43 protein-coding genes and 2 pseudogenes (1 of these 45 running past the window's edge) are annotated in these 57,671 nt (G+C 73.7%); 19 read left to right on the forward strand and 26 right to left on the reverse strand.

Annotated features, from left to right (window positions below):
- Positions 1-42: 42 nt before the first annotated feature.
- Positions 43-1,536, forward strand: a pseudogene (locus Q8791_RS23720) (sodium:solute symporter); the annotation flags it as partial.
- 46 nt (positions 1,537-1,582) lie between these two features.
- Here Q8791_RS23720 and Q8791_RS23725 read toward each other — a convergent pair.
- Positions 1,583-2,395 carry an alpha/beta fold hydrolase gene (locus tag Q8791_RS23725; protein WP_330094000.1) on the reverse strand — a complete coding sequence of 271 codons (813 nt, stop codon included), beginning with the start codon at positions 2,393-2,395 and terminating at the stop codon, positions 1,583-1,585.
- 253 nt (positions 2,396-2,648) lie between these two features.
- Between Q8791_RS23725 and Q8791_RS23730 the strand changes: the two genes are divergently transcribed.
- Positions 2,649-3,548 carry a Vgb family protein gene (locus Q8791_RS23730; protein WP_330094001.1) on the forward strand — a complete coding sequence of 300 codons (900 nt, stop codon included), beginning with the start codon at positions 2,649-2,651 and terminating at the stop codon, positions 3,546-3,548.
- A gap of 58 nt (positions 3,549-3,606) precedes the next feature.
- Here Q8791_RS23730 and Q8791_RS23735 read toward each other — a convergent pair whose 3' ends face one another.
- Positions 3,607-5,022, reverse strand: coding sequence for an aminotransferase-like domain-containing protein (locus Q8791_RS23735; RefSeq protein ID WP_330094002.1), 1,416 nt, complete (start codon positions 5,020-5,022; stop codon positions 3,607-3,609).
- A 31-nt stretch (positions 5,023-5,053) separates the two neighbouring features.
- Here Q8791_RS23735 and Q8791_RS23740 point away from each other — a divergent pair, with 31 nt between their 5' ends.
- Positions 5,054-5,992, forward strand: a complete 939-nt coding sequence (locus Q8791_RS23740; protein WP_330094003.1) for a DMT family transporter — start codon at positions 5,054-5,056, stop codon at positions 5,990-5,992.
- Between the two features lie 49 nt (positions 5,993-6,041).
- Here the strand turns inward: Q8791_RS23740 and Q8791_RS23745 are convergent, their stop codons facing one another.
- Together Q8791_RS23745 and Q8791_RS23750 are read right to left on the reverse strand one after the other, a co-directional pair.
- On the reverse strand, positions 6,042-6,176 hold the full coding sequence (locus Q8791_RS23745; RefSeq protein ID WP_330094004.1) for an MFS transporter small subunit: 135 nt from the start codon (positions 6,174-6,176) through the stop codon (positions 6,042-6,044).
- Positions 6,177-6,259: 83 nt separating this feature from the next.
- Positions 6,260-7,615, reverse strand: a complete 1,356-nt coding sequence (locus Q8791_RS23750) for an L-lactate MFS transporter (protein WP_330094005.1) — start codon at positions 7,613-7,615, stop codon at positions 6,260-6,262.
- An 874-nt stretch (positions 7,616-8,489) separates the two neighbouring features.
- On the opposite strand from Q8791_RS23750, the gene Q8791_RS23755 reads away from it, so the two are divergent.
- Together Q8791_RS23755 and Q8791_RS23760 are read left to right on the forward strand one after the other, a co-directional pair.
- Positions 8,490-9,524 carry an LLM class flavin-dependent oxidoreductase gene (locus Q8791_RS23755; protein WP_330094006.1) on the forward strand — a complete coding sequence of 345 codons (1,035 nt, stop codon included), beginning with the start codon at positions 8,490-8,492 and terminating at the stop codon, positions 9,522-9,524.
- A gap of 352 nt (positions 9,525-9,876) precedes the next feature.
- Positions 9,877-10,443, forward strand: a complete 567-nt coding sequence (locus tag Q8791_RS23760; protein ID WP_330094007.1) for a type I-E CRISPR-associated protein Cas6/Cse3/CasE — start codon at positions 9,877-9,879, stop codon at positions 10,441-10,443.
- Positions 10,444-10,726: 283 nt separating this feature from the next.
- Here the strand turns inward: Q8791_RS23760 and Q8791_RS23765 are convergent, their stop codons facing one another.
- The 3 genes from Q8791_RS23765 to Q8791_RS23775 all read right to left on the reverse strand — a co-directional run bounded on the left by Q8791_RS23765 (position 10,727) and on the right by Q8791_RS23775 (position 12,586).
- Complete coding sequence (locus Q8791_RS23765; RefSeq protein WP_330094008.1) at positions 10,727-11,152, reverse strand: hypothetical protein; 426 nt, start codon at positions 11,150-11,152, stop codon at positions 10,727-10,729.
- A gap of 36 nt (positions 11,153-11,188) precedes the next feature.
- Positions 11,189-11,914, reverse strand: a complete 726-nt coding sequence (locus tag Q8791_RS23770; protein ID WP_330094009.1) for a hypothetical protein — start codon at positions 11,912-11,914, stop codon at positions 11,189-11,191.
- 303 nt (positions 11,915-12,217) lie between these two features.
- Positions 12,218-12,586 (reverse strand): RidA family protein, encoded by a 369-nt coding sequence (locus Q8791_RS23775; protein ID WP_330094010.1) that lies wholly within the window; start codon positions 12,584-12,586, stop codon positions 12,218-12,220.
- Between the two features lie 312 nt (positions 12,587-12,898).
- Here Q8791_RS23775 and Q8791_RS23780 point away from each other — a divergent pair, with 312 nt between their 5' ends.
- Together Q8791_RS23780 and Q8791_RS23785 are read left to right on the forward strand one after the other, a co-directional pair.
- Positions 12,899-14,542 (forward strand): glycoside hydrolase family 10 protein, encoded by a 1,644-nt coding sequence (locus Q8791_RS23780; protein WP_330094011.1) that lies wholly within the window; start codon positions 12,899-12,901, stop codon positions 14,540-14,542.
- A 259-nt stretch (positions 14,543-14,801) separates the two neighbouring features.
- The gene (locus tag Q8791_RS23785) at positions 14,802-17,276 is read left to right on the forward strand and encodes a GH92 family glycosyl hydrolase (RefSeq protein ID WP_330094012.1); all 2,475 of its coding nucleotides are present in this window, start codon (positions 14,802-14,804) and stop codon (positions 17,274-17,276) included.
- Positions 17,277-17,408: 132 nt separating this feature from the next.
- On the opposite strand, the gene Q8791_RS23790 is transcribed toward Q8791_RS23785, so the two are convergent.
- Entirely contained in the window at positions 17,409-19,700 is a 2,292-nt protein-coding gene (locus tag Q8791_RS23790) for an exo-beta-d-1,3/1,6-glucosidase (RefSeq protein ID WP_330094013.1), read from the reverse strand.
- Positions 19,701-20,182: 482 nt separating this feature from the next.
- Between Q8791_RS23790 and Q8791_RS31875 the strand changes: the two genes are divergently transcribed.
- Both Q8791_RS31875 and Q8791_RS23795 read left to right on the forward strand, forming a co-directional pair.
- Positions 20,183-20,266 carry a cittilin family RiPP precursor gene (locus Q8791_RS31875; RefSeq protein ID WP_378777890.1) on the forward strand — a complete coding sequence of 28 codons (84 nt, stop codon included), beginning with the start codon at positions 20,183-20,185 and terminating at the stop codon, positions 20,264-20,266.
- Between the two features lie 232 nt (positions 20,267-20,498).
- Complete coding sequence (locus tag Q8791_RS23795) at positions 20,499-21,743, forward strand: cytochrome P450 (protein WP_330094014.1); 1,245 nt, start codon at positions 20,499-20,501, stop codon at positions 21,741-21,743.
- Positions 21,744-21,813: 70 nt separating this feature from the next.
- On the opposite strand, the gene Q8791_RS23800 is transcribed toward Q8791_RS23795, so the two are convergent.
- The 4 genes from Q8791_RS23800 to Q8791_RS23815 form a co-directional block, all read right to left on the reverse strand.
- The gene (locus Q8791_RS23800) at positions 21,814-22,569 is read right to left on the reverse strand and encodes a methyltransferase domain-containing protein (protein ID WP_330094015.1); all 756 of its coding nucleotides are present in this window, start codon (positions 22,567-22,569) and stop codon (positions 21,814-21,816) included.
- Positions 22,570-22,766: 197 nt separating this feature from the next.
- The gene (locus Q8791_RS23805) at positions 22,767-22,976 is read right to left on the reverse strand and encodes a hypothetical protein (protein WP_330094016.1); all 210 of its coding nucleotides are present in this window, start codon (positions 22,974-22,976) and stop codon (positions 22,767-22,769) included.
- Positions 22,977-23,096: 120 nt separating this feature from the next.
- Positions 23,097-23,615 (reverse strand): pyridoxamine 5'-phosphate oxidase family protein, encoded by a 519-nt coding sequence (locus tag Q8791_RS23810; RefSeq protein WP_330094017.1) that lies wholly within the window; start codon positions 23,613-23,615, stop codon positions 23,097-23,099.
- Positions 23,616-23,674: 59 nt separating this feature from the next.
- Complete coding sequence (locus Q8791_RS23815) at positions 23,675-25,018, reverse strand: multidrug effflux MFS transporter (RefSeq protein WP_330094018.1); 1,344 nt, start codon at positions 25,016-25,018, stop codon at positions 23,675-23,677.
- A gap of 595 nt (positions 25,019-25,613) precedes the next feature.
- Between Q8791_RS23815 and Q8791_RS23820 the strand changes: the two genes are divergently transcribed.
- A complete protein-coding gene (locus Q8791_RS23820) occupies positions 25,614-26,933 on the forward strand; it encodes a helix-turn-helix domain-containing protein (protein ID WP_330094019.1) in 1,320 nt (439 codons plus the stop codon).
- A gap of 304 nt (positions 26,934-27,237) precedes the next feature.
- Here the strand turns inward: Q8791_RS23820 and Q8791_RS23825 are convergent, their stop codons facing one another.
- On the reverse strand, positions 27,238-27,855 hold the full coding sequence (locus Q8791_RS23825; RefSeq protein WP_330094020.1) for a hypothetical protein: 618 nt from the start codon (positions 27,853-27,855) through the stop codon (positions 27,238-27,240).
- Positions 27,856-28,412: 557 nt separating this feature from the next.
- On the opposite strand from Q8791_RS23825, the gene Q8791_RS23830 reads away from it, so the two are divergent.
- Positions 28,413-29,645, forward strand: a complete 1,233-nt coding sequence (locus Q8791_RS23830) for an aminotransferase-like domain-containing protein (RefSeq protein WP_330094082.1) — start codon at positions 28,413-28,415, stop codon at positions 29,643-29,645.
- Positions 29,646-29,672: 27 nt separating this feature from the next.
- Positions 29,673-30,653 (forward strand): D-alanine--D-alanine ligase family protein, encoded by a 981-nt coding sequence (locus tag Q8791_RS23835; protein ID WP_330094021.1) that lies wholly within the window; start codon positions 29,673-29,675, stop codon positions 30,651-30,653.
- 188 nt (positions 30,654-30,841) lie between these two features.
- Here Q8791_RS23835 and Q8791_RS23840 read toward each other — a convergent pair whose 3' ends face one another.
- From Q8791_RS23840 to Q8791_RS23870, 7 genes are all read right to left on the reverse strand, one after another.
- Positions 30,842-31,864, reverse strand: a complete 1,023-nt coding sequence (locus tag Q8791_RS23840; protein WP_330094022.1) for an FAD binding domain-containing protein — start codon at positions 31,862-31,864, stop codon at positions 30,842-30,844.
- A complete protein-coding gene (locus Q8791_RS23845) occupies positions 31,861-34,539 on the reverse strand; it encodes a molybdopterin-dependent oxidoreductase (protein WP_330094023.1) in 2,679 nt (892 codons plus the stop codon). The genes Q8791_RS23840 and Q8791_RS23845 overlap by 4 nt, the downstream gene beginning before the upstream one ends.
- 244 nt (positions 34,540-34,783) lie before the next feature.
- On the reverse strand, positions 34,784-36,226 hold the full coding sequence (locus Q8791_RS23850; RefSeq protein WP_330094024.1) for an NCS2 family permease: 1,443 nt from the start codon (positions 36,224-36,226) through the stop codon (positions 34,784-34,786).
- 222 nt (positions 36,227-36,448) lie between these two features.
- The gene (gene pucD / locus Q8791_RS23855) at positions 36,449-38,881 is read right to left on the reverse strand and encodes a xanthine dehydrogenase subunit D (RefSeq protein ID WP_330094025.1); all 2,433 of its coding nucleotides are present in this window, start codon (positions 38,879-38,881) and stop codon (positions 36,449-36,451) included.
- A complete protein-coding gene (locus Q8791_RS23860) occupies positions 38,881-40,263 on the reverse strand; it encodes an 8-oxoguanine deaminase (RefSeq protein WP_330094026.1) in 1,383 nt (460 codons plus the stop codon). Before Q8791_RS23860 ends, pucD begins: the two co-directional genes overlap by 1 nt.
- Entirely contained in the window at positions 40,260-40,790 is a 531-nt protein-coding gene (locus tag Q8791_RS23865) for a (2Fe-2S)-binding protein (protein WP_330094027.1), read from the reverse strand. The genes Q8791_RS23860 and Q8791_RS23865 overlap by 4 nt, the downstream gene beginning before the upstream one ends.
- Positions 40,781-41,650, reverse strand: coding sequence for an FAD binding domain-containing protein (locus Q8791_RS23870; protein ID WP_330094028.1), 870 nt, complete (start codon positions 41,648-41,650; stop codon positions 40,781-40,783). The genes Q8791_RS23865 and Q8791_RS23870 overlap by 10 nt, the downstream gene beginning before the upstream one ends.
- A 244-nt stretch (positions 41,651-41,894) precedes the next feature.
- Here Q8791_RS23870 and Q8791_RS23875 point away from each other — a divergent pair, with 244 nt between their 5' ends.
- The 4 genes from Q8791_RS23875 (at position 41,895) to Q8791_RS23890 (ending at position 46,359) form a co-directional block, all read left to right on the forward strand.
- Positions 41,895-43,469 (forward strand): PucR family transcriptional regulator, encoded by a 1,575-nt coding sequence (locus tag Q8791_RS23875; RefSeq protein WP_330094029.1) that lies wholly within the window; start codon positions 41,895-41,897, stop codon positions 43,467-43,469.
- Positions 43,470-43,517: 48 nt separating this feature from the next.
- Complete coding sequence (locus tag Q8791_RS23880; RefSeq protein WP_330094030.1) at positions 43,518-44,219, forward strand: pentapeptide repeat-containing protein; 702 nt, start codon at positions 43,518-43,520, stop codon at positions 44,217-44,219.
- 216 nt (positions 44,220-44,435) lie between these two features.
- Positions 44,436-45,005, forward strand: a complete 570-nt coding sequence (locus Q8791_RS23885; RefSeq protein WP_330094083.1) for a TetR/AcrR family transcriptional regulator — start codon at positions 44,436-44,438, stop codon at positions 45,003-45,005.
- 169 nt (positions 45,006-45,174) lie between these two features.
- Positions 45,175-46,359 carry a GDSL-type esterase/lipase family protein gene (locus Q8791_RS23890; protein ID WP_330094031.1) on the forward strand — a complete coding sequence of 395 codons (1,185 nt, stop codon included), beginning with the start codon at positions 45,175-45,177 and terminating at the stop codon, positions 46,357-46,359.
- 448 nt (positions 46,360-46,807) lie between these two features.
- Here Q8791_RS23890 and Q8791_RS23895 read toward each other — a convergent pair whose 3' ends face one another.
- The 4 genes and pseudogenes from Q8791_RS23895 to Q8791_RS23910 all read right to left on the reverse strand — a co-directional run bounded on the left by Q8791_RS23895 (position 46,808) and on the right by Q8791_RS23910 (position 51,865).
- The gene (locus Q8791_RS23895; RefSeq protein WP_330094032.1) at positions 46,808-48,040 is read right to left on the reverse strand and encodes an esterase/lipase family protein; all 1,233 of its coding nucleotides are present in this window, start codon (positions 48,038-48,040) and stop codon (positions 46,808-46,810) included.
- A gap of 738 nt (positions 48,041-48,778) precedes the next feature.
- Positions 48,779-49,708: an aminoglycoside phosphotransferase family protein gene (locus Q8791_RS23900; protein ID WP_330094033.1), complete on the reverse strand. Its 930-nt coding sequence runs from the start codon at positions 49,706-49,708 to the stop codon at positions 48,779-48,781.
- A gap of 79 nt (positions 49,709-49,787) precedes the next feature.
- Positions 49,788-50,714, reverse strand: a pseudogene (locus Q8791_RS23905) (aminoglycoside phosphotransferase family protein); the annotation flags it as partial.
- Positions 50,715-50,890: 176 nt separating this feature from the next.
- Entirely contained in the window at positions 50,891-51,865 is a 975-nt protein-coding gene (locus Q8791_RS23910; protein WP_330094035.1) for a LysR family transcriptional regulator, read from the reverse strand.
- 36 nt (positions 51,866-51,901) lie between these two features.
- Between Q8791_RS23910 and Q8791_RS23915 the strand changes: the two genes are divergently transcribed.
- A complete protein-coding gene (locus Q8791_RS23915) occupies positions 51,902-52,756 on the forward strand; it encodes a serine hydrolase (RefSeq protein ID WP_330094036.1) in 855 nt (284 codons plus the stop codon).
- Between the two features lie 122 nt (positions 52,757-52,878).
- Positions 52,879-53,847, forward strand: a complete 969-nt coding sequence (locus Q8791_RS23920; protein WP_330094037.1) for an MBL fold metallo-hydrolase — start codon at positions 52,879-52,881, stop codon at positions 53,845-53,847.
- A gap of 45 nt (positions 53,848-53,892) precedes the next feature.
- On the opposite strand, the gene Q8791_RS23925 is transcribed toward Q8791_RS23920, so the two are convergent.
- Together Q8791_RS23925 and Q8791_RS23930 are read right to left on the reverse strand one after the other, a co-directional pair.
- Complete coding sequence (locus Q8791_RS23925) at positions 53,893-55,032, reverse strand: endo-1,4-beta-xylanase (protein ID WP_330094038.1); 1,140 nt, start codon at positions 55,030-55,032, stop codon at positions 53,893-53,895.
- A 2-nt stretch (positions 55,033-55,034) separates the two neighbouring features.
- Entirely contained in the window at positions 55,035-56,288 is a 1,254-nt protein-coding gene (locus tag Q8791_RS23930; protein WP_330094039.1) for a cytochrome P450, read from the reverse strand.
- Between the two features lie 663 nt (positions 56,289-56,951).
- Here Q8791_RS23930 and Q8791_RS23935 point away from each other — a divergent pair.
- Positions 56,952-57,671: the 5' portion of a serine/threonine protein kinase gene (locus Q8791_RS23935; protein WP_330094040.1), read on the forward strand. Its footprint extends 1,083 nt past the window's final position; the window shows 720 of its 1,803 coding nt (coding positions 1-720); its start codon is at positions 56,952-56,954; its stop codon lies off the right edge, out of view.

Here is a 57,671-nt window from a genome sequence, read left to right on the forward strand (position 1 = left end):
GCTCGCACGACCACCCGCACCCCCACCCTCCGGAGCCGCCCCGTGCACGCCGTCGATCTCGCGGTCATCGTGGTGTACCTGCTGTGCTCGGCGTGGCTCGGCCTGAGACTGTCCGGCCGCCAGCGCGACACACGCGACTACTTCATCGGCAGCCGCAACCTGCCCTGGTGGGCGGTGTGCCTGTCCGTCGTGGCGACCGAGACCAGCGCCCTGACGGTGATCAGCATCCCCGGCGTCGCCTACTTGGGCGACGTGACCTTCCTCCAGGTGGCCGTCGGCTACCTGATCGGGCGGGTGGTCGTCGCCTTCGTGCTGCTGCCCCGGTACTACCAGGGGGAGATGACCACGGCCTACGCCTACCTCGGCCTGCGCTTCGGCCGCGGCATGCAGGGCACGGCCTCGGTCACGTTCCTGTTCACCCGTCTCCTCGCCGACGGCGTGCGGATGTTCGCGGCCGCCATCCCGATCAAGATCGTCCTGGACTCCTACGGGCTGGAACTGCCCTACTTCGCGATCATCGCCCTGCTCGGCGGGGCCACGGTCCTCTACACCCTCGTCGGCGGGATCAGGGCGGTCGTGTGGGTCGACGTCCTCCAGATGGCGCTGTACGCGGTCGGCGGCGTCGTCGCCCTGGCCGTCATCGCCACCGGCCTCGACGTGAACTTCCTCGCGGTCGCGGCCGACGAGGGCAAGACCAGGTTCCTCGACTTCACGTCGAACCCGGTCTCGTCCCCGTACGCCACGGTCACCGCGGTCCTGGGAGGCGCCCTGCTCTCCACCGCCTCCCACGGCGCCGACCAGATCATCGTGCAGCGGCTGCTGGGCTGCCGCAGCCTCCGTGACGCCCAGAAGGCGGTGATCGGCAGCGCCGTCGTGGTGTTCCTCCAGTTCGCCCTGTTCCTCGCCGTGGGCCTCGCCCTGTACTCCTACTTCGAGGGCGCCTCGATCGCGCGACTCGGGCTCGCCAACTCCGACGAGCTGTTCCCGGTGTTCATCGTCGAAGGGCTTCCCGTCGGGCTCTCGGGGCTGATGCTCGCCGGCATCATGGCGGCGGCCATGAGCACCCTGTCGTCGTCGCTGTCGGCGCTCTCGTCCTCCACCATGGCCGACCTGTACCAGCGGTTCACGCGCCGCACGCTCACCGACGCCGAGGGGCTGCGACTGGGTCGCCTGTTCACCCTCGGCTGGGGGCTGGTGTTCGTCGGCGCGGGCGCGATGTTCACCGGGACCGACACCCCCGTCGTCGAACTGGGCCTGTCCGTGGCCAGCCTCACCTACGGTGGGCTCCTCGGCGCGTTCTTCCTCGGCCTGTGGGTCCGCAGGGCGCGCCAGACCGACGCCGCCGTCGCCTTCGGCGCGGCCGTCGCGACCACGGCGTGCCTGTTCCTCCTCGCGCCGGACCTCGTCGGGTTCACCTGGTACACGGCTATCGGCACGGCCATCGTCCTCGGCCTCGGCTACCTGCTGTCGCTGCGCCACCGCGGGCCGGCGCCCGGGTCCGAGCCGGGCGGGAAGCCCGCGAGGGCCGCGGAGGAGGAACAAGCCTGACCCGCGTGCGGCGGGAGCCGAGCGCCCCGCCCGGTCACCGGCCCCGGACCCGGGACAGGAACCGGAGCAGCCCGCCGTTGAAGGCGGGCGGGCGTTCCATGTTGACGCCGTGGCCCGCGCTCCGGACCACGGCCGAGGCCCCCTGCGGGGCCAGGGCCGCGGCCGCGGCGGCGTGCCCGGCAGGCCACAACTCGCTCTCCGCCCCGGCCACGAAGAGGACGGGGACGTCCAGACGGGCGACGGTGTCGCGCCAGTCCCGGGCGGCGTGGTCCTGCAGCAGCTCCAGTTCCGCGCCGCTGAGGGACCGGTCGGTGCCGCGCATCGCGCGGAGCAGCCGGGCCAGGCGCACACCGCGCCGCAGGAGGGGTGTGCCGTGGCCGGTGCCCGGGACGCCCTCCGCGAAGTACGTGTCGGCGTTGTGCTCGCCGTAGCCGTAGAACCCGTGCCGCCAGTCCGCCGTGTTCAGCATCTTCGGCGTCTGGTCCACGACCACCGCCGCGCCGAGGCGGCCCGTGCCGTACCGGGAGGTATAGGACCAGATCGTGTTGCCTCCCATGGAGCCCCCGACGAGGACCGCGCCCGTCAGGTCGAGGTGTTCCACGAGGGTGTGGAGGTCCCGGCCGCGCTGCTCCATGGTGGTTCCGGACGGCAGGGGGCCGGCGGCGCCGTGCCCGGGGAGGTCGACGGCGACCACCCGGTGGCCGGCGTCGACGAGGGCGGGCACCTGGTACAGCCAGGAGGTCGCGGGCGCCTTGAACCCCGCGAGGAGCACGACCGGGCGCCCCTCCGGGGATCCGTGCTCGGTGTAGCCGATGCGGACTCCGTCGTCCCCGGTGATCGCCGCCATGTCGCCTCCTCGTGTGCGGGCCGTCCGCGTGGGCCGTCCGTGCGGGCCGCGCGCCGGCCCGGGCGGGCGCAGCCTCGGAAACCGCGCCTCCACCGTCTCACGGTCGGCGGGAACCCCCGTACCGGCCGGGCGCCCCGGCCCTGCCTCAGCCGTCGGCGGGGCCGTGCCGGGGCCGGCCCCGACACCCCGGTGAAAAGCGCTTGCGTGCACCCTCCCCCGCGACCACGATGGTTCGCGTGACAGGAGAACGCCGATGACCCACCACGCCCGTGCCCGCACCGTCCGGGAACATCCGCTGGCCGCGCGGGACGCCGGCCCCTACGGCGTCACCGGAGGGGACGACGGCTCCCTCTGGGCCACCCTCGTCCACCACGGCCAGATCGCCCGCGCCGCCCCGGACGGCCCGGCGACCCTGTACCCGCTGGACTCCGCCACCTGCGGCCCCTCGCTCATCACCCCGGGCCCGGACGGCGCGTTCTGGTTCACCCGCACCCAGGACGACAGGATCGGCCGGATCACCCCGGAGGGCGAGTCGGAGTCCTTCGCCCTGCCCGCTCCCGGTGCGCGCCCCTTCGGTATCACCGCGGGACCCGACGGGGCGCTGTGGTTCACCGAGATGAACACCGACCGGGTCGCGCGCATCACCGCGGACGGTGAGATCACCGAGTTCCCCCTGCCGACACGGGGCGGGTTCCCCTCGGTCATCACCGCAGGCCCGGACGGGGCCCTGTACTTCACCCTCAACCAGGCCGACGCGGTCGGGCGGATCACCGTCGACGGCAGGGTCACCGTCCACGCCCTCCCCACCGTGGGCGCGGCCCCCGTGGGGATCACCTCCGGGGCGGACGGGGCCCTGTGGTTCGTGGAGATCGGCGCCGGTCAGGTCGGACGCCTCACCGTGGACGGGGACGTCCGGGAGTTCCCCCTGCCCCGCCGCGACTCCCGGCCCCACGCCATCGTCGCCGACCCCGCCGGCGGGTGCTGGTTCACCGAATGGGGCGCGAACAGGATCGGGCACGTCACGGCCGAGGGCGACATCGACCTGGTCGACCTGCCGACCCCGGACAGCGAGCCCCACGGGATCACGGTCACCGCCGACGGCGCGGTCTGGGCCGCACTGGAGAACGGGGGCCTCGCCCGCCTGGCCACCTGAACCGGAGGGTTCTGGGGCCGGCGTCCCGCCACTCGCACCGGGGCGCCCCCCGCCGGGGTCAGGAGGGGGCCTGGCGCGCGAGCGCCCGGCCGATCGCCCGCGCCCCGTCGGGGAAGGAACCGGGGTCGGGGCCGGCGTAGTTGAGCCGCAGGTGGGGGCCGGTGGGTTCGGCGGGGAACCACTCGTCGCCGGGGTCGACGACGACCCCCAGGTCCTCGCAGTCCAGGACGAGCCGCGCCAGGTCGGTGTCGTCGGGCACACGCACCCAGAGGTTCAGTCCTCCTCGGGGCACGGCCTCCAGGTGCGCGGTGGGGGCGTGCTCGCGGAGCGAAGCGGCGAGGAGGTCGCGCCGGGCCGCCAACTGGTGGCGCAGCCCCCGCAGGTGCGTGCGCCAGGCGGGCTGGGTGACGACGTCGAGCGCGACCGCCTGCAGCAGGCCGCTGACATACAGGGACTCGGCCCGGGCGTCGGAGAGGATCCGCTCCCGGGCGGGGCCGCGGGCGATGATCCCGGCGACGCGCACGGCCGGGGACACGCTCTTGGTCAACGAACGCAGGTACACGACGTGCCCGCCGTCGTCGCGCGCGGCCACGGGCGCGGGGTCGGCGTCGATCCCGAAGTCGTGCGCCCAGTCGTCCTCGATGAGGAACGCCCCGTAGCGGCGCACGGTGTCCAGCACCCGGTCGGCCAGGTCGGACGACCAGCGGGCGCCGGTGGGATTGGCGAAGCTCGGCTGGGCGTAGAAGGCGCTCGCCCCGGTGCGCTCGAACGCGCGGGCCAGAGCGTCCGGGTCCGGCCCGTCGGCACCGCTGGGCACGGGTACCACCCGCACGCCCGACTGTGCGGCGGCCAGGAGTGCCCCCCAGTAGGTGGGCGACTCCACCAGTAGCGGCCGGCCCGCGCCGACCAGCGCGCGGAAGGCGGTGCTGAGCCCGCTCTGGCTCCCCGGGAGGACGACCGCGTCGCCGGGCGCGGGCGCGGACACCCCGACCGGTGCGGCCGCGCCCAGTTCGGTCGCGAACCACGCCTGGAGTTCCGGTAGGCCCGCGGAGGGGGGCCTGGTGACGGCGGCACTGCCGCGGGCGGCGCGGGTGAACGCGCCGCGCACCAGGCGTTCGGGGAGGAGTTCCCGGTCGGGGTAGCCCGAGTGCAGTGCGACCACGTCGTTGGGCACGGTCCGCAGCGCCGCGGCGGAGCGGGGGCTCCGGTGCGTCGGTGAGCCCAGTGCGGCGGTCTGCCACCCGTAGTCGTTCGGGCGGGCGACCCCTACCGCGCGGACGAAGGTGCCCACGCCCGGCCGGCTCTCCACCGACCCCTGTGAGACCAGTGTCCGCAGTGCCTTCTGCACCGTGACGGGGCTCGCCCCGTACTGCGCCACCAGCGCCCTCGTGGACGGCAGCCTCGCTCCCGGCGGGGCCGTGGCGATCCACGCGCGGAGATCCGCGACGATACGCGCACTGCTATCGTTGTTCATGAAGAACAACAGTAGCGCTACTCTGAATGGGATGACAGTGCTATCGTCCCCCACCGCCGGTCTGCTCTGGGGGCTGCTCGGGGTCACGGCGTTCTCCCTCACCCTGCCGCTCACGCGCGTGGCCGTCGGGGACGGCGCGATGTCGCCGCTGTTCACCGGCACCGGCCGTGCGGTCGTCGCCGCGCTCCTCGCCGCCGCCGCGCTGGCGTGCACACGACAGCGTCTGCCCCGCGGCGCCCAGTGGGGGCGCCTGGCGGTCGTCGCGGGAGGCGTCGTGGTGGGATTCCCCGTGCTGACCTCGTTCGCGCTCACCTCCGCGCAGGCAGGCCACGGGGCCGTCGTGATCGCCCTCCTGCCCGCCGCGACGGCGGTGATGGCTGCGCTCCGAGGGCGCGAGAGGCCCCCGGTGTCGTTCTGGGCCACGGCGGCCCTCGGCGCGGCGGTCGCCGTCGCGTTCGCCGCGTCGCAGGGCGGAGGCCCCGGCGGGCTGTACTGGCCCGACCTGCTGCTCTTCTGCGCCGTGGCCGCTGCCGCGGTCGGCTACGCGGAGGGCGGCCTCCTGGCGCGCGAACTCGGCGCGTGGCAGACCATCTCCTGGGCACTCGTCCTGTCGGCGCCGCTGATGGCCGTCCTCACCGCTGTCGCGGTCGTGCACCAGCCCCCGAGCGGAACCCCGGTCGCCTGGGCGGCCTTCGCCTACCTGGCCGTGGTGAGCATGTTCCTCGGCTTCTTCGCCTGGTACCGGGGGCTCGCGATCGGCCCGATGGCACGGGTCGGCCAGGTCCAGCTCGTCCAGCCGGTGATGGGTATCGGATGGGCCGTCCTGCTCCTGCACGAACAGCTCACCTGGCCCACCGCCCTCGGCGGGGCGGCGGTGATCGCCTGCGCCGCGATCGCCGTCCGCGCCCGGACCGGGCCGATCGCCGGGGGAACCGGGAGGGCCGGAGCCGGGGCGCGGACGGGGGCCTGAGCCGCCGCGGAGGCGGGCACAGGCCCCGCCTCCGCGGCGTTGCGCCCGGTCAGCCCGTGAACAGGGCCGTGGCCTGGACCGCGGTCTGCACCACTCCGTAGCCCAGGGCCAGGACCACGACCACCCACAGGAAGAGCGCCGCCGCCTTCGACAGCGGCTGCCCGCCTCGTTCTCCACCGTTCACCGGGGTCTCCCTCCGCGGCCCGGTCCCTCCGGGCGCTCGCTCTTCTTGCTGTTCGCCGGGTGCGCCGGTCGTCCGATCGGCGCTCACGCGACGGTCTCGCGGGACCGCTCCGGGCCGTCCGTGGCCGGGGGCTGCGTCGCGGAGGCCGACAGCGGTCGCACCAGCATGTTGGCCGTGAAACCGACCGCCATCACGACCACCATGAGGTACAGCGACGCGGTGTACAGGTCGGCGCCCGAGCGCCCCGCGGCCAGCTGGTTGTCGGCGATCACGTTGACGATCAGCGGACCCGCGATGCCCGCGGCCGACCAGGCGGTGAGCAGGCGGCCGTGGATCGCCCCGACGTTGAACGATCCGAACAGGTCCTTCAGGTAGGCGGGGATCGTCGAGAAGCCGCCGCCGTAGAAGGACAGGATGACACCGGTGACGGCCACGAAGAGCGTCACCGAGCTCGTGCCGGCCACGGCGATGAGCAGGTACAGCACGCAGCCGATCCCCAGGTAGCCGATGTAGGTGCGCTTGCGCCCGAGGGCGTCGGACGTGGAGGACCAGACGAAGCGCCCCAGCATGTTGCACAGGGAGAGGACGCCGACGTACCCGGCGGCCTCGGCCGCGCCGACCCCGCCGAAGAAGTCCTGCACCATGGGCGCGGCCTGCTCCAGGATGCCGATACCGGCGGTGACGTTGCAGAACAGCACGATCCACAGCAGCCAGAACTGCCGGGTGCGGAACGCCGTCTCCACGCTGACGCCCTCCTGGACGTGCTCCTTCGCGGAGGGGGCCTGCGCGGGCGCCCCGCCCTCGGGCGTCCAGCCCGGCGGGGGCACCCTGACGGTGGCCGCACCCAGCATCATGGCCGTGAAGTACAGGGCCCCGAGGGTGAGGAACGTGGGGACGATCGCCTCGGAGGGCGTCGCGGCGTACCGGTCCAGCAGTGCGGAGGACAGCGGGGACGCGATGAGCGCGCCGCCGCCGAACCCCATGATGGCCATGCCCGTGGCCATCCCCGGCCGGTCGGGGAACCACTTGATCAGCGTGGAGACGGGCGAGATGTACCCGATACCGAGGCCGATCCCGCCCAGGACCCCGTAGCCGAGGTAGAGCAGCCACAGCTGCCCCGTCGCCACGCCCAGCGCGCCGACCAGGAAACCGCCCGCCCAGAACACCCCGGAGACGAACATGGCCTTGCGCGGACCGTTGCGCTCCACCCACTTGCCGCCGAACGCGGCGGACAGGCCGAGCATGACGATGGCGATGCTGAAGACGACACCGATCGCGGTCAGCGAGGTGTCGAACCGCTCGACCAGGGGGGTCTTGAAGACACTGAACGCGTACACCTGGCCGATGGAGAGGTGGACGGCGAGTGCCGCCGGCGGGATGAGCCACCGGCTGTAGCCCGGGGGGGCCACACTTCTCTCGCGGTCAAGGAACGACAGCATGGAGCATCCTCTTCACAGATAGGACACGCGCGGCGTCCTGACGCCGCGCGTGGGTTTTCAGGTGCGGTTCCCGTTGTTCACGGGTTCATACGGTGCTGAGCGGGGGGACCCGCGGGGTCCGGCCGCCGGGGTGGTACCGGTCCGGTCCGTTCCCGGCGCCGATCCCGTGCACAGTGTCCGGGAAGGCTCCGGCGAGCGCGGGCCCGGGGGTCCTGTCCGCGATGACGGGCCCGACCGCGTCGTCGGCCTCCGGCCCGACCGGGGTTTCGTGCCCGGCGGGGGTCTGCCGGGTTCGCCGGACGGACCTCCCGGTCTCGGGAACGAGACCGGCGGAGCGCTGTGCGTGCTGCGCGACGGCGACGCGGAGTCCGGATGCGGGTTCCCTCGTCACCGGGGGCAGCGCGGTCCGGGAAAAGGGACACGCCTTCGCCGTCCGGGCGGGGTGGGGCTCTTTCGCCAGCGCTGCGAGGTACCTGAGCTGGCTCAACAACATGCGGACACAGTACAGGTGCGTATGTCGCCGAACAAGGGCGGACCCGGCTGTGGCGAAAGCGCCACAGAACGTGTGACATCGGGTGATCGGGCCACTGTCGGGCGGCTCGGTCGCCCAGAGGAGGGTCGGGGGTGTCGGCCGGGTCGAGCCGGCGCCGCTCCGGGGTCCTGACCTGCGGTGCCATGCCCCGGGGCGGTCTGCCGGGCGGGGTCGCCGGACGAGCGCCCGCCTCCGGCGGCCTTCCTCCGTGCGGGCCGGGCGTCACCGTCCGTGACTCCGTTCCCCGTCGTGCGGGCGGCCCCGGGCTCAGGCCGAGCCGCGGCGCGGCGCGGGTTGTCTAGGATCTTCCTACTGTCCAGACAGGGAAAGTAGGGGAAAGCGATGACCCTTCCGGAACACCCGCTCTCGAAACTGGGATTCCTCACGATCGGCCTGTTCGACGAGGACGACCCGGCCACCGGGCACGAGAACACGCTGCGCATGATCGAACTCGGGGAACGGCTCGGCTTCGACAGCGCCTGGCTGCGTGACCGGCACCTCCAGTACGGCATCTCCTCGCCCGTCGCGGTCCTGGCCGCCGCCACGCAGCGCACCTCCCGCATCGAACTGGGGACGGCGGTCATCCCGCTCGGCCTGGAGAACCCGTTCCGGCTGGCCGAGGACCTCGCCACCGTCGACGTCCTCAGCGGCGGACGGCTCAACCCGGGGGTCAGCGTCGGGCCCCCCACCCACTACGACCACATCAAGGAGCACCTCTACCCGGACAGCTGGGACGCGGAGGACTTCGGCCGCACGCGCGTGTCCCGGCTGCTGCACAACCTGCGCGGTGAGCCCGTCAGCACGTTCTCCGGGCAGGAGGGCATCGAGACGTACTCGGAGCGCATCCAGCCGCACTCGCCGGGACTGGCGGACCGGCTCTGGTACGGGGCGGCGGGCCTGGCCTCGGCGGAGTGGGCGGGGGAGCAGGGCCTCAACCTGCTGACCAGCAGCGTGGTCCGGGCCGAGGAGGACGACGACTTCGCCCGTGTGCAGCGCTCCCACATCCTGCGTTTCCGTGAACGCCACCCGCTCGGGGAGCGGGCGCGCGTCTCCCAGGGGCTCGTCGTGATCCCCACCGACAGCGCCTCGCCCGCGCAGCGGCGCAAGTACGAGGAGTACGCGCAGAGCCGCCACGCGCGCACCACCGCCCCCCAGGGGCCGGGGCGCCTCCTGTTCGCCCCCGACCTCGTGGGCACCTCGGAGCGGATCGCGCGGACGCTGACGGAGCACGCGGGATTCCAGCAGGTGGACGAGGTCGTGTTCCCGCTGCCCTTCACGTTCGAGTACGAGGACTACGAGCAGATCCTCACCGACATCGCCACCCGGTTGGGCCCCCTGCTCGGCTGGGCTCCCACCGGGCCGGGCGCGGGGGGCTGACGCACCGGGCCGGAGAGGGCCGGGGCCGCGGCCCGGCCTCCCGGACGGGGACGGACCCGACGCCCTCGGCGCGGCCGGACGTGCCGCACCCGGGAGGCGCCCGCCCTCCGACTCCGCACGGGCACACGCGGCGGCGGACCCGGGCGGGGAGGCGGGCGCCGGCGCCGGCGGAGGAGGGGCGCCGGGGCCCGGACCTGCCGCGCGTTCCCCCGGCTCCCCACTCCGCGGTGGGCGGAGCGGGCGTCCGCGCCTCGTAGAGTGAAGGATCCAGCGCGGACGGGGGAGGACCCCGGCGGTCCGTGCCAGCACACGTGCCCCGCCCGGGCGGGGACGAGATCCGGATCGGAACCCCTTGTACCTGGCTCGCATCAGTCTCAACGCCAAACGCAGCACCCCCATGGACCAGTGGGCGGCCATGGGCCGGGCGGTGCGTCTCGCGGTCGACCCGGACCCGGACTCCGACGCCCGGGTCCTGTGGGCGCGTGTCTCCCCGACCACCCTGGTGGTCAGCTCCGACACCGCCCCTGCGTGGGGGAAGATCCCCGGTGCGTACGCGGCGACGATGCAGCCGCCGCCCCGGCACACGGAGGGCGAGACCATCCGCTGGGAACTGATCGCCGCGCCCACCGGGCAGCGCGGGGCCGAGCCGACCGAGGAGGACCGGCGTCCGCGCGGCAAGCGGGTCGCCCTGGCGGAGCCGGAGTTCGAGGGGTGGCTGCAGGACAAGACGGCGGGCGCCCTGCGCGTGACCTCCGCCCGGTGGAAGCGGCTGGGCGGCAGGCCCGCCCGGTACCACTTCACCGGAGAGGCCGTCGTGGAGGACAGCGAGGCCCTCCAGGAGCTGTGCCTGGGCGGAATCGGCGCGGGCCTGAGCACCGGCGCCGGCCTGCTCCTGACGAGCACCGCACCGACCGCCTAGGCCGTTCTCCGCCTTCTTCCGTGCCCGTGTCCGCCGGGCCGCCCCTCGCCGCCCCTGCGCGCCCGTGAAGCACCACCGGGCCGCACACCGCACGTCGTGGGGAGATCGCCCGGACCGCCGCACGCCGCCCCGGGAGCCTGCGTGAACACTCCGCCGGAGGCGGGCTCGCGATGGGTCGGCGCCCGGGCGGATCCCCGGGCCGGGGGAGCCGTCGGGGTTTGAGGGCCGGGGCGTCGGCCGGTCGGCGGCCCCGGCTCCGCGGGCGGTCCGGGCCGGACGGGCCTCAGTGGGACACGGCGTCCAGGTACTCGTTGATGAGCTTGACGTCGAGGTGGTCCTTGCTCCGGCCGAGGAGCGTCTTCCACACGCGCACGTTGTCCAGGACCGCGAAGCGCAGGCCGTCGACCACCTCGGCGCCGTCGATCAGCTCGTCCACCGTCCAGAGGTCGGGGAACCACCCGCTGAGGATCTCGACCCGGTCGTCGAAGAGGAGGACCCTGCGGACGCCGTCACCGAAGGGGGCGTCCTCGGGCTCGCCCAGGGTCACCGCTCTCTCCCAGGCGGCCCCGCGGGCGACGACGTCGATGTCCCCGACGTCCCAGCGGAGTTCGTGGGCCAGGAGCGGACCGCTGCCGGCGATGACGAAGTCGTGTTCCGGGAGCCCTAGCGACAGGACCTTTCGGATCAGGTCGTGTTCTCTGAGGTTCACAGATACCCTCCTGAGCCGGGTGGCGTCGCACCCGTCTCACGACAGTATAGTGCGGGCCGCGAATCCGACGAAGGCCGCGACCCCCAGACTGCTCAGGGTTCCGATCATGAAGTACTCCGCGAAGCCCTTCTGGTGGGCCCGCAGATCGGGGAACCGGGCCAGGGCCTTGACGGCGACGACGAGGGCCGCGCCCTCGGGGCGGCCGATGAGAACGAAGGCGTAGATCAGCGAGCGCTCCAGCCACCCGACCACCGCTCCGGCGCCCTTCAGCGACCTCATCTCCTCGCCCTCCTCCTTGTCGAGGGCCTTCGTGAACGGGCGCAGCAGGTGGGTGACGACCTCCCCGCCGATGAACGTCGCGAGGATGAACCCGGAGACGACGACGAAGACACGGTCGTCGCCGACGAGCCGGACCACCAGGGCCGCGAATCCGGAGGCGTCGTGGAGCAGCGCGCCGACCACGCAGACGGCCGCGAGCGCGCCGAGCGGCCAGAGCACGAGCCCGCGCCGGTCGTTGAACAGGGACGGCGACGTCTGGGCGCTCTCGTCGCCCCTGGCCAGGCGGGCGAGGGCGACCGCGATGGCCGGGCAGGCGAGCACGAGGAGCACGGGCGCCCAGCCCGGCAGGAGCGGTGCCAGCGCGTACAGCCCGAAGGCGAGGGCCACCGGCGCCGCCCGCCACCAGGTGTGGCGGGCCCAGGGCAGGCTGTAGGAGAGGAGCACGGAGATGCCCGCGCCGACGACGACGCGCAAGAGGTCCACCGGGTACTGCCCTTTCCACGGGGGTGAGAGGACGGGCCGGTCCCGGCCCGGGCGTGGGACGACGCCGGGGCGCGGGGGAGCGGCCGGGCGGGGAGCCGCGCCGGGGCGGCCGGGGTGTGGTCCTCGCCCTCTCCGGGGCCTGCGCTCGGGGGAGCGCGGGTCCGGAATCCCGGGCATTCTAGGGTGTGCGCCGCGTGTTGGGCGAAGGGGCTCGCAGGGATCCCGCGGCCGGACCCGCTCCGGACCGCCTCCCGGGGCCCGGACGCGGAACGGAACGGACGCCCGGGGAGGGGGCTCCTCCGGTCAGTCGGCGGCGACGACCTCCAGTTCCACGAGCAGCTCGGGGCGGCCCAGCCGGGCGATGCCCGCGAGGACGCCGGGCGGGCGGACGCCGAACGCCTCCAGGCGCGCGGACAGCGCCTCCCCGGCGTGCGCGGAGAAGTCGTCCACGTCGGTGACGTAGGTGTTCATGCGGACGATGTCCGAAAGGGTCGTCCCGGCCCGCTCCAGGACCGCCTCGACGTTGTCCGGTGCGGCCGCCGTCTGCGCTCCCATGGCCCCGGGGTGGAGCGACTCCCCGTCCGGCGAGACGGCGCACTGGCCGCTGACGAAGAGCAGGCGCCGGTGGCCCTCGACCAGGAGCCCCTGGTCGAGGCCCTCCGGTAGGTCCACGGGTTGACTGCGGTGCGTTTCATGGGGCTCCCCGGTTCGGACGGTCACGGCGCCGCCAACGGTAAGACCTCAAGGGGAATTGAGGTCAAGGAGGGGTGGCGGCGCACGGAGAAGGGCAAAATGCCCATAAGGCTCTTTCTTTCTCAGGGGCACCAACCTCCCGTAGGACTCTTGCCTTCGTTCGGCAAATCATGAAGGTTCTCTCCTGAAAGCGCGCTGACCATCGCGCACTGTTGTCGCGGGACGAGACCGGCCGCCCCGGCGCCCCCGGCTCGTCCCCGTCCGCGCAGACAGAAGTCGGAAGGAGCCACGTTGGCGTCATCGCACCGGAACCGCCCCGCGTCCCGGCCCCCACGGGCCGCGGTTCTGATCCCCCGCACGGCTCTCCTCTGCGGCGCCCTCGCCGCGGTCCTCACCACCTCCCTGGTCCACGCGCCGTCCAGCGGCGCGGCCCCGCGCGCCGCCGGGGCCGACGCCCCGGACCAGGTGTGCGAGACCGACCCGCTGGCCCCTCCCAAACGGCAGATGCGCGCGGAGTGGATCGCCGGGGTCCAGAACATCGACTGGCCCAGCGAGCAGGGCCTCACCCCCCAGGAGCAGCAGGACGAACTCACCGCGCTCTACGACCGGGCGGTGGACAACGGCCTCAACGCCGTGTTCGTCCAGGTCCGGCCGACCGCCGACGCGTTCTGGCCCTCCCCGCACGAACCCTGGTCGGAGTGGCTCACCGGAGAGCAGGGCGGCGACCCCGGCTACGACCCGCTGGAGTTCGCCGTCGAGGCCGCCCACGCGCGCAACCTGGAGTTCCACGCCTGGTACAACCCCTACCGGGTGGCCATGCACGCCGACCCGGAGCGGCTGGTCGGGTCCCACCCCGCACGGCAGAACCCGGACTGGGTGTTCGAGTACGCGGGCAGGCTCTACTACGACCCGGGCATCCCCGAGGCCCGCGAGTTCGTGATCGAGGCGATGATGCACTCGGTCGAGAACTACGACGTGGACGGGGTCCACTTCGACGACTACTTCTACCCCTATCCGGTGGCCGGGCAGACGATCCCGGACGCGGACACCTTCGCCCGGCACGGCGGCGGGTTCGACGACATCGCCGACTGGCGGCGCGACAACGTCGACCAGATGGTGCAGGGCATGAGCGAGGCCGTCCACGCCGCCAAACCGCACGTCAAGTTCGGCATCAGCCCGTTCGGGATCTGGCGCAACGCCTCCAGCGACCCGGACGGCTCCGCCACCCACGGCTCCCAGTCCTACGACGGCCAGTACGCCGACAGCCGCAAGTGGGTCACCGAGGGCTGGCTCGACTACATCAACCCGCAGGTCTACTGGGAGATCGGCCTGCCCGTGGCCGACTACGCGGTCCTGGTCCCGTGGTGGGAGGAGGTCGCGGAGGGCACCGGAACGCACCTCTACGTCGGCCAGGCCGCCTACAAGGCGGGCAACGCGGGAGCCTGGTCCGACCCGCGTGAGCTCGCCCGGCACCTGGAGTTCAACCGCGACCGCCCGGGCGTGCACGGCGACGTCTACTTCAGCGCGACCTCGCTGGCCACCAACGCCCGGGAGGCCATGGACGTCGTGGTGGACGAGCACTACGCCCATCCCGCCCTGATCCCGGTCAAGGACGACCTCGGCGGAGCGGCACCGGCCGAACCCGTGGTCACCCGGGCCGTGCGGGGCGACACCGGCACCGAGCTGACCATCCGGCCCGGACGGGGCCAGGACCCCGCCTACTACGCGGTCTACGCCTTCGACGGCCCGCCCGGACGGGACGGGGTCGCGTGCGGTGTCGAGGACCCGCGCTCCATGGTCGGCACCGTGCGAGCCGCCGACGGGGAGACGGTGTTCACCGCGCCCGCGGGGGACGGAGACCGCACCTACTACGTGACCGCCCTGGACCGGCTGCACCACGAGAGCGGTGTGAGCAACCCGCGCTACGTGCGCTGACGCGGACCGCCCTCCGGAAGAGCGGCGTCCGGGAGCCGTGCCACGGGCACGGCTCCCGGACGTGCCGACCGGGCCCCGGGGCCGCGGTCCGCCCACCCCGGCCGTGACGCGCGGGCGACGGAACGGGAAGGTCCGTGACGGCCCGGCCACGGGTCGGAGAAGACCGCGCCAACTCCCGTCAGGGGGTCTGGCCGTCCGCGCTCCCGTCGGCCAGAATCGCCGGGTCCGTCCTCCACCCCGCGTAAGGACCCCGCCCAGGATGACCTCCCCCGCACGCCCACGGCACCTGCCGCCCGGACGCCCCCGCAATCCCGGACGCCCCCGCAACCCCCGCCGCCTCCCGCGCCTGCTCGCCCCGGCCCTCGCCCTGGCCGTGGGCGGCACGCTGCTCCTCCCGCCCGCGACGGCCGCCGACCCGGCGCCCGACGCCTCGGTCGTCGGCTCCCCCGCGCGCTACGTGGACCCGTTCATCGGCACCGCCGGGGGCGGCAACACCTATCCCGGGGCCGTCCGGCCGTTCGGCATGGTCTCGTGGAGCCCCACCACGACCCGCGGCGACCAGACCGACACCGGGGCCGCCAACGGCTACGCCTACGACGCCACCCGCGTCCGGGGGTTCGCGCTCACGCACGTCAACGGAGCGGGGTGCCACCCCGGGGCGGCGGGGGACGTGCCGATCATGCCGGTCACCGTGCCGGTGGACTCCTCTCCGAGCGCCGACAGCGCGGACGAGGTCTACGCGAGCGACTTCGACCACGCGGACGAGTCCGCGACCCCGGGCCGCTACACCGTCACCCTGGAGAACGGGGTCCGCACCGACCTCTCCGTCACCGAGCGTGCGGGAGCGGGCGAGTTCGCCTTCCCCGACGGCACCCCCGCGAACCTGCTGTTCCGGACCTCCAACTCGCTCAACGGCAGCGAGGACGCCGACATCAGCATCGACGAGGAGGCCCGCACGGTCTCCGGCTCCGTGCTGACGGGCTCCTTCTGCGGGCAGCGCGCCAACGGCGGGGAGAACAACCGGAGGTCGTACTACCGACTGCACTTCACCGCGCACTTCGACACCCCCTTCACGGAGGTCGGCGCCTGGGAGGACGGCGAACTGCTGGAGGGGGCCACGACGGCCTCGGGCGGGGAGGGCTACGTCCGCGACGCCCGCCGGGGCACCGGTTCCGGCGGCTACGTCGGCTTCGAGGAGGGCGCGACCGTGGGCGTGCGCGTGGGCGTCTCCTACGTCAGCGCCGAGGGCGCCGAGGAGAACCTGTCCGCCGAGATCCCCGCAGGGGAGCACGTGGACGAGGTCGCGGCCGAGGCGGAGGAGGCCTGGAACCGGCGCCTGCGCGCCGTCCGGGTCGGCGGCGGCACCGAGGACCGGCGCACCGCCTTCTACACCGCCCTCTACCACTCCCTCCTCCAGCCCAACCTGGTCAGCGACGTCGACGGGCGCTACCCGGGCATGGACGGAGAGCCCCAGCGGATCGCCGGTGACCAGGGCGCCCAGTACACGAACTTCTCCGGCTGGGACCAGTACCGGGCGCAGATCCAGCTGCTGGCACTCCTGGAACCGGAGGTGGCGGGCGACTTCGCCCAGTCCCTGCTGAACTTCTCCGAGCAGAACGGGGGCGTCTGGGACCGCTGGGTCCACATCAACGGTCCCACCCACGTCATGACGGGCGACCCCTCCGCCGCCACCCTGGCCACGTTCGCCGCGATGGGCGTGGACGGGTTCGACGCCGAGGCCGCCTACGACTCACTGCGGGCCCAGGCCACCGAACCGCACCCCGACGGGCTCTCCGACGCAGGCTGCCCGGGCCAGTGCGAGGGGCAGCGGCCCCACCTGGAGCGCTACCTCGAACTCCACTACGCGCCCCAGGACGACTGCCACTGCTGGGGCGGGGCCGCGGAGACCCTGGAGGCCTCCGTCGCGGACCACTCCCTGGGGCAGTGGGCGGACAGGCTCGGGCGCGGAACCGACGCCGCCGCGTTCGCCGAGCGCGGCGGGTACTGGCACAACGTGTTCAACCCGGAGACCGGGCACATGCAGGCGCGCGACGCCGACGGCTCGTGGGTGACCCCGTTCGATCCCGCCGGAGGCACGGGGTTCGCCCAGGGCACGAGCGCCACCTACACCTGGATGGTGCCGCACGACGTCGGCGGCCTGGCCGCGGCGATGGGCGGCCGTGAGGCCGCGGCCGAGCGCCTCGACGGGTTCTTCCGCACCCCCGACGGCGAGTGGTCGGTGGGCGGCGGGGACCCGCTCCGCTACGACCCCACGAACGAACCCGGAATCCACGCCCCCTGGCTGTACAACGCGCTCGGCCAGCCGTGGAAGACCCAGGAGACGGTGCGCGAGATCGCCGCCTCGCAGTACGGGACGGGCCCGAGCGGGCTCCCGGGCAACGACGACCTCGGCACCATGTCGGCCTGGTACGTCTTCGCGAGCCTGGGGCTGTTCCCGCAGGCGCCGGGCCGCGGGGAGCTGCTGCTGTCCAGCCCCGTGTTCCCCTACGCGCGGATCGCGCCGCAGGGGCGCCCGCCGATCACCGTGGTCGCCCGCAACGCAGGCCCGGACGCGGTCTACGTCGGGTCGGTGCACGTGGACGGGCAGCCGTACGGGCGCTCGTGGCTCCCGGAGAGCTTCACCACCGGGGGAGGGACCGTCACCCACGTCCTGGGCGCGCGGCCCGACACCGGGTGGGCGACGGGCCCGGACGACCTGCCGGTCGACCACTGACAGGCGGCCCGACCGCTCCGTCCGCCCCCGGCGAGGGCGGACGGAGCGGACGGGCCGGCGTCCGCCGGGACGCGAACCGCCACGGGCACCGCGACGACGATCGCCCTCACACCGGTCCCGCCCCCGCCGCCGTCAGCCCTCCACGGTGAAGTCCGCGCGGAGCAGGTCCGCCTTCCGCGAGGACGGCCCCACCAGCAACTCGAACCCTCCCGGTTCGACCACGCGCGCCCCCGAGGCGTCGACGATCGTGCAGTCGGAGACCGGCACCCCGATCTCGACGACCCGGGACTCGCCCGGCGCGAGCCGCACCTGCCGGTACGCCTTGAGCTCCCTGTCCGCCCACGTGACCGACGCGACCGTGTCGCTGACGTAGGCCTGGACGGTCTCCAACGCGGGCCTCGCGCCCGTGTTGGACACGGTGACCCGTGCTCGCACGGTGTCCCCGGCGCCGACCACGGGCTGCGGGATCCGCAGGTCCGCGTACTCGACGGTCGTGTAGGAGAGGCCCTCGCCGAACACGAACGCCGGGCGCTGTGTGAGGTCCGCGTACCGGTCGCCGTGCTGGCCGCGCACCTGGTTGTAGAACGTCGGCTGCTGTCCGGCGTGCCGCGCGAAGGAGATCGGCAGGCGACCCGAGGGCTCGACCAGCCCGAGCAGCAGCTCGGCGACCGCACGCCCGCCGCGCATGCCCGGATTGGACGCGTACACCAGGGCGGCGGCGTTCAGCGCCGAGTCCGGGAGCACGAGCGGCTTGGAGGCGATCACGACGACGACCATCGGGGTCCCGGTCGCCGCGAGCGCGTCGAGGAGCGCGACCTGGCCGCCGACGAGTTCGAGGGTCGCGGTGGACCTGCCCTCGCCCACGAGCTCGATGCGGTCGCCGACCACGGCGACGACGTAGTCGGAGTCCTCGGCCGCAGCCACGGCCTCGCGGATCATCTCCGCGTCGGGTGCGGAGGGGACCACCACGGGGGGACGCGGCTGGCCGTCGGGGTAGAACTCGCCCTCCGGATCCGGCACGAGCCCGAGGATGTCCGCGCCGCGGGCGTGCCGTACCTTCCACCCCTGCGGGGAGTGGTCGCGCACACCGTCCAGGACGGTCTGGATCATCTCGCGCGGGTGCCCGTCCGGGAGCCAGCCGACCTGGCCCGAGGAACCCGCCCAGTCGCCGAGCTGGGTCTGCGGGTCGTCGGCGTTGGGGCCGACGACGGCGATGGTGCGGGGCCGGGCGTCCGCGGGGGCGTCGGCCCGCCCGGAGGCGTCGGTGCGGAACCCGCCGTCCAGGGGCAGGGTGCCGTCGTTGGCCAGCAGGACCAGCGAACGGCGGGCGACCTCCAGGTTCAGTGCGGTGTGCCCGGGTGAGCCGATGACCGCGGCCTGGCGCTCCGGGTCGGGGTGGCGCGGGGCCTCGAAGAGCCCGAGCTCGAACTTGAGCATGAGGATGCGGCTGACGGCGGCGTCGATCTCCGCCTCGGTGAGCGTGCCCTGGGCGACCGCCTCCTGGGCGCCCTCGAAGAACCCCGGAGTGGTCATCACCATGTCGTTGCCCGCGCGGACCGCGGCCGCGGCTGCCCGGGTGTGGTCGGCGTACACGCGCTGCTCCCACACCATGCGGCCCACGTTGTCCCAGTCGGTCACGAGCGTGCCGGTGTACCCCCACTCGCCGCGCAGGACGTCGTTGAGCAGCCAGTCGTTGACCGTGATCGGCACACCGTCCGTGGACTGGTAGCCGAGCATGAAGGTGCGGCAGCCCTCGCGCGCGACCCTCTCGAACGGGGGCAGGAACCATGAGCGCAGCTTGCGCCGGGAGATGTCCGCCTCGCTCGCGTCCCGGCCGCCCTGTGTCTCGGAGTACCCGGCGAAGTGCTTGGCGCACGCCAGGATCGCGGTCGGGTCGTCCAGGCCCTCGCCCTGGTAGCCCCTGACCATCGCCGAGGCCATCTCCCCGATGAGGAAGGGGTCCTCGCCGAAGGTCTCGCTGACACGCCCCCAGCGCAGGTCGCGGGCGATGCACAGGACCGGGGAGAACGTCCAGTGGATGCCGGTCGCGGCGACCTCGACGGCCGTGGTGCGGGCGACCCTCTCGACGAGTCCGGCGTCCCAGGTCGCCGCCATGCCGAGCTGGGTCGGGAAGATCGTGGCGCCCTCCCAGAAGGAGTGGCCGTGGATGCAGTCCTCGGCGATCAGGAGGGGGATGCGCAGCCGCGTCCGCTCGGTCAGCGCGGCCGCCTCCAGGACGAGTTCGGGGGAGGTGTGCAGGATCGAACCCGCGTGCATGTCCTCGATGAGGGGGCGGACCCCGTCCCTGGCGTCGAGTTGCAGCATCTGGCCGATCTTCTCGGGCAGCGTCATGCGCCCGAGGAGGTCGGAGACCCGTTCTGCGTGGCCCAGCGCGGGATCGAGGTAGGGAAGAGGTGCGTTCAACGGGATTTCTCCTGCGGCGTCGGCGTGGGAGGTGTCTGGTCGCGGGTTCGTGTCGGCGGTGGCGGTGGCTGTCACGGACAGGAATGGGAACGCTCCCACGGGCACTCTCCGTGAGAGCTGTCCTTCTCGGCACGGGGGCGGCCGGTGTCCGGGACCCGGGGGCCCCGTCCCACGGGTCGGCGCGCTCCGCGTACGGTCGTACGCTACGGCAGTCCCCGCCACCCGCGTCAAACCGGGGGCCGCGACGTACCGGGTGCCACCGGTGGGAGGCGCGGACCAGCGGACGCCGCCCCGGACCGGCCCGGCCGCGTCGCCGGGGCACGGGCGGGACCCGCGCAGACCTCACCGCGGCGCCACCCGCGGCTTACCTCCGCACCTGTGATCGCTCACTCCTCCGCCACTGACCCGGGCGCCGGGGCCCCGCGTAGTGTTCAGCAGATCGCCCGGAGCCACCGGGCAACCCCGCAGGAGGGAACGCACCGATGAGGAAATTCGCCTACCGCATCGCCGCCAGGCTGGGCATCGTCGACAGCGAGCGCCTGACCCGTCCCTACATCTACTACTAGGCCGGTCCCCCTTCCGGACCCGGGCCCCGCTCCGGTCCGCCCGTACCCCCGGACATCCGCGGACGCACCGCAGAGCGGTACCCCCGGCGCCCCCGGAGTCCCACGGGCACCCGAACCCCCCGAGGCCACGAGACGGTCCGGTGGACAACCCCCGGTGTCCTGACCCCCGTCGCTCCCAGGGCCCGTGCCGATCCTCCGGGGCACGGGCCCACCGCCACCCAGGACGGACCCGATGCCGGCCACGTACACCGCCCCTCCGGGGCCCCGGGGAGGACGCGGCACGGCCAACGCCGCCGACTACGCCCTGGACCCCCTCGGCTTCCTCACCCGGGCGGTGGGCGAGTTCGGCGACGTCGTCTCCCTCACCCCCTCCAACGTGCTCCTGGCCCACCCCGACGACATCGGCCGCGTCCTCGTCGACCGGGGCGAGAACGTCGTCAAGATCAGCGACGGCACACGGCGGGGGCCCACCGGTTTTCCCCTCGCCATGATGAACAGCGAGGGAGCGGACTGGGAGCGCAAACGTGCCCGGCTCCGGCCCGCCTTCCGCAGCGAACGCCTCGGACAGCTGGAGCAGGCCGCGCGCGAGGGCGTCGCCCGCACGGTCGGATCGTGGGCCGACGGGCAGACCATCGACGTGCACCACGAGATGTCCCGCCTGGCCATGCTGGTGGGCGCGGCCCACATCGCGGGCCGAGAACCCGGTGAGCACGGAGAGGCCCTGGCGCGCGCGGTGGCGGCCATCATGCGGCTCACGTCGTCACCGCGCCTGCCCGCGTGGCTGCCGACCCGCGTCAACCGCGACCTGCGGCGGTCCCTGCGGGCCCTGGACGACACCCTCGCGGCCCTGGTGCGGGAACACGGGGAGGGCGGTGCCGGGACCGCCCTGGACGCCCTCCTCGCGGACGGGCCGCCCTTCGCGGAGGTCCGGGACGAGCTCGCCACCCTGCTGATGTCGGGCTACGAGACCACGGCGGACGCCCTGACCTGGCTCCTTCACCTTCTGGGGCGCAACCCGGGGGCGGTGGCCCGGATGGGGGAGGAGGGATTCGCGTCCGCCGCGGCCAAGGAGGCCATGCGCCTCTACCCGCCGGCGTGGGTGATGAGCCGGGAGACCGTGCGTCCGTTCGAGGCGGGCGGGCACATCCTCCCCCCGGGGACCGTCCTGGGCCTCAGCCAGTGGGTGACCCACCGCGACGAGCGGTGGTTCCCGGAGGCGGGGGAGTTCCGCCCCGAGCGCTGGCTACCGGGCGGGTCCGGGCCCGCCCACCGCTACGCCTACTTCCCCTTCGGGGCGGGGCCGCGCGGATGCGTCGGAGCGTCGATGGCCCTGCGCGAGGTGCGGGTGATCGCCGCGGAGCTGTGCGCGAGGATACGACTGGAACCCGTCGATCCGGAGGCGGTACGGCCGCGTCCGGCCCTGGCACTCCAGCCCCTGGGGGTGCGTGCGGTGGTCCGGACGGTGTCGCCGGGCTGAGCTCGCCGTCCGGTGCGCCCCCGACCTGCCCCTTGGCCGCACCGGACCTGGCGCACGCCGTCGGCGCCCGCTACCGTCGGGCGCCGACCAGGAAGAACGGGATCGCGACGAACAGTCGCCCGTCCTCGGCGCGCCCGCGCTGTTCGTCGGCCCACACGGCCGCCCGCTCCGCGCGGACCGCTCCCGCGGCCACCGCCGCGGACGCCAGCCCGAGGAGCATCGGCAGGACCTCGGCGTCGGTGAAGAGCAGCACGCTCCCCTCCACCTCCACGCGCCCGAAACCCGCCTCCAGCAGCAGGGCGCGCTGGCGGCGCGGTGCACGGGAGTCGGGCATGCCGTCGGCGTAGGAGGCGACGATCGCGCGCGTGAGCCCCGGATCGGCCGAGTCCACCATGTACGCGTCCCAGTCCTGGCCGAGCAGGACGAGGCGGCCCCCCGGGGCCAGGACCCGCCGGGCCTCGGAGAGCGCGCGGGCGGGGTCGCCGAGGGAGTGGTACACCTTCTCCGCCCGGTAGCCCTGGACGCGGCCGTCGGGGAGCGGGAGCGCGTAGGCGTCGCCCCGTCGGAACTCCGGACGGGGGTGGCGCTCACGGGCCGAGCGGAGCATGCCCTCGTCGAGGTCCACCCCGACCACGTGCGGTCCCTCGGCGGCGATCTCCGCCGCGGCGCGCCCCGCACCGCAGCCCACGTCCACGACGGTGTCCTCCGGGCCCGCCCGGAGGAGTTCCCGAGCGCGTGCGCGCAACCCGACCGCCTCCGGTGTCAGGTCGAATCGGTCGAGCCGGGCCAGAAGCCGGCCGGTGTCCGGAAGGTCGGGAGTCGGCATGGGAGGGATTGTGCGGCCTCGCCGCCGGCACGGCAAGACCCCCTCCCGGTCCGGCGGCGGCGCGTGCGCACGGGCTGTGGGCCGACCAGCGCCTTCCCGGGAAGGACCGTGCGGCCCCGCCGGGGGAGCGCGGGGGACGGCCCCGGCAACGGCGGCGCCCCGCACACCGGCGGTGTGCGGGGCGCGGCGGGAAGGGGTCACTCCGAGGGTTCGGGAAGCGCAGGGCATTCGATGGTCGGGTTGACCCCCATGTAGTTCAGGGGTCCCACGAAGATCGTGCCCACGGTGTGGCCGAGGTTCGAGCACGAGGCCTCCTCCGGGCTGAACAGGCCGCGTTGGAACGAGGCGACCAGCCCGATGAGCAGCCACAGGACGACGAACGTCGAAAGAACGATCCTTACGCGCACTCTCTGCCTCCAAGGGGGGTGAGCTGACGAGGCGGCGTTGCTTCGACAGGACCCTACCCGCGAGACGAGACGTTTCACCTGCTTGTTCCCGCGCAGGCGGCGCGTCGCCCGGAAAGGGGCTCAGGGCCACACGTCGAAACGCCACCGTGTGGGCCCGTGCGGCAGCTCCCCGCTCGGGAACGCGAACACCGTCGACGGCGCGACGCAGAACACCCCGTAGGGCGGCGGGCCCGCGGTCGGCGCCCCCTCGGGGCCGGTCAGTTCGCCGTCACCGGCCACCGGGGCCCAGCCGTGGCGTGCGGCGTACGCCTCGGCGACCCTCACCAGCCGCTCGGGGTCCCGCACCCGTTCGACGGCCCCCTCCACCACCACGTCCATCCGACCCGTGCCGAACGCCAGGCTCACCTCGGGCGAGGCGGCCATCAGGCGCGACTTGGCCGACTCCTGCCCCGAGGCGAAGCAGGGCCGGCCGTCCACCCACACCACCAGCACCGGGCGCGTGTGCGGGCGGCCGTCCGGTCGGGCCACGGTCAGCCAGTACGTCCCGGCGGTCTCCTCCAGGTGGGGGAGCACCTCCGCCCACACGCCGGGCGGCTCACCCGTCAGGGACTCGGCACTGGGATCCGGAAAGGCGAACACGGCACACTCCTCTGGGCTCTCCGACGTGGGCGGACCAGGGTAGTGGGCCGCGCCGACATTCATGCGGCGGAGGGCGCCACCCGCCGGGCGCGCAGGGAGAACCCGGCGAAGACCACGGCCGCGCCGACGGCGGTGGCGAGCATGACCGCGGTCATGCTGGACAGGGTCACCGGACCGGCCATCCCCGCGGTGGCGGCGAGGCCGGAGCCGATCCCGAACTGGAGCGTGCCCAACAGGGCCGAGCCGCTTCCGGCGATCCGGGGCGGCTGTCCGTTCAGGGCCAGCGCGGTCGCGTTCGGCGACACCAGGCCGGTGAACACCATCATCGCGAACAGGGCGGCGGTCACCGTCACCAGGTCGGCGAGGCCCGCGGTGTCCAGCACCGCCAGGGCGGCGACCGACAGGATCGACCCGCCCAGCCCGAGCATGAGGCGACGGTGGATCTCCACCCGCCGGATCAGGAACGCGTTCACCTGGTTGCCGAGGATCATCCCGAGCGTGGTCACCGCGAACACCAGGCTGAACTCCTGGGCGCTGGCCCCGAACCCGGACTGCGACACGAAGGAGAACGTCGAGATGTAGGTGAAGCTCATCCCGAAGCTCAGCGCGAGCGTGAGGGTGGGTCCCGTGAAGCGGACGTCGCGCAGCAGGCCGCCGAACACGCGCAGCTGCGCGCGGGGGCTCACCCGCCGACGCTCCTCCGCGGGCAGGCTCTCGGGCAGGCCGAACAGGACCAGGGCGAAGGTCAGCAGGCCGGCGCCGCCGAGCACCCCGAACAGCAGCTGCCAGGAGCCGAGGAGGAGCAGCTGGCCGCCGAGCACCGGACCGAGCATCGGGGCCAGACCGGCGAGCAGTACGAGCCGTGAGAAGAAGGTGGCGGCGGCGTCGCCGTCGAACACGTCGCGCACGATCGCCCGGGAGACCACCAGGCCGGCCGCCGCGGACAGCCCCTGGAGGAAGCGCAGCGCGCTGAACGCCTCCACACCCGACACCAGCGCGATGGCGAACGTGGTGGCGGTGAACACGCCGATACCCGCGAGGAGCGGGAGACGCCGCCCCCACCGGTCGCTGAGCGGGCCGATGACCAGCTGTCCCACGGCGAGCCCGGCCATCACCGAGGTCAGGGTGAGCTTGACACTGGCCTCACTGGCGCCCAGGTCGGCCGAGATCTGGGGCAGCGCGGGCAGGTACAGGTCGGTGGCGAGCGGGCCCAGCGCGGACAGCACGCCCAGGACCAGCACGAGCAGCAGCGTGCGCAGCCGCGTCGGCCGGGCCCGGTCCGGCGGGGCGGTGTCCAGGACGGCGGGGTCCTGCACGGCGCCGTTGCGGACGGCGGTGTCCAGGACGCCGGTCGGGGCGCTCGTCGGGGCGCGGCGCTTCGGGCGCACGGAAAGAAGGGTCACAGGGGCTCCAGCACAGGGAAAATCGAGGACGGAGAGAACCGGGGAGGTGCTCGGCGCCGTGAACCGCCTTCGGGCGGGGCACCGTCGAGGAGGTCCCACGCGGGGACACTCCCGGCTCCAACACAGGACCGGGTCGCGGCAATCCTGGCTTTACCTGCCTGTCCGCGTGATCCGCGTTACGTGGCGTCGTGTCCTGCGGAGCCTCCGCCGCCCTCCGGGCCGCCGACGTCCGCCACCGCCCCGTGGGAGCCGGATGTGCGGGAGACCTCCGGGGCGACCGCACGTGCGGATGCACGGCGAACGCGCACGTGCGCCGTCACATCCCGAACCCTCCCACCTGCGGTCCTTCGCACGAGCGTGGCCGATTCCGGCCAATTGCGCGGTTCCGGGCGTCCGGTGGTCGATCCTGGTCACGTCGTCCCGGAGGGCGGTCCGGCCGCCCCGTGTGCCGGATGTCCCCTTTTCTGCTGTGGAAGCGGACGTTCTGTGCCGGATGTACCTCCGAAACGTGCGTGTGTCCCGGTTTCCTCACCTCGTCGGAGCGCAGCCAGGACACTTGGTATCTCCGTTGCGAACCAGAAGTCAGGGGGGCCACATGTCGTTTCCTCCGCTGGACACTGCGCTGCCTGCCGGGGCCGACGCCCGCGAGCACGCGCTCATGCTCCGCCGGGTGCACGAGGCCTCGCTGACCGGACGTCCCGCGCCCGCACCTCTGCGTCCGGTCATCGAGGACTCCTGGGGTCGGATGCGCGGCTTCGGCATCGATCCCGACAGCGCGCCGCCCCCGCGGGTGGCCCGTGTGGACGAACTCCAGCGCAACCGCGACGCCTCCCCGATCGCGGCGGTCCTGCCGCTCATCCGCCGGTCGCTGGTCTCGGTCGCGGACGAGGCCGACCACATCATGCTCGTCGCCGACTCCTCCGGCCAGGTCCTGTGGCGGGAGGGCTCACACCGCATGCGGTCGGTCGGCGACCGGGTCGGCCTGGTCGAGGGAGCCTTCTGGAACGAGGGGAGTACGGGGACCAACGCCATCGGCACCGCCCTGGTCGTGGGCCGCCCCGTCCAGGTCTACTCGGCCGAGCACTTCGTCCGCAGCCTGCACGCCCTCACCTGTGCCTGCGCGCCCATCCACGACCCCCGCGACGGGCGCCTGCTCGGAGCCATCGACGTCACCGGACCCGTCTCCACCATCCACCCGGCTACGCTCGCCCTGGTCAGCGCCGTGGCGCAGCTCGCGGAGGCCCACCTCCAGGGGATCCACCACACGCACCTGGAGAGGCTCCGCTCGGTGGCCGCGCCCCTCCTGGCCGGGATGAGCGAGCGCGCCCTGGTCGTCGACGACGCCGGGTGGACGGCCGCCGCCGTCCACATGGAACCGGTCCGCAGGGTCCTGCTGCCCACGCAGCGGGACACCGGGACGGCCTGGCTGCCCGCCCTGGGGGAGTGCGCGCTGGAACCCCTCCCCGGGGGCTGGCTGGTCCGCCCCCGCCCGGAGCGGGAGGGAGGCGGCGCCACGGTCACCCTGGACCTGACCCGCTCCGCCCCCACCGTGGCCGTGGCCGGAGCCAGCGGGGAGTGGACGCACAGGCTCACACCGCGCCACGCGGAGCTCCTGCTGTTGCTGGCGGGCCACCGCGAGGGGCGTTCGGGCGCCCAGCTGTCGCATGCCGTGTTCGGCGCGGGCGGCCACGTCGTGACGGTGCGCGCCGAGCTGTCGCGCCTCCGCCGCCACCTGGGCGGCATCATCGAGAGCCGCCCCTACCGGTTCAGCGAGGAGGTCCTGGTGCGGGTCGTCGCCCCGCCCTCGCCGTCCGACCTGTTGCCCGGGTCGGTGGCGCCCGGGGTACGGGACCTCCGCGCGGCACTGCAGTCGGACGACAGGCCGGTCGCCCTGCGCGACATCATCGCAACCTAGTGCAACCGTTGCGGCCCGTTCGCGGGTGCGGTGGACTGTGCTTGCGCGGCCCCGACCGGGGCCGGCCGCCGGGTCAGAGAGGGCTCGGGGGCCGGGGACCGGTCCGCCTGCACGTTCACGACCTTCGGGCCTTGAGGGGGGCCACGGGGAGGAACGTACGTGCTGCAGGGCCCAGGCGATCCTCGGGGTATCGGGGGAGCCCCCGGGGTCACCGCGCACCGTGGCGGGACGTCCCCGAGGTGGTCTCCTCGGGACGTCCCGTCGCATCGTCCGCGAGGGCCGGTGCGGTCCGGGACCGCGGGCGCTACTCGTTGGCCTCCTCGACGTTCTCCGTCTTCTCCTGCCCCGCGTCCTCCCCGCCGGGTACCTGTTCCTCGGCCTTGTCGGCGTCCTTCGCCGCGGGGGAGCACTGGAAGCAGTCCATGGCGAAGACCTCCTCGCCGTCGACGCTGCCGGTGAAGCTTCCCGGAAGGCTGTCGTCGCCCGCCTCGCGCTCGGCCATCGCCGCGCGCAGGAGCCGACCCACGAAGACGGCCTGCGCGCCGTCCTCCGTCTCGCCGGTGCAGTGGACCTCCAGTTGTCCGCCGCGCGGCTCGGGGGAGGCGGGCGCCTCGAACCCCTCCGTCCCGGCGGTCCGGCTCACGCCCGGGGTGTCGGCGTCGGACGGCGGCGCGGACGGGTCGCCCTGCGGGCGGCTGCCGCAGGTCAATCCGCCCGGGACGGGGTGCCCCTCGCGGGCGAAGGCGCGCTCCGCCCCCGGTCGCAGGACCGTCGCGGACAGGGCGTCGGCCGCCCGCTCCAGCTCCACCTGGGCCGCGTCGGCCTCCACGTCGCGCGCGCCGGTCGAGCAGGACGTCGCGAGCACCCCGCCCAGGACGAGCACGGCGAACGGAACGGTGACGGCGGTCGAGCGGACTCTCATGGCTTCCCCCTGGATTGTCGGACCGGATGTGGCCCCACAGGCGCGTGTCCCACGCAACCAATGTCACTGATGGGAAGGATGGGATCTATGTCCGACTCAGGTGAAAAGCGTGAACAGTTCCTCATATTCTCGCCATCCCCGCGTGAGTCGTCGCCGTGAGGTGGGTAGCCACGTGAAGGACGATTCGGGGCGAAACGGATGGAGGTGGTCGGTGTGGTGAACAGCACGGAAGGCTCTTCCCCCCGGCCCCGCGCCCGTGGGCTGGGCTACACTCAGCACATTTGCCGAACCGTGTTCACCCACGGTTCGACCGACCCGACCGTCTCATCCGGCCCCGGCGGCCCAGCCGCCACGGGAACACCGTGTGAACCACTGGGGCGTGAGGGGCGTCGTACCGGCAGACCACACCCGGGTCCCGGTCGACACCCCGCCGACCCTTCAGACCGTCCTTCCTTCGGAGGTGGACCGTGTCCGCTGACCACCGAGACCAGCAGCCCGCGCAACAGGGCTCGCGTATCGACCCCCACGTCGGCCGCTACGCACGTCGAGCACAGGGCATGGTCGCATCCGAGGTCAGGGCACTCTTCGCGGTGGCGTCCCGGCCGGAGATCGTCTCCCTCGCGGGAGGGATGCCCAACGTCGCGGCCCTCCCCCTCGACCAGATCGGCGAACTGGTCCGGGACGTCGTCTCCGAGGAGGGCGCGGCCGCGCTCCAGTACGGATCGGCCCAGGGCGACCCCGTCCTGCGCGAACAGCTCTGCGACTACATGACGCTCGAGGGCATCACCGCCAGCCCCGAGAACGTCATCGTCACCGTCGGCTCCCAACAGGCGCTCGACCTCATCACCCGCGTGTTCGTCGACCCGGGCGACATCGTCCTCACCGAGGCCCCCACCTACGTCACCGCGATCAACACCTTCGCCGCCTTCCAGGCCGACATCCGCCACGTGGCCATGGACGACCAGGGCGTCCTCCCCTCCGAACTGGAGGAGGCCCTCGTCCGCGCGGAGCTGGACGGCCGACCGGTGAAGTTCTTCTACACCGTCCCCAACTTCCAGAACCCCGCCGGCATCACCATGAGCGCGGAGCGGCGCGCCCAGGTGGTCGAGGCCTGCAAGCGCCACGACGTGCTCATCATCGAGGACAACCCGTACGGCCTGCTGCGCTACGACGGCGAACCCCAGCCCACCCTGTACTCGCAGAACGAGGGCAACGTCGTCTACCTCGGCTCGCTGTCCAAGACCCTCTCCCCGGGACTGCGCATCGGCTGGGCGCTCGCGCCCGCCGCGGTGCGCGCCAAGCTCGTCCTGGCCGCGGAGTCGGCGATGCTCAGCCACTCGACGTTCAACCAGCTGGTCGTGCGCCGGTACCTCAACACCTTCCCGTGGCGCGAGCAGATCAAGGTGTTCAACACCATGTACAGCGAGCGCCGCGACGCGATGCTCAGCTCGCTGACCGCGATGATGCCCGACGGGTGCACCTGGACCAGGCCCGAGGGCGGGTTCTTCGTCTGGGCGACCCTGCCCGAGGGCATCGACGCCAAGGCGATGCTCCCCCGGGCGGTCGCCGAACGGGTCGCCTACGTTCCCGGCACCGGCTTCTACGCCGACGGCCGGGGACGCGACAGCATGAGGCTCAGCTTCTGCTACCCCACCTCCGAGCAGATCCGGGAGGGCGTTCGGCGCCTCGTCGGAGCCATCGAGGGGGAGGTCGACCTGCGTGATACGTTCGGCACCACCCTGGCCCCGAGCACCGAGGGCCACCAGGCGCCCGCCCCCGACCTGCCCTGACACCCCCGAGCAAGGGCTTCAAGCACCATGACCGCAGCACAGAAGGAGGTCCGCGCCGTGGCCGACCTTGACCGGGTCCTCGTTCTCGCGGGAGGACTGTCCCCCGAACACGAGGTGAGTGTCCACTCCGGGCGCAGCGTCGCCGAGGCGTTGCGCCGACTGGACGTGGAGGTCCAGGTCGCCGACGTGGACTCCACGCTGCTCGACCGGCTCGCCGAGGATCCGCCGCAGGTCGTCTTCCCCGTCCTCCACGGGTCCGCCGGCGAGGACGGAGCCATCCGCGAGGTCCTGGAACTGGTCGGTGTGCCCTACGTGGGCGCCCGGCCCTCCGCCTGCCGCCTGGCCTACTCCAAGCCCGCCGCCAAGGCCCTGCTCGCCGAGCAGGGCGTGCGGGTCGCCCGCGGTGCCGCGCTGCCCAAGTCCGCGTTCCACGACCTGGGCGCCCCGGCTCTGCTCAACCGGCTCGCCGAGCGCCTGGGACTGCCGCTGTTCGTCAAGCCCGACAGGGGCGGATCGGCCTTCGGCGCCGCCCCGGTCGCCTCGGTGCAGGACCTGTCGGCGGCCCTGGTCTCCTGCTTCGCCTACAGCGACTCCGCCCTGGTGGAGGAGCAGGTCCAGGGCACCGAGCTCGCCGTGGGGGTCCTGGACACCGGCGACGGCCCGGTGGCCCTGCCGCCGGTGGAGATCGTGCCGGACGGAGGGGTCTACGACTACGCCGCCCGCTACACCGCCGGTCGCACCGAGTTCTTCTGCCCGGCCCGCCTGGACGCGGACGCCGTCGCCGCCGCCAAGGAGGTGGCGCTGACCGCGCACCGCGTCCTGGGACTGCGGGACTTCTCCCGCACCGACCTCATCGTGTGCGCGGACGGCCGCCCCACCTTCCTGGAGACCAACGTCGCGCCGGGGCTGACCGAGACCTCCACGTTCCCGATGGCGGCGGCCGCCTCCGGCCTGGACTTCGCGGTCGTGTGCCGCGAACTCGCCCACCAGGCGCTGATGCGCGGCTGACCCGCGCCGACCTGCCACGGGGCCCCGCCGGAACGATCCGGCGGGCCCCGTCGCGTTCCCGGACCCGGCGCACCGCGCGGGGGACGGCTCCCCGGGGACGGCGAGCGCGTCCACGAACGCGCCCCCGCGCCCACCGTGACGGGCGCCCGGGGACCGCGTCGCCCCGCCCCGGACAGGGGTTCCGGACCTCAGACCGGGGGGACCCCCAGCGCCCGTTCGAGCACGTCGAGCACCGTGGCGCGGAGCAGGTCCACCTTGTACCCCGTGGAGGGGAGCGGGGAGCACAGCTCGTCCAGGTCGGCCAGCGCGCCCGCCACCTCCGGGCCCGGTGCTTGTCCGGGGAGCGACCCGACCAGGGCCGACTCCACCCCGGGCAGCCTCAGCGGGGTACGGGCCACACCGCCGACCGCCACAGCGGCCCGTGTCACAGGGCCCGCGCCGTCCCGCCCGCACTCCAGCCGGACCACGGCCTCCACCAGCGGCCACTCCGACCGGGACCGGCCGGTCGCCCGCCGGTACGCTGCGCGCTCGCCCCGCACGGGCGCCGGGAGCGTCACCGCCACCAGCACCCGGCCGGGCGCCAGCACGTGATCGCGGGTGGGATCCGACCCGTCGTACAGGTCGGCGAGGGGCGCCTCAGCGGTCGAGGGGGATCCGGACGCGTCCGGACCGGCCCCGTCGCCCCCGGCGACCAGCACCGACGCGTCGTACACCAGCAGGGCCGCCGCCAGAGACGACGGGTGCGGCGCCGCGCACGGGCCCTGGTCCACGACCACCCCGTACAGGTGGTCGCCGGTCCGCGCGGGGCAGGAGTGCCCGCCCGTCTGGAAGCAGTCGAAGGCCGGGTTGCGCAGGTACCAGCACCGGTTGCGCTGCAGCAGGTTCCCGCCCAGGGTCGCGGCGTCGCGCACCTGCGGCGTGGCCAGGACCCGCGCGGTGGCGGCCAACGCGGGGTAGGCCTCCACCAGCCTCGGGTTCGCGGCCAGCTCTCCGACACCCGTCATCGCGCCCACCCGGACGGAGCCGTCGGGGCGCCAGTCCACACCGCGCAGTTCGCCCACCCCGGTCAGGTCCACCACCGGGGCGGGGCCGAGGACGCCCGTGCCCAGGCAGGCGGTCAGGTCGGTGCCCCCGGCGCGCGGGAGCGCACCCGTCCGGTCCAGGCCGGCCAGCGCCTCGACCAGGGTTCCGGGCCTTGTGACGGCGGTCATCGCAGTCCTCCGATCAGTCGGTCGGGCCGGATCGGCAGCTCGTGCGGCCGCCAGCCGGTGGCGTCGTGCACGGCGTTGGCCAGGGCCGCCGCCACGCCGACGACCGACACCTCGCCGAGGCCGACCCCGCCGCCCGTGACGTGCTCGAACCCGCCCTCGTGGAAGTACACCTCGGTCTCGGGCACGTCGCCCATCCCCGGAATCCGGTAGTCCTCCATGTTGTCGGTGAGCAGCACCCCCGTGACGGGGTCGTGGCGCCGCTCCTCGAACAGCGCGTACCCCACACCCTGGACGACGGCGCCCTCGCACTGGTTGCGGGCGAGCCGTTCGGCGTACACGCGTCCCGCGGCGATCCCCGCCCAGCACCGGGTCGGCCGCACCGCGCCCAGGAGGGTGTCCACCTCCACCTCCATCACGTGGACGGCGCCGCTGAGCCCCCTGCCCAGGGCCAGGTCGCCCGCCATGTTCGGGGAGAGCTGCCCCCAGCGGTCCCGGCTGCGCCCGCCCGTCACCCGTACGCCCTCGGAGGAGACGAGGGCCTCCTTGAACGCGTGCTCGGGTACCGGGCCGACGGCGGGGAGGGACGGGGAACGCTCCCTCAGCGCGGCGCGCAGACGGTCGGCGGCCTGCACCGCGGCGGGCCCCATCGACGTGGTCGTGCGCGAGCCGTACGACCCGGTGCCGTGCACCGGGCCGCTACGGCCGATCTCCACCCGCAGCCCCGACGCGGGAACCCCCAGCCGGTCGGCGACCGACCCGGCGAGCACCGTGCGGATGCCGGTGCCGATGTCCTGGGTCGCCGAGCGCACCACCACCGCGCCCCCCTCCACCGACAGCTCGACCTGGGCCTGCGGGGCGATGAGGTACATCCAGTTGGCCGCGGCCACGCCCACACCGCGTCGGAAACGGCCCGTGCGCGGTCCGCGCGGCCGGTCCCGCCACAGGTCGAGCCGCGCCGCGCGCTCGTAGAGGGCGCGCCGCTTGGGGTTGCCGTCCCAGCGGGCCCGCAGGGCCAGGGGGTCCTCGCCCAACCGGAGCGCCATCGCGTCCACGGCCTGCTCCAGCGCCCACGCCATGGGCGGCCCGCCCGGGCCGCGCATGGGCATGCCGGGGGGCAGGTTGGTGACCACGTCGAAGTCGCGGACCCGTCGGGGCGCGCGCCCGTACATCAGGAACGCGAGCGCGGCCGTCGAGGAGCCGACCGACACGCCGCCCTCGCCGACGGAGTCCACGCTCATCGCGGACAGGTTCCCGCTCCGGTCGGCGAGCAGCGCCACACGGGTCCTGGCGCCGGGACGGTGCCCGGCGTCGGTCAGTTCCTCGGAGCGGTCGAACACGACCCGCACGGGGGCGCGGGCGATCCGGGACAGCTCCACCGACGCCACGATGTCGGCGGACAGGGCGTTCTTGGCCCCGAACCCGCCGCCGACGAACTCGCTGACGACGTGCACCCGGTCCGGCGGCAGCCCCCAGTGCTGGGCGGCCCGCTCCGCGGTCTTGGCCACGGCCTGGGTGGACACGCGCAGGTACAGGTCGCCGCCGGGCTCCCAGGAAGCCACGCACACGTGCGGTTCCAGGGGGTTGTGCGCCTGGGAGGCGGTCGTGAACTCCCCGGAGACCAGTAGCGGGTCACCCGACCGGGCTGCGCGGCGCAGACGGCGCACGGCGGTGGGGCCGCGCCAGCTCAGGGTGCCGGGACCGCGCACGTTGCCCTTCCAGGGGGCCGGGGGAGTGGGGGCCTCGCCGTAGCTGGGCGCGGCGGCGCGCTCGTCCCGGGTCGTGTAGAGGACCGGGGCCCCGGGCGCGCGGGCGGCGTCGGGGTCGAGCACGGCGGGCAGCGGGTCGTACTCGACCCGGACGGCTGCCGCGGCCGCACGGGCCCCGCCGGGGGTCGGCGCGGCGACGGCGGCGATCGGCTGGCCGACGTAGCGGACGGTGCGGTCGTCGCCGAGCAGGTCCGTGAACACGGGGGTGTCCTCCGGGACGGCCGCCGAGGCCCCCGCGGCGCCCTCCGCGGGGCCCCCGGGATCCGGTGCGCGGGTGCGCGCGGCTCCCGGGTGGACGGCACGCACACGGGCGTGGGCGTGTGCCGAGCGGACGATCACGCCCTCCCAGTGGCCGCGGGGCGCCAGGTCCGCGCTGAACCGGGCCCGGCCGGTGACCTTGTCGACGGCGTCGCGGCGGGGCGGCTCCCGGTCGGGCACGGCGTCGAACTCGCCGGCGCAGGCGGCGGCCACGGCGGCGAAGATCCCCTCGTAGGCGCCGCAGCGGCACAGGTGGCCGGAGAGCGCGTCGGCGATCGTGTCGCGGTCGGGGCGGCGGTCGCCGTGGTCGGCCCGCCAGGTGTCGACGAAGACCGAGGCGGAGACGACGAACCCCGGAGTGCAGTAGCCGCACTGGAGCGCGTCGTGGGCGGCGAAGGCGTGCTGGACGGGGTGGGTTCCGCCCAACCCCTCCACCGTGGTGACGGTGCGGCCGGCCAGGCGGTCGGAGGGCAGGAGGCAGGAGACGGTGGGGGAGCCGTCGACGAGGATCGTGCAGGCGCCGCAGACGCCGCTGCCGCAGGCGATCTTGGTGCCGGTGAGGCCGAGGCCGTCGCGTACGTGCTCGGCGGAGGTGGTGTCGGGATCGCGGGGTGCGGGGTGCCGTGCGCCGTTGACTGTGACGTCGTCCATGGATGTCCGTCCCTGGTGCGCATGAAAGTTGTCAATGTCAACTTAGGGGCGGTTCCGGCGCACTGTCAACGGCATCCGGGCGGTGTCCCGGCGCGGCCGCGGGCGGGCGGCCGACGGGCGTCGCCCGCCTCCGGCGGCCCGGGCGCCGGAGGTCGAGGGCCGCCCCCGCGACCCGGCCGACGGCGGCGGGGCCGGTGCGCACAGGTGTGCGCGCCGGCCCCGCCGGAGGGGGCCCGGGAGCGGGTCACAGGCCCAGGGCGTGCATCGAGAAGTGGAACACGAACAGGACGCTCAGCAGCCACATCAGCCAGCCCACCTCGCGGAACCGGCCCTGCGCCGACCGCAGGACGGTGTAGGCGATGATCCCGATCCCGATACCGCTCGCGATGTTGTAGGCGAACGGCATGATCGCGATCGTCAGGAACGCCGGGATCGCGACCGACATGTCGTCCCAGTCGATGTCGCGGATCTGCGTCATCATCAGGGCGCCCACCAGCACCATGGCCACCGAGGCGGCCTGGGCCGGGACGATCGCGAACACCGGCGCGAACACGATCGCGGTGAGGAAGAGGGCCCCCGTGACCACGCTGGCCAGCCCGGTCCTGGCGCCCTCGCTCACCCCCGCCGTGGACTCCACGAACACCAGGGTGGCGGACGAGCTGGTCAGGCCGCCGACCACGGCCCCGGCCCCGTCCGTGGCCAGGATCTGGTTGACCCGCGGCATGTTCCCGGCGGTGTCGGAGATGTTCGCCTTGGCGCCGATCGCCAGGATGGTGCCGACGGCGTCGAAGAACCCGGCCAGGACGAGGGTGAACAGGATGACCCCCGCGGCGGTGGGGCCCGCCGTCGTCCACGCCCCGAACATGTCCACCTGGAACAGCAGTCCGAAGTCGGGTACCGCGACCGGGCTCGCGGGCAGCTGGGGGGCGCCCCCGCCCCAGTCCTGCGGGGTCAGGCCCAGCGCGTGGTGCACCGCGACGGCCATCACGGTGGCCCCGACGATGCCGTAGAAGATCGCACCGGGGACCCCGCGCGCCAGCAGCACGCCGGCCAGGATCAGGCCGCTCACGAACACCAGCAGCGGCCAGCCGAGGAGGTGGCCGCCGTCGCCGGAGGCGCCGATCTGGAGCAGGCTGTCGCCGTCGCCCTTGCTGACGAAGCCGGCGTTGGACAGCCCGATCAGCGAGACGAACAGGCCGATGCCCACGCCGATCGCCAGCTTGAGGTTGTGCGGCAGCGCGTTCATCACCGCGGTGCGCACCCCGGTGACCACCATCGCGACGATGGCGATGCCCTGCCACACGACCAGGCCCATCACCTCGGGCCAGGACATGACGGGGGCGGCCTGGTAGGCGACGACGGCCATCACCCCGAGGGCGGCGGCGCAGGCGATCGGCGCGCGCCCGACCACCCCCATCATGATGGTGACGAGGCCCGCCGCCAGGGCCGTCACGGTGGTCAGCTGCGCGGCCGACAGGGTGTCCCCGTTCACGTCGGCGACGCCGCTCAGGATGATCGGGTTCAGGACGATGATGTAGGCCATCGCCATGAAGGTGGTGAGGCCTCCCCGGACCTCGCGGGCGATGCTGGAGTCCCGCTCGCTGACGAAGAAGAAGCGGTCGAGCCGGGATCGACCTGTGACGGATACGGGCCGGTCGCGCCTCGGGGCGCGCTCACTTCGGGGCATGTCCCCTCCTGGAGGGAAACGGGGCAGCCTGGGGCCGCCATGGGTGAGGGGGGTACTACTCCCGGTAGTCACCTGAGGGCGGACTCCAGGACTGTCCCGGTCGGCGAACGGTCGCGGCAGCCGCGTCGCGGAGCGCGCCCGCCGGGACCGGAGGCTCCGGGGAGCGGGTACGGCCGGACCGCGGGGCGCGGCGGGACTTCCCGCCCACCGCGCCCCGGCGGGCTACAGGTCGATGCCCACGATGTCCTCCGGGCGGACGGGCGCGTGCGTCAGCGGGCGCCCCGTGGCAGCGCGCACCGCCGCCACGACCGCCGGCGTCGACGACAGGGTCGGCGGCTCACCCGCCCCGCGCAGCCCGTACGGCGCGTGCGGGTCCGGGTGCTCCAGGACCTCGATCCGCATCGGCGGCGTGTCCAGGATCGTCGGGATCAGGTAGTCGGTGAACGACGGATTGCGAATCACACCGTCCTCGACCAGGATCTCCTCCATCAGCGCCAGCCCGAGGCCCTGGGTGGACCCGCCCTGGATCTGACCGGCCAACTGCTGCGGGTGCAGCACCCTGCCGACGTCCTGCACCGCGTCCAGGGCCACCACCTTCACCAGGCCCAGGTCCACGTCCACGTCCACCACGGCGCGGTGGACGCACATCCCGAACTGGGTGTGCGAGTCCCCCTGGCCCAGCTGCGGGTCGAGCATCTCGGTGGGCCTGTGGTGGAACTCGCGGGTCTCCTCGACCACCACACCCCCCTGGCCCGCCTCCCCCAGCAGGTCCGCCAGGGACACCAGCGCGCCTGCCGTCGCCGACACCACCTTGCCGCCGGCCAGGGACAGGTCGGTGTCCGGCAGGTCCCCGGGCACGAGCCCGCGCTCGCGGGCCAGCCCGAACACCGCGGCCCGCACCGACGCGCAGGCCGTCTTGACGGCGCCGCCCGTCATGTACGACTGGCGTGAGGCGGACGAGGAGCCGGCCGAACCCACCTGGGTGTCGGAGGGGTGGATGACGACCTTCTCCACGCCCAGCTCGGTCCGGGCGATCTGCCCCTTGACCGTCACCAGACCCTGGCCGACCTCGGCGGCGGCGGTGTGCACCATCACCACGGGCTCACCCGCCACGACCTCCAGCCGCACCCGGGCGGTGGAGTAGTCGTCGAAGCCCTCCGAGAAGCACAGGTTCTTCAACCCCACGCCGTAGCCCACACCGCGCACCACGCCCTCGCCGCGCGTGGTGCCCGCCACCCCGCCCGGCAGGGTGCGCAGGTCCCCGGGGTCCGCCAGCGTCTCCCGCCCGGGCGGCATCGGCAGGTCGCGGCAGCGCTCCAGCATCTCCGCCATGGGCAGGGGCATGTCGATCTCCTGGCCCGTGATGATCCGCGAGCCCTGCGACACGGCGTTCCGGATCCGCAGTTCCACCGGGTGCAGCCCCAGCCCTTCCGCGAGCTTGTCCATCTGCGACTCGTAGGCGAAACAGGCCTGCACGGCGCCGAACCCGCGCATCGCGCCGCAGGGCGGGTTGTTGGTGTACACCCCGTAGGCGTCCACCAGCACGTGGGGCACCTCGTAGGGGCCGATGCCCAGCGACGACGCCACACCCACCACGGCGGGGGTGGCCGACGCGTAGGCGCCGCCGTCCACGATCACCTCCGCCGTCGCGTACAGCAGCCTCCCGTCGGACGTGGCGCCGTGCTCGTAGCGCATCTTCGCCGGGTGCCTGTGCACGTGCCCGTAGAAGGACTCCTCGCGGTTGTACACGAACTTGACCGGCTTGCCGGTGCGCAGAGCCAGCAGACACGCGTGGATCTGCATGGACAGGTCCTCGCGGGCGCCGAACGCCCCGCCCACACCGGCCAGGGTCAGCCGCACCTTCTCCTGCGGCAGCCCCAGGGCCGGGGCGATCTGCCGCTGGTCCACGTGCAGCCACTGGGTGGCCACGTACAGGTCCACCCCGCCGTCCTCGGCCGGGACGGCCATCCCCGACTCCGGGCCCAGGAAGGCCTGGTCCTGCATGCCCACCTCGTACTCGGTGGACACCACCACGGCGGCCTCGGCCCGCAGCCGCTCCAGTGCCGCGCCCTCGCGGGCCGCCGACCCGGACGCCTCCGCGAACGCGCCCGTACGGATCGGCTGGTGGCGCAGCCTGTTGCCGCGCTGGTTGAACTCGGGGTGGTCGGGCAGCGAACCCGCCTCGTGCACCAGCGGGCAGTCCGGGTCCATCGCCGCGCGCCGGGAGTCGCTGACCGGCGCCAGCACCGCGTAGTCCACCCGGATGCGCTCCATCGCGCGCCGGGCCGTCTCCGGGTGGTCGGCCGCCACCACCGCCACCGGCTCGCCCTTGTAGCGCACCTTGCCGAAGGCCAGCACGGGCTGGTCCTCGACCTCCAGCCCGTAGCGCTTCTGCCCGGGCACGTCCTCGTGGGTGAGCACCGCGTGCACGCCCGGAACCCTCAGGGCCTCGGTGATGTCGATGCCGCGGATCTCCGCGTGCGGGTGGGGGCTGCGCAGAGTCGCCCCCCACAGCATGTCCTCCATCCACATGTCCGAGGAGTAGGCGAACTCGCCTGTGACCTTCAGCGTCCCGTCGGGACGCCGCGGGCTCGCGCCCACCCCGTCCTTCGTGGTGCTGGTCAGGTCCGTCACGGTACGGGTCGTCGCCGCCATCAGCGGCTCACCTCCTGGGTCAGGGCGCGGTGCGCGGCCCGGCCGCGCGCGGCGGCCGTCTCGGCGGACAGGGTGCGCAGCTCACCGCGGTCGACGACGGTGTTCCCGCCGACCCAGAGCCGCTCCAGGGGCGGGGTGGGGCCGAAGACCGCCGCCACCACCGGGTCGGCGACGACGTCGTAACCGAACCCGTCAACCCGCCACAGGGCGATGTCGGCGAGCTTGCCGACCGTCAGCGAGCCCAGCTCCGCGTCGCGGCCCAGCACCCTGGCACCGCCCAGGGTGGCCATCTCCAGGGCCTGCCGGGCGCTGAGCGCCTGCGGGCCCCTGCGGGCGCGGGCCATCAGCAGCGCCTGGTGCATCTCCCCGGCCAGCGGGGTCAGCTCGCTGGAGGCGGGGCCGTCCACGCCCAGACCGACCGGGACGCCCGCGTCCAACAGCTCGGTGACGCGGCAGATCCCCGCGCCCAGGCGGGCGTTGGACGTGGGGCAGTGCGCGATGCCGGTGCCGGTCGCCGCGATCCTCGCGATCGCCGCGTCCGACAGGTGCACGGCGTGCGCCAACCACACGTCCTCGCCCAGCCAGCCCAGCTTCTCCGCGTACTCCACAGGGGTGCACCCGAACTCGGCCCGGCACTGCTCCTCCTCGTCGAGGGTCTCGGCCAGGTGGGTGTGCATCCGCACCCCCTTGTCCCTGGCCAGCGCGGCGCCCTCCACCATCAGCTCCCGCGAGACCGAGAACGGCGAGCACGGGGCCACCGCCACCCGCGTCATCGCGTCGTCGGCCCGGTCGTGATAGGCGTCGATCGCCGCGGCCGTCCCGGCGAGGGCGCCCTCCAGCGACTCCACGACAGCGTCCGGGGGCAGCCCGCCCTGGCTCCTGCCGCGGTCCATCGACCCCCGGGCCAGGTCCAGGCGCACCCCCACCTCGCGGGCGGCCTCCACCTCCGCGGCCACGATGTCGCCGCGCCCCGACGGGTGGATGTAGTGGTGGTCCGAGGCGGTCGTGCACCCCGACAGCGCCAGGTGCGCCAGCCCGGCCGAGGTCGTCCCCGACACCACGCCGGCGTCCAGGCGGCCCCAGATCTCGTAGGACCCCACCAGCCACTCGAAGAGCGTGCCGTCGGCGAACAGGCCCTGTGTCGCCCACTGGTACAGGTGGTTGTGCGTGTTCACCAGGCCGGGCGTGACCAGGCACCCGCGCCCGTCCACCCGCTCGGCGCCCGGGGCGTCGGGGGCCGGGCCCGCGCCCACGGCGGCGATCCGCCCGTCGCGCACCACCACGTGGCCGTGGGGGTACTCGGCCCCGTCCACGGTGACCACGTGCGCGCCCTCCACGACCACGGAACGCCCGGTTCCCGTTCCGGCGCCCGCCCCGCTCATGCGCCGCCCCCGGTTCCCGGGGCCGCGCTCGCGACCCGGCGTTCCGCCGCCAGGTGCACCGCCTCGATGATCTTCTCGTACCCGGTGCACCGGCACAGGTTGCCCGCCAGCGCCTCCCGGATCTCGGCGTCGGCCGGCGCGGGGCGCCCCGCACCCACGGTGCGCTCCAGCAGGTCGTCGGTCTGCACGAGCAGCCCCGGCGTGCAGAAGCCGCACTGGACGGCGCCCGCCTCGACGAACGCGTCCTGCACGGTGCTCAACTCGCGTTCGGCGCCCTTGCCCGACCCCTCCGCCAGGCCCTCGACGGTGCGCACCCGGCGCCCCTCGGCCTGGCCTGCGGCGATCATGCACGAGCACGCCGTCACGCCGTCGAAGTAGACCGTGCACGAGCCGCACTCGCCCTGCTCGCACGCGTTCTTGCTGCCCGGCAGGCCCAGCCGCTCCCGCAGCACGTACAGCAGGCTCTCGCCCGGCCACACGTTGTCGGCGGTCACGTCCTCGCCGTTGACGTTGAAACTCACGCGCATCGCGTGGCTCCCTTCCGGTAGTCGGTGACGGACCAGCTCAACGCGCGACGCGCCATCACCGACAGCGCGTGCCTGCGGTACTCGGCGCTGCCCCGCTGGTCGTCGATGGGACGGGCCGCGGCGGCCACCAGCTCGCCGAAGCGGCGCACGGCGGCCTCGGGGAGCGGTGCGCCGCCCTCCCAGTCGAACTCCGCGGCCAGGAACTCCTCGGCCGCCTCCGCTCGCAGGGGTGTGGGACCCGCCGAACCCAGGCCGGTGCCCACGGTCCTTCGCTCGGCGTCGAGGGCCAGGGAGAAGGAGGTCACCGCGATGACCATCGCGTTGCGCGTGCCGATCTTGGCGAACTGCTGGGGACCGGACGGCGCGGGCAGCAGGACCGCCGTGATCAGCTCGTCGTCCTGCCTGGCCGTCGTACGGAACGACAGGAAGAACTCGCGGGCGGGCACCCGTCGCCGCCCCCGCACCGACGCCAGCTCGATCACGGCGTCCGTGGCCAGCAGCGGCGGGTGGGCCTCCCCGGCGGGGGAGGCACCCCCCAGGTTGCCGCCCACCGTCCCCCGGTTGCGGATCTGCGGCGAGGCCACCGACCGGGAGGCCTTGGCCAGCGCCGGAGCTGCGGCCGACAGGTTCTCGATGATCCGGGTGTAGGGCACACCCGCGCCGAGGCGGGTGAGGCCGTCCTCGGCCCCCCACTCGGCCAGTTCGGGGATCCGGGTCAGGTCGATCAGGGCGGCCGGGCGCCGCTTGTCGAAGTTGAGTTCCACCATGACGTCGGTGCCGCCCATGATGGGCACCCCGTCCGGGTGGGCGCTCTTCGCTTCGAGCGCCTCCTCCAGTGTGGAGGGGCTCAGGAATTCCATGCTGGTCCTCGTGGTCGGGGTTCGGTCAGGTCGTCGGCAGGCGCGCAACCCCTGGTCGGTCCGTTGCTGTTGTGAAGTACAACACTGATACACGGGCCCAACCAGAACGTGATGACATGAAGTGATCCTGGAACGAACGGTTAGGGTTGGGCGTTTCCTACAAGCGACGTTCTCGGAAATCCTCTCAGCCGTCGCCCACTCACCGCGGGCAATCGCCCGCCAACACGAGCACAGAAGGACGTTCATGCAGATCAGTGAGCTGCTCGCGGTCAAGCGGCTGCACCTGAGGTTTCTGTCGGGGGCGGAGCAGGCGCACCGCACCCTGCGGTGGGCGTACACCACCGATCTGCTCGAACCGGCCCGCTACCTGCGCGGCGGGGAGTTCGTCCTCACCGGCATGATGTGGCGTACCCGCCCCGAGGACTCCGAGACCTTCGTGTCCTCCGTGGTCGGCGCGGGTGCCGTCGCCCTGGGAGCCGGCACCGCCCTGGGTGAGGTCCCTCCCGACCTGGTCGAGGCCTGCCTCGCCCACGACCTGCCGCTGGTCGAGGTCCCGGCGGAGACGTCCTTCGGCGCGGTCACCGAGGAGGTGCTGCGCTCCCTCACCCAGCGCCGCTTCACCACCATCGCCGAGACCCGCGACCGCCACCGCCGCCTGATGGCCGAGGTCGCCGCCGGAGCCGACTTCCCCGACGCCTTCACCGCGGCCACCGCGCAGGCGGGGCAGACCGCCTGGGTGATCTCCTCCACCGGACGCCAGGTCGCCGCCTCCGGGGCGCCGCTGCCGGAGGCCGACCGGGAGTGGATCGCCGCCAGGGCGCTCAGCTGGCCGACCTTCCCCCACACCACCCGCCTTCCGGAGGAGGGGGGCCGCGTCCTGACCGTCGTCCCCGTCCAGACCAAGGAGTCCCACCCCCTCTCCACGTGGCTGATGGTCTGCGCGGGCGACCACACCACCTGGACCGAGGAGGAGCACGAGGCGGTCGCCGAACTCGTGTCCGTCGCGGTGCTCGCGCGCAGCCGCGCCGACGAACGCGCGCTGGCGGACGCCCGCCACCTCGAGGGGCTGCCCCGGCTGCTGGCCGCCCAGCGCTTCGACGAGGTCACCGAGCTGATGCGCGGAACCGGGACGGCCAGGGGAGCCGACGAGGGCGGACACGTCGTCGTGAGCGCCGTGATGCTGCCCGAGCCACGCGTGCCCGACCTGGCCCGCAGGGTGGTCGCCGAACTGGTCGCCGACCACCCCGGAGCCGTCGTCACCGGCGACACCGACACCCTCGCCGTCCTCCCGGTGACCGGGTCGGGGGCCGACGCCCGCACGAGGGCCGAGGAGATCCGCGCGCGACTGGTCCACCGTGCCCGCGTCCTGGACGGCGGCCTGCTCGACTACCGGCTCGCCATCGGCCTGAGCTCGGCCGCCCGCGGCATCCCCGAGCTGCGCGGCGCCGCGGTGGAGGCGCGTCACGCCCGCCGTCTGGCCGAACTGCGGGGCGGGCGGTCCAGGGTGATCGCCGGCGCCGAGATCGACTCGCACGAGCTGCTGCTCGCCTCCGTTCCAGAGGAGGTCCAGTCCTCCTACCGGGAGCGGCTCCTGGGGCCGCTGATCGCCTACGACCGCGACCACCGCTCCGAACTCGTGGACACCCTGGAGCGGTTCCTCGCCCACTCGGGTTCCTGGCAGCGCTGCGCCGCCGCCATGCACGTCCACGTCAACACGCTGCGGTACCGGATCGGGCGGGTGGAGGAACTGACCGGGCGCGACCTGAGCAGCCTGGAACACAGGGTGGACCTCTTCCTCGCCCTCAAGCTCCGCGACTGAGGGGCGGCCGGGCCCGGGTTGTCGCCGGCGACCGCTAGGGTCCTCGCGATGAGTACCGACCTTTCCTCTCCCGAGACCACGGACGCGGACCTGTCCGAGTCCGACCTGCGCGACGTCCTGGCCGACGCCACGACCGCGCCACGCGTGTTCACCCGTTGCGACCTGTCCGGCGCCGACCTCCGGGACGTCGACCTGGTGGACGCCGTCTTCGCCGACTGCCGCATGGACGGCGCCCGGTTCGAGCGCGCCGTCCTGGACGGCGCGAGATTCACGGGAGGAGGAGCTCCGGGCGCCCTCTTCTCCGGGGCGGAGTGCGCCGACACCCGCTTCGAGCGCATGGACCTGGCCAACACCCGCTGGCAGAGCGCCCTGCTCACCGACACGGTCTTCACGGGGTGCCGGTTGACCGGTGCCGGACTGACATCGCTGCGGGGGATCGGCTACAGCTTCGTCCAGTGCAACATGATGCTGGCGCGCTGCAAGGGCATCTCGCTGCGGGGCCGGACACTGGAGGGCCTGCGACTGGACGAGGCCGACCTCGCCGGCGCGGACCTGCGCCAGACCGTGTGGGTGGAGTCGCGCCTGCGCGGCGCCAACCTGGTCAACGCCACCTTCGTCGGCGCGGACCTGCGCGGGGCCGACCTGGGGGAGCTCGACCTGCAACAGGCGGGTTACCTGCGGGGGGCCACCATCAGCCCCTCCCAGGCCGGTGCCATCCTCGGAGCCCTCGGCATCACCGTGGTCGAGTAGGGCGGGCTCCGGGAGGCGGGCCCCGGCGTCCGGACGCCTCCCGGACGGCCCCGTCCGGAACGGGGCCCGGCGGCTCGGCGCGGGACGGCGCCGACTCCGGGGCGCCCAGCCCTGCCCGGGCCCCTGGAGGCAGCCTCCTGCGGCTTCTGTGTACCGTCACTTGCCTAAAGCCTTTAGGTGAATGTACGATCATCGAAGGCGAATGGAGACAACATGATGGCACGCGCAGGACTCACCCCGGAGCGCCTCACCCGGGCGGGGGCCGAGCTGGCCGACGAGGTCGGCTTCGACCATGTGACCGCCTCGGCACTGGCCAGGCGGTTCGACGTCAAGGTCGCGAGCCTGTACTCGCACGTGCGCAACTCCGAGGACCTCAGGACCCGGATCGCCCTGCTCGCCCTGGAGGAACTCGCCGACCGGGCCTCCGAGGCCGTGGCGGGGCGGGCCGGCAAGGACGCCCTGAGCGCCCTCGCCAACGTCTACCGCGACTACGCACGCGAGCACCCCGGCCGCTACACGGCGGCCCAGCTCAGACTCGACCCGCAGACGGCGGCCGCCAGCGCCGGCGTCAGGCACGCCCGGATGACACGGGCGATCCTGCGCGGCTACGACCTGGCGGAACCGGACCAGACCCACGCGGTCCGGCTGCTGGGCAGCGTCTTCCACGGCTACGTGACCCTGGAGATGGGCGGAGGGTTCAGCCACAGCGCCCCCGACACCCAGGAGACCTGGACGCGGACCCTGGACGCCCTCGACGCCCTGCTGCGCAACTGGCCCGCCGCCTGACCGGAGGCCGTCGCCCGGCCATCCGCCTTCCCGGGCGCGCTCCGACCCGCCGCCGTCCGGCCCAACGCCGGCGCCACGGGCCGTGTCCACGGGGCCCGCGGCCCGTCGCCGGTGCGCCCGAACCGCCCGAACCGCCCCCTTCACCCGACCACCACAGGAGGCCGCCCCGATGCTCGCCCGGGACGACTGGACCACCACGACCATCACGCCGGACCTCGTGTTCGGAGCCCTCGAACTGGAGCACACCGAACGCGGCGTTCTTCCGCACCGGCTGCCCGGCCGTGCCCGCGCCCAGAGCGCGGACCCGCAGCTGGCCCTGGCGGAGGCCCAGCCCTCCGGGGTGCGGCTGGCGTTCCGGACGCGGGCCACCGCCGTCGAGCTCGACACGGTGCCCACCAAGCGCGTCTACCCGGGCGCCCCGCCCCGGCCGGACGGCGTGTACGACCTGCTGGTCGACGGGCGGCTCACCGACCAGGCCGTCGTGAGCGGGGGCGACACCCTGCGCATCGACCTGGCCACCGGCTCCGTCGAGCACCGGCCGGGTCCGCCCGGCACGCTCCGTTTCACCGGCCTGCCCGACCGTGCCAAGGACGTCGAGATCTGGCTCCCGCACAACGAGACCACCGAACTCGTGGCCCTGCGCGCCAACGCCCTCATCGAACCCCTGCCCGACCGGGGCCGCAGAGTGTGGCTGCACCACGGCAGCTCGATCAGCCACGGTTCGGACGCCGCCGGTCCCACCACCACCTGGCCCGCACTGGCCGCGTCCCTCGGCGCGGTCGACCTGGTCAACCTCGGCCTGGGCGGCAGCGCGCTGCTCGACCCCTTCACCGCCCGCACCATGCGCGACACCGCCGCCGACCTGATCAGCGTCAAGATCGGTATCAACCTGGTCAACGCGGACCTGATGCGCCTGCGCGCGTTCGGTCCCGCTGTGCACGGCTTCCTCGACACGATCCGCGAGGGCCACCCCTCGGTGCCGCTGCTGGTCGTCTCACCGATCCACTGCGCCATCCACGAGGACACCCCCGGCCCCTGCGACTTCGACACCGAAGCCCTCAAAGCCGGACAACTGCGGTTTCGGGCCACCGGGGACCCGGCCGAGCGATCCCAGGGCAAGCTGACGCTCACCGTGATCCGGCAGGAGCTGTCGCGCATCGTGCGCCAGCGGGCGGACGAGGACCCGAACCTCCACTACCTGGACGGCCTCGACCTCTACGGGGAGGCGGACTCCGGCGAACTGCCGCTGCCCGACCGGCTCCACCCTGACGCCGCGGCGCACCGGCGTATGGGGGAGCGCTTCGCCGCCCTCGCCTTCGGGGAAGGGGGCCCGTTCTCCGGAGAGGGAGCCTGAGCCGACCATCCCCCCATCCATCCGGTCCGGCCCCCGGTCGGGGCGGGGCCGGACCGGGGGCACCGGGTACGGTCTCCCGGCAGTCGGCCCGCAGTGCCCGCAGTGCCCGCAGTGCCCGCAGTGCCCGGGGCGTCAGGGCAACGGGGGTGCGGTGTCGTGCCCACCGCCCCGGACGGCGATACCGAATCTACGACGTAAAGGTGGCGGTCGAATCGTTCATCACCACCTCCCGCCACGATGGCGCCGAGGATTTTCCCGACTCCGGCGACTGAGCCCGGAGGCCTTTTCTGGCCTCCGCCAAGTGAACCTTCCCGACGGTACGTCAGACCAGGCTGACGGATCCGGGCGCGACGAAGCCCCCGCGCAACGCGTTGCGCGGGGGCTGTCGTGATCTCGCCTGACCTGAGGCGGGTTCTGGAGCGATCCTCCTCGACCCGGGGTCGCGTTCTTAGGGAAGCTGGTCTATGAACCAGGTGGACAGCTCCTCGGTGACCAGGGTGTGCGTCTCGCTCTGCGAGGCGAACTTGACGGCGTGGAAGGGCGTCTCCTCCAACTCCTCCTCGCTGATCGGGGTGTAGAGGTCCTCACGGGCGGCCGGCTCGCGCAGGGAGACGGCGCTGACGGCCGGGACGAAGCAGTGCTCGCGGACAGGGTTGTCGACCTTGAAGCCCAGCCAGGCCGGGAGCGCGTTCAGCGCGTCGGCGAGGATTCCGAAACCGGGCAGGGTGCCGCCGGGCGCGCCGTCGAGGTCGGGCAGTTCGCTGGTGCGGATCTGGCGGCTGGGCAGGGTGACCACCCGCAGCTTGGCGGCCAGCTGGTCATCGCCCTCGGGCTGGGTGCGCAGCTCGGTGCCGGTGACGGCCAGCCCCTTGCCGATCACGGCCTCGACGCCGGGCTCCACACCGTTGCCGACGCCGCTGTCGGGGCCGTTGGCCAGGGCGATCAGTCGAGTCTCCCTTGCCCTGGGCCAGTTGCCGACCTCCTCCAGGGCGCGCAGGAACGCCAGGCGCTGCTCGCTGGTTTCGGGCTTGTCCTGCCAGCTCTCGATGTGCTTGCTCAGCAGCTCCTGGGCGGCCGGGCTGTTGATCTGGTCGGAGAAGCGGGGGTCGAGCTTCTTGGTGTAGTGCGCGAACGCCTGCAGGGACAGGGGGATCCAGGCGCCGTTGTGCGGGCTGTCGTAGGAGTAGTAGAGCTGGGTCTGGTGCTCGATGCCCACCGTCTCCATCTTGGCGAGGGCGTACCGGGTGACCAGGCCGCCCATGCTGAAGCCGCCCACGGTCAGCGGGTGCTCGCCCGCGCGGCGGTCGATCGTCTCGATGACGGCCGCGATCACCGTCTCGGCGTTGTGCAGGATCGACGCGCTGCGCTCGTGGTAGCCGACCAGGACCACGTCGCGGCCCCGGCGGCGGAGCTCGCTCAGCAGCGGGTACGGGCCGAACTCCAGTTGGTCCCAGGTGAAGCCGAGGTCGCTGGGGCCGGCGCTGAAGCCGTCCGCCATCAGGACCGGGCGGGTGAGTTGGCCGTTGCCCTCGCCGTGGTAGACCCAGGCGGTGCCGTGGGGCAGTTCCCAGACGTCGTCGGGCGGCGGCGGGATGCGGTCGGTGGTGCGCGGGCCGGGCTCCAGGATGATCGGGGGAGCGGCCTGCAGGGCTTCGGCGGCCTGTTCTTCGGTGGTGCTCACGGGGCGTCCCTTGGTCCTGGGCGGGCGCCTGCCGCCCGCCGTGTCCCGGCCATCCTGGCCCTGCGTGCGCAAGTTCGCGGGAAAACAGGCCGCCGGAGACAGGTTGCCGGGGCAAGGGTGTGCGGTTGGCGGCGGTATGGGCTGTTCCGGGAGGCGCGCCCGGCGGGGATCCGGCCGACCGCAGAGCCTCCTTGCGGCCCGACCGGGACCGCCCTGCCTGGAGCTACTCACTGGTCACTCCGCCCCTTGCCGTAGCTTCGGGAGAACCAGGGGGCGCGGTAGTTCTGGCGGAAAGTCCAACGCTTGGCGTTCGGCCCCGACCCCACTCGGGCGTTCCCCTCTTCCCCGGGACACTCTCTGTAGTGACCTTGTTGCCTCAGTGATCGGACCGTTCCATGAACCGTGTCCTCGCCCGCACTGTCGCCGCCCCTGCCGTAGCCAACAACGACCCCGACAGGTTCTGGCACTGATCTTGTGGTTTGCTCACGAAGAGTTATGGGGGTCTGTGATTCTGAGCTGCGTGTGAATTTCAGGGGATCGATGTCTCGTGCCGGTTTTGTTGGAGGCTCGGAACCAACGCTTCACCCTGTGTTGAAGCGGAACCCCGCTGGTAGAAGCCGTCTTCGAACTCCGCCGGAGGGGAGTGCTCCGGGGAGCGCGGCGGGAGGTGTGCCGGAGCGGTGGCGCCTCCGGAGAGCGGCGCGGGGTGGCGGGGTCCCCCGCCACCCGGCGTCCGCGTCACCCGGTGAGGGCGTGGGCGACCGCTTCAGCGGTGCCGAACCGTGCGCGGCGGCCGTCCTCCAACTGCCACACGCAGTCCTCCAGGACACGGACCAGGGTCCAGGCCCGGGCCCTGTCGCGGTCGATCCCGACGACCTCGGTCAGCAGGTCGAACCTGCGGCGCACCGAAGCGTCCGCGTCACCCGGGCCGGCCTCCTCGGCGAACCTGTTGCGCAGCGCCGGCAGCAGCTCGTACCCGGGGTCGCCGACGAGCGGTTTGGGGTCGATGGCCACCCAGGGCTCGGGCCGGGTTCCGGGCAGGGGCGCGAGCACGTTCTCGAAGTGCAGGTCCCAGTGCAGGAGCCGGTCTCCGGGATCGGAGGCCATCTCCCCGGCCACCGAGGCCCAGCGGGACAGGGACCGTCGGAAGCCGCTCCCGAGGCGGTCGTCGGTCAGGAACGGTCGGGCGCGGTCCACCAGGGACCGTGTGACGGCTCCGAGTCCGCGCACTCCGTGCGGGCCTGCATGTGCGTCGAGCCGGGCGAGGAGACTGCCGATGACGGTCAGGGCGCGGTCCAGGGGTACGTCTCGGAGTGTCCGGGCGGGGTCGAGTGCTTCGAGGAGCAGGGCTCCGGTGGCGGGGGCGTGGTCGAGCAGGCGGACGGCGCCGTCGCCCGCCCAGGCGCGCAGGGCCGCGGGTTCACCCTCGGTCTCGTCGTCGACGGGTTGCATCTTGAGGACCGCCGGGGAGCCGTCGGCGCGTCGTACCGGGACCACGAGGGCCGCCTTCCCGAACAGGGGGCGGGCGCCGGTGGGGGTCAGGTTCCACGTGTCGCACTGGCGGGCGGTCAGCCGGGGCAGGTTCCGCACCCACTCCGGGCCGAAGAACGCGGTGGCGCTCCGGGCCAGGGCCTCGGGGACGCCGACCGGGGGAGTGGGTTCAGACACGGTGGTCGTCTCCTTCGTCCACCGTGCGGCTCGGGAGCGGCGCGGCCGGGGCGTCCTTCGCCCGGCGGGAGGGGCGGTCACGCAGCGCGTCGGCGACGGCGACCGGCACGTCCGGGAGAGCGGTGCCGCCGTCCTCGATCGCCCAGACGCATTCCTGGAGGACGCGGACGCGTGTCCAGGCCCGGGCGCGGTCCCGGTCGATCCCGGCGGTCTCGGTCAGCAGGTCGAAGCGGCGCCGTGTCTCGCGGAGGGGGTCGCCGGTGGCGACCGCCTCGTTCCACCGGTCGTGGAGGGCCGGGAGCAGTTCGTAGCCGGGGTGTCCCGCGAGGGGCTGGGGGTCGATGGCCACCCAGGGTTCGGGTCGGGTTCCGGGCAGGGGCGCGAGCACGTTCGCGTAGTGCAGGTCCCAGTGCAGGAGCCGGTCTCCGGGTTCGGAGGCCATCTCCCGGGCGTGGGAGGCCAGGGCCGCGAGCCGTGTCCGGTCGCGGGGGTCGCGCAGGTGCGGTGCCAGCGCGGCGCACCTGCGGACCATGGTCCGGGTGATCGTGCCGAGGCGGCGCGTTCCCTCGGGGGCGCGGTGCCGGGTCAGCCGGGCGAGGAGTCCGCCGATGACGGTCAGGGCGCGGTCCAGGGGTTCGTTCTCGAGTGTCCGGGCGGGGTCGAGTGCTTCGAGGAGCAGGGCTCCGGTGGCGGGGGCGTGGTCGAGCAGCCGCACGGCCCCGTCGCCCGCCCAGGCGCGCAGGGCCGCGGGCTCCCCGCGGGTCTCCTCGGTGACGGGTTGCATCTTGAGGACCGCCGGGGAGCCGTCGGCGCGTCGTACCGGGACCACGAGGGCGACCATGCCGTGCATGGGTGCGCCCGTGGGGGTCAGGTTCCACCGGCGGAGGTGCAGGCCGGTCAGTGCGGGCAGGCCGGAGGTCCACTCGGGGCCGAAGTTGTGGTCCAGGAGTGGCGCCAGTGCCGGGGGAACGCTGATCTGAGGCTGCGGGGACGTCGGTTCGTACATGGGTTCCTCTTCTTCGTCGTCGGATCGTGGTGACGAAGAAGGGGTGGGGGACCACGGGTCTAACGCATACCGAACACCTCGCGGGTCGTGTCTGGTCACGGACGGCACGACCCTATCGCCGCCGTTCGCGCGGTGCCTCCTGATTCTCCGCGTGTTCGGCGGTACGGGGCGGTTCGTCAGCGGGGCCGGGTGATGGGTTCGCCCCCGTAGACCAGGGACCAGGGGCGCTCCTCGTGCCGGTCTGCGAGGGGGTCGCCCGGGAGGGGCGGTCCGGAGAGGACCCGCGCCGCCACCTCGGCGAAGACCGGGGCGGCCGGATGTGCGTCCCGGGCGGGGCGCACCGCCTCCGTGCGCCGGTACAGGGGTGATCCCTCAAGGCGCCGCCAGGCCAGGCGGGGCTCCCTGGCCGTCGCCTCCGCGGTCTCCAGCCCCACACCGAGGCCTGCCAGGACCAGGCCCAGCAGGAATCCCGCGTCACCGGCCTCCCGCACTCTCGGGGGGACCCAGCCGTGTTCGCGGCACACCGCCAGTACCCGCTCGAACCAGACGGGGTCCGAGCGGCGTGCGGACAGGACGAGTGCGCGGCCCGCCAGGTCGGCGAGTGCCACCGGTGCGGCGCGCGGCGGCGCCTGTCCCCGGGGGAGCACCGCACCCAGCTCCTCCCGGCGCACCGGTTCGCCGACCAGGTCGGAGCCCTCGAACGGCGCGGTCAGGAGACCGGTGTCCACGGTTCCCTCGCCCAGGGCGCGCACCAGGTCGGTCCCGGACATCTCGCACAGGTCGACGTCCAGGCCGGGGGCGTGTTCGGCCATCCCCTCGACCAGGCCGCGCAGCGCGGTCGCCGGGGTGCCGGGCCGCACGGCGGCCCGCAGGGTGCCGAGTTCGCCGTCGCGTACACGGCGCATGGTCTCCCTGAGCCGGGCCTCGCCCGCGACGAGGTCGCGGGCCTGGGAGACCAGGAGCCGCCCGGCGGGGGTGAGAGCGACCTGGCGCCGGGACCGGTCGAAGAGGGCCACCCCCAGTTCCTCCTCCAGCCGGCGCACCGACTGGCTCAGGGCCGGTTGGGCGATCCCCAGCTCGACCGAGGCCTCGCCGAAGTGCCCTTCGCGTGCCACCACCAGGAAGTACCGCAGATGCCGTCCGAGATCCACGGCCAGACACTAGCGGAAGCGGCTAGCGTGAGCGCCGTGACCACCACCGACACCCCTGCCGTGCGCGTGCACGCCCGTGAGATCGACGGAACCCGCGAGTGGGGGCGCCTCGCGGACGAGCCGGTCGTCCTCGCCTCCGTCGCGAAGATCCTCATCGTCCTCGAATTCGCCCGCCAGGCCGGCGCGGGGCTCCTGGATCCGACAGAACGGGTCGTGGCGCGGAGCGCGGACCGCCTCGGCGGGTCGGGTACCGCGGACTTCGCCGACGACGTCGAGCTCTCCCTGCGCGACTGCGCCCACCTGGCCATGACCATCAGCGACAACACGGCCGCCGACCTGCTCGTGGACCGGGTCGGCGCCGAACCCGTGCACCTGCTCGCCGCCGAGCTGGGGCTGGGGGGTACCCGGTTCGCGGGCGGCCCCCGCGACCTGCTGCGGGTTCTGCTGGAGGAGGGCTGGTCCGGTGGGGCGGGGGAGTTGCCCGCCGGGGTCGCGGGGCGCGCCACGTGCGGCACCCCGGCGGACCTGACCCGGCTCCTCCAGCTGGTGTGGACCGACGGGGCCGCCCAGCCGGAGGCGTGCGCGTTCGTCCGCGACCTCATGGCGCGCCAGCTGCTGCGCACCCGTATCGCCTCGGGGTTCGGGCCGGGTGTGCGGGTGAGCGCCAAGTCTGGGACGTTGCCCGGCCTGCGGTGGGAGGCGGGGGTGGTGGAGTACCCGGACGGTGCGCGCTACGCCGTGGCGGTGTGCGCGGTCGGCCCCGATCCGGGGCGGACGGGGGTGGAGGCGGACCTGGCGCTGGGCCGGGCGGCGCGCGAGGCCGTTGAGCGGTTGCGCACGCCCTCCGAGGTGGGGGCCGGGGCGTGGACCGGGGCCGAACTGCTCCGATAGGCGAACGCCTATGGGAGGGCGCCCGTCGCTTATTGGACGCCTGTTCGGGGCGCGTGTTTGGCTGTGCGCCGCTCGGTCCAACGGGGCCGGGCGCACGAGCGGGACGGCGAGAGGACCGGCACATGGCGATCGGACGACGGGGATTCCTGCGGGGCGCGGTGGCGGCGGGGGCGCTCACGCCCCTGCTGTCCGGGGCGGCGGGGGCGGCTCCGTTCGCGCCCGCGGAGCCCTCGGGCGGTGGCTCGGGCACGACGTTCCGGTGGTTGGGCACCAGCGGCTGGCGCATCGACGTGCCGGGGCGGGCGCCGATCCTGGTGGACCCGTTCCTCACCCGGTTCTCCACGGGCCTGTTCGAGCCCGACCGGGAGTTCGACGCCGCGACGGAGCTGACGGTCGACGCCGCGACCGTGGACGAACACACGGCCGACATCGGTGAGGACGCCGTCATCCTGGTGACGCACACCCACTGGGACCACTTCGCCGACGTCCCCCACATCGCGACCACCACGGGGGCGCGGGTGGTCGGGACCCTGACGACGTACCACCTCGCCCAGGCGATGGGGGTTCCGGCGGGGAAGGTGTCCCCGGTGCGCGGCGGGGAGGTCCTGGACTTCGGCGGCTGTGTGGTGGAGGTCGTGTCCTCTCTGCACAGCCGCAACGCCTCCCGGTCGGTGCTCTTCCCCGGGATCCGCGTCGGTGTCCCCGACGCCCCCGCGACGATCGCGGACCTGCCCGAGGGCGACACCCTGGCCTTCCAGGTGACCCCGGGGTCGGGGCCGTCGGTGTTCCTGATGGGCGCCAGCGACTTCGCGGAGCGGGAGGTGGCGGGGCTGGCGCCGGACGTGGCGATGGTCGCGCTGCCCTCGACCTCCAGCACCCACGAGTACGTGCCCCGGCTCATCGAGGCGCTGGACAAGCCCGCCACGGTCGTGCCCGTGCACTGGGACAACTTCGAGCGGGAGCTCGCGAACCCGCCCGAGGACGGCACGGGGTCGGGGATGAGCGTGGAGGAGTTCACGGCGGAGGTGCTGAGGGTCGCTCCGCGGACACGGGTCGTGGTCCCCGAGTACCTGACGCCCCTGAGTTTCTGAGCCGCCCCCGTGCCCGGGGGCGCCCGGGCCGGGCGGGTTGCGGGGTCAGGGGCGGGGGCCGGTCCGCCGCTCGGACGGGCGCCGTTCCAGCGCCTGCACCATGCCGCCCAGGGCGGGTTTGGGGCGGTAGGAGTCGTCGAAGGGCAGGGCGTCGGTGTAGCCGGGAAACCAGTCGGGTATCCACGAGTGGTGGTCGCTGACGCCCCACACCGTGACGTTCACGCACGTGGGAACGTCCAGGCAGGCCTCGACCACCCGCTGGTACTCGCGGGCCTGCTCCTCCAGCTGCTCCGGCTCGGCGGGCTCGGGTATGCGCACGTCGAGTTCGCTGACGGTGACGTCCAGGCCGAGGTCGCTGTACCGGCGCATCTGTTCGGCCATGTCCTCGGGCACGGCGCCGTGCACGAAGTGCCCCTGGAACCCGATGCCGTGCAGGGGCACGCCGCGGTCCAGGAGACCGGTCACCAGTTCGTGGAGGGCGTCGGCCTTGTCCCCGGCGCCCTCGATGCCGAACTCGTTGATGTAGAGCCGGGCGTCGGGGTCCACCTCGTGCGCCATCCGCAGCGCCTCGGCGATGTAGTCCTCGCCCAGGACCTGGTACCAGAGGTTCTCCCGGAGCCCGGGCCCCCCGTCCACGAGGGGTTCGTTGATGACGTCCCAGGTGGTGATCCTGCCCTGGTAGCGGCCCATCAGGGCGTCCATGTGCTCGCGCATCACCCCGAGCAGTTCCGCCTCGGTCCAGGAGCCCTCGGACAGCCAGGCAGGCTGCTGGTTGTGCCACAGCAGGGTGTGGCCGCGCACGTCGAGGCCGTTGCGTCCGGCGAAGCCGACCACCGCGTCGGGCCCGCTCCAGTCGAACTCGTACCGTTCGGGCTGCACGTACTGCCACTTCATGGTGTTCTCCGCGGTGACGGAGGTGTAGTTGCCGGTGACCACGTTCTGGTAGTCGTCGTCGTGGACCAGGGGGTTCACGGCGACGGCCACCCCCAGGCCGATGCCGTGCGCGTCGGCGAGCGCCGGCAGTTCGCTCCCGCCCGACTCCTCGCGAGGCAGGGTGACGATCAGGATGGCGGTGACCACGACGATCACCGCGCACAGGGCCACGGCGGCCGGCAGCGCACCCCGGCGCCGGGTGGGTGTCCGCCCTCCGGCGGAGGCCGCGTCGCGTTTGCCGTCCGCGCCCATGCCTAGAGGGAGCCGGCGGTGACGGGGAACCCGGACAGGGAGCGCACGACAGTGGTCCCCCGACGGGTGGGGGTCCCGGCGGGCCGCAGGCGCGGGAGCCGTTCGGCGAGGGCGCGCAGGGCGATCTCGCCCTCCAGACGGGCGAGCGGGGCTCCCAGGCAGTAGTGGGCGCCGCCGGAGAAGGACAGGTGGTCGGAGGCGTCCTCGCGGGTGATGTCGAACCGGTCGGGGTCGGAGAACCGGTCCGGGTCGCGGTTGGCCGAGCCGATCAGGCACATCGTGTAGTCACCCGGGCGCATCGGTCGGCCCTGCACGGTGGTCTCGGTGTGCGCCCATCTGGTGGTCATCTGTACCGGTGAGTCGAAGCGCAGGACCTCCTCCACCGCCCCCGGTGCCAGTCCGGGGTCGTCCACCAGGCGTTCCCACTGTTCGCGGTGGCGCAGCAGGGCCATCACCCCGTTCCCGATCAGGTTGACCGTGGTCTCGAATCCGGCGAGCAGCAGCAGTCGGCACATCGTGCGCAGTTCGGCCGGGGTGAGCGCGCCGCCGTCGGACTCGGCCACCAGGGCGGAGATGACGTCCTCGCGGGGGTCGGCGCGCCGCTCGGCCATGAGGCGTCCGAACAGCACATCCAATTCTGCAGCCGCCTCGTCGATCCGGCGCAGGTGACTCGCCGAGCGGACGCCGTCCAGGGCGCCGCCGATCGCGTAGCCGATCCGCACGAACTGTTCGTCGTCCGCTTCGGGGACGCCCAGGAGGCGGCTGATGACCGCGATGGGAAGGGGTTGGGCGAAGTCGCGCATGAGGTCGAAGTCGCGCCGGGCCAGCGCGGCGTCGAGGAGTTCGTGGGTGGTCTTCTCGATCTCGGTCCGGTATCCGGCCATGCGGCGCGGGCTGAACGCGGGCCGGGCGAGGGCGCGCAGCCGGGTGTGGTCGGGCGCATCGAGGACGAGGAAGGACAGGTCGAGGACCTCGAACTGTTCGGGCAGGGGTGTCGGCGTGGGCGGTCGCACCCCGAACTCCCGGCCGCGCAGGAGGGTGCTCACGGCCTCGTAGGTGTGGGCGGTGCGGAAGCCGAGCCTGCTGGTGGCGAAGGGCCCCTGGGCGCGCAGTCGCCGGTAGGTGGGGTAGGGGTTGTCGCGCCAGGGGTAGTGCAGGAGGCGGCTGGGGTGGTCGCCGGTCTGGGCGGTCAGCCACGACAGGCCGTGGGCGGCGCGCAGGCGGGTGTCGAGGCGGAGGGAGTCGAGAATCTGCATGGCTGTGGGTCCTCTCCTGGCGGCTCCGGACTCTGTGGGCCCCCGCGGGCGGGATGATGCGCCGTCCCGCTCCGCCCGGTGTGCCAGGGCGCCGTCCGGGGGCGGGCGGGCCCGGAGTGTGCGGTCCGCGGGCGCGTGCGGGTCCGTGGTGCCGTGCTCGTGTCGGCCGGGGACCGCAGCGTAGCGGGGCCGGTCGGCCGGGCGGGGCGAATCCGGCGAACACGTACCAGTGCCCCCGTCCCTTCTGTGCCGGACCGGGCGGGGCCGGGTGCGGTGGGAGCCACGGTCCGGAAGCCCTTCGGCGGGGCCGGGGTGACGTAGACGACACTAGGTGCGCGGAGAGCGCCGCAGCCACTCCGGGCGGTGACTTGGCCGGTGGCGGTCAGGGGGGAACTTCCGGATCCGCCGGGGCGTTTGCGGCGGAGTCCGGGCGTGGTCCCCGGGCCGTCGCGGGTCCGGGACAGGGGCCGGGGCGGGGCTGTACGGGGCGGGGTGTCCCGTCGGCCGCACCCCCTAGACTGGGCCCCTTCCCGTGTGTGGACGGGGATCCGTGCCCGCGGTCGCGGGAGCCGGTCCGTGGTCCGCGCGCCACCCGGTGTTGGCTACGATCGCGGGGGTCCCGGGACCGCAATCGCGGGATGACAGTCGCGGCAGAGTCGGAGGATGAGGACGTTGGGTCCCCTAGAGAACACTGACCCCGAACGCATTGGCCGGTACCGGCTGATCGGGCGCCTGGGAGCCGGCGGTATGGGGCAGGTGTTCTTCGGACGCTCGGCCGCAGGCCGGGCCGTCGCGATCAAGCGCATCCACCCTCACCTGGCCGCGGACGCGTCCTTCCGCCAGCGTTTCGCCCGTGAGGTCACCGCGGCCCGCCAGGTCAGCGGGGCGTTCACCGCGCCGGTCATCGACGCGGACCCCGACGACGAGGTGCCGTGGCTGGTCACCTCCTACGTCCCCTCGCTGCCCCTGGACGAGGCCGTGCAGGCGCACGGGCCGCTCCCGGAGGCGAGCGTGCGGGTGCTCGCCGCGGGCCTGGCCGAGGCGCTCGTGGAGATCCACCGGGTCGGTCTGATCCACCGCGACCTCAAGCCGGGCAACGTGCTGCTGTCCGAGGACGGGCCCCGGGTGATCGACTTCGGTATCGCCCGCGCCACGGACGGGACGGCGGCCACCCAGTCGATCATCGGGACGCCGGGGTTCATGAGCCCCGAGCAGGTGCAGGGGGAGAACCTGACCGCCGCCAGCGACCTGTTCGCCTACGGCGCGGTCCTGGCCTTCGCGGCGTCGGGGACCGGACCCTTCGGTGAGGGCAACATGCCCACCATGGTCATGCGCATCATCAGCCGGGAACCGGACCTGTCCGCCGTACCCGAGAGCCTGCGC

The sequence above is a fragment of the Nocardiopsis codii genome (assembly GCF_036327455.1).
Classification (GTDB): domain Bacteria; phylum Actinomycetota; class Actinomycetes; order Streptosporangiales; family Streptosporangiaceae; genus Nocardiopsis; species Nocardiopsis codii.

Coding starts and splice junctions, on each gene's coding strand:
- Q8791_RS23795 (WP_330094014.1), top strand. CDS start 20,499: ATGCCGGCCACGTACACCGCCCCTCCGGGGCCCCGGGGAGGACGCGGC.
- Q8791_RS23865 (WP_330094027.1), bottom strand. CDS start 40,790: ATGCGCGTGAGTTTCAACGTCAACGGCGAGGACGTGACCGCCGACAAC.
- Q8791_RS23845 (WP_330094023.1), bottom strand. CDS start 34,539: ATGGACGACGTCACAGTCAACGGCGCACGGCACCCCGCACCCCGCGAT.
- Q8791_RS23875 (WP_330094029.1), top strand. CDS start 41,895: ATGCAGATCAGTGAGCTGCTCGCGGTCAAGCGGCTGCACCTGAGGTTT.
- Q8791_RS23890 (WP_330094031.1), top strand. CDS start 45,175: ATGCTCGCCCGGGACGACTGGACCACCACGACCATCACGCCGGACCTC.
- Q8791_RS23740 (WP_330094003.1), top strand. CDS start 5,054: ATGACAGTGCTATCGTCCCCCACCGCCGGTCTGCTCTGGGGGCTGCTC.
- Q8791_RS23885 (WP_330094083.1), top strand. CDS start 44,436: ATGGCACGCGCAGGACTCACCCCGGAGCGCCTCACCCGGGCGGGGGCC.
- Q8791_RS23730 (WP_330094001.1), top strand. CDS start 2,649: ATGACCCACCACGCCCGTGCCCGCACCGTCCGGGAACATCCGCTGGCC.
- Q8791_RS23825 (WP_330094020.1), bottom strand. CDS start 27,855: ATGAGAGTCCGCTCGACCGCCGTCACCGTTCCGTTCGCCGTGCTCGTC.
- Q8791_RS23840 (WP_330094022.1), bottom strand. CDS start 31,864: ATGACCGCCGTCACAAGGCCCGGAACCCTGGTCGAGGCGCTGGCCGGC.
- pucD (WP_330094025.1), bottom strand. CDS start 38,881: ATGGCGGCGACGACCCGTACCGTGACGGACCTGACCAGCACCACGAAG.
- Q8791_RS31875 (WP_378777890.1), top strand. CDS start 20,183: ATGAGGAAATTCGCCTACCGCATCGCCGCCAGGCTGGGCATCGTCGAC.
- Q8791_RS23870 (WP_330094028.1), bottom strand. CDS start 41,650: ATGGAATTCCTGAGCCCCTCCACACTGGAGGAGGCGCTCGAAGCGAAG.
- Q8791_RS23925 (WP_330094038.1), bottom strand. CDS start 55,032: ATGGGCGCGGACGGCAAACGCGACGCGGCCTCCGCCGGAGGGCGGACA.
- Q8791_RS23755 (WP_330094006.1), top strand. CDS start 8,490: ATGACCCTTCCGGAACACCCGCTCTCGAAACTGGGATTCCTCACGATC.
- Q8791_RS23850 (WP_330094024.1), bottom strand. CDS start 36,226: ATGCCCCGAAGTGAGCGCGCCCCGAGGCGCGACCGGCCCGTATCCGTC.
- Q8791_RS23725 (WP_330094000.1), bottom strand. CDS start 2,395: ATGGCGGCGATCACCGGGGACGACGGAGTCCGCATCGGCTACACCGAG.
- Q8791_RS23920 (WP_330094037.1), top strand. CDS start 52,879: ATGGCGATCGGACGACGGGGATTCCTGCGGGGCGCGGTGGCGGCGGGG.
- Q8791_RS23830 (WP_330094082.1), top strand. CDS start 28,413: ATGGTCGCATCCGAGGTCAGGGCACTCTTCGCGGTGGCGTCCCGGCCG.
- Q8791_RS23800 (WP_330094015.1), bottom strand. CDS start 22,569: ATGCCGACTCCCGACCTTCCGGACACCGGCCGGCTTCTGGCCCGGCTC.
- Q8791_RS23750 (WP_330094005.1), bottom strand. CDS start 7,615: ATGCTGTCGTTCCTTGACCGCGAGAGAAGTGTGGCCCCCCCGGGCTAC.
- Q8791_RS23785 (WP_330094012.1), top strand. CDS start 14,802: ATGACCTCCCCCGCACGCCCACGGCACCTGCCGCCCGGACGCCCCCGC.
- Q8791_RS23930 (WP_330094039.1), bottom strand. CDS start 56,288: ATGCAGATTCTCGACTCCCTCCGCCTCGACACCCGCCTGCGCGCCGCC.
- Q8791_RS23735 (WP_330094002.1), bottom strand. CDS start 5,022: ATGAACAACGATAGCAGTGCGCGTATCGTCGCGGATCTCCGCGCGTGG.
- Q8791_RS23820 (WP_330094019.1), top strand. CDS start 25,614: ATGTCGTTTCCTCCGCTGGACACTGCGCTGCCTGCCGGGGCCGACGCC.
- Q8791_RS23860 (WP_330094026.1), bottom strand. CDS start 40,263: ATGAGCGGGGCGGGCGCCGGAACGGGAACCGGGCGTTCCGTGGTCGTG.
- Q8791_RS23835 (WP_330094021.1), top strand. CDS start 29,673: ATGACCGCAGCACAGAAGGAGGTCCGCGCCGTGGCCGACCTTGACCGG.
- Q8791_RS23880 (WP_330094030.1), top strand. CDS start 43,518: ATGAGTACCGACCTTTCCTCTCCCGAGACCACGGACGCGGACCTGTCC.